Source organism: Oceanobacter kriegii DSM 6294 (assembly GCF_000422845.1).
GTDB classification, from domain to species: Bacteria; Pseudomonadota; Gammaproteobacteria; order Pseudomonadales; family Oceanobacteraceae; genus Oceanobacter; species Oceanobacter kriegii.
The window spans coordinates 57,547-115,217 of sequence record NZ_KE383934.1 but is presented as its reverse complement, the minus strand read 5'-3'; the positions used below and the strand labels follow the sequence as shown (position 1 = coordinate 115,217).

Sequence of the window (57,671 nt, the reverse complement as noted above, 5' to 3'; positions counted from 1 at the left end):
TATTCTGATTCAGGCCAAAGCCCGAGTCTGTTCCAGAGCCCACTCCTTGGCCAGTGCCAGCCTGACCGGATTCCACCACCACTCCGGCATTCAGATCACTGCCTTGAGTCGGCGGCAATTGATCCTGCGGACGCACATCGCCCAATACTCGATGCAAGGTGCGGAACAGGAAATCGTGCACCAGACGGCCATCACGGAAACGCACTTCGTGCTTGGTCGGGTGAACGTTAACGTCCACCAGCTTGGGATCAAGTTCCAGATACAACACAAAGGCCGGCTGACGGCCGTGATATAACACGTCGCGATAGGCTTGCTTGATGGCGTGCACTACCAGCTTGTCGCGCACCGCCCGGCCGTTCACAAAGAAGTACTGCATATCGGCCTGTGAGCGGCTGTAGGTTGGCAGCGCAACCCAGCCTTTCAGCGTCAGCCCGGTCACTTCGGTATCGATATGCACCGCATTGTCGATGAATTGCGGTGACAGCAAGGCCGCCACCCGGCGCTCTTTTTCAATGCCGCGTTCCGCCGCTCGCAACTGGTGAATCACCTTGCCGTTGTGGCGCAGGCTGAAAGCCACGTCGTAACGACTCAGCGCCAGCTTCTTCAGGTGCTCTTCCAGATGGTTAAATTCGGTTTTTTCCGTGCGAAGGAATTTGCGGCGGGCTGGCGTGTTGAAAAACAGGTCACGCACTTCCAGCGTTGTACCCGTCGGGTGCGCTGCTGGCGTCACATTGGTGGTCATATCACGGCCTTCGGCCTCCACCTGCCAGGCCAGGTCGGCGTCTTCCGCGCGAGACGTCAGGGTCAGTCGAGATACCGAGCTGATCGACGCCAGCGCTTCGCCGCGAAAGCCCATGGTCACGACCGCTTCCAGATCGTCGAGGGTAATGATCTTGCTGGTTGCGTGGCGGCTCAGTGCCAGCGGCAAGTCATCCTTGCTGATGCCACAGCCGTTGTCGCGCACGCGCAGCAGCTTTACACCGCCCTGCTCGGCATCAATGTCAATGCGGTTGGCACCGGCATCCAGGGCGTTTTCGACCAATTCCTTGACGATGTTGGCCGGACGCTCGACCACCTCGCCAGCAGCAATCTGGTTAGCGAGGCGAGGCGACAGTAAATGAATCTGGGGCATGAGGTATCAGGAGTTGGGTATCTTGATGGTTTGACCGATGCGAATGCGGTCGTTGCTGAGTCCGTTCAAACGGCGCAATTCAGCGATGGCGACACCGTTATCGAGGGCAATTTCCGACAGGGTATCACCACTGCGAATCACATACGACCGGGTACCGCCGGAACTGGCATTGGGTACCGTATTGCGACGGTTTTCCACAAAGGTGCCATTGGGTGGATGGTCCTTGAAGTACTTTTTCAGGCCGTTGAAAATCGCCCCGGCCATTTTCTGCTGATAGCTGCTGGTGTTCAGCTTACGCTCTTCGCCGGGGTTGGAAATAAACCCGGTTTCCACCAGCAAGGCCGGCATGTCGGGGGCTTTCAGTACCACAAAGGCGGCTTCTTCGACCTGACGCTTGTGCAGGTAAGAGATATTGCCCATGTATTTGAGAATATCGGCACCAATGCGCTTGCTGGAGTTGCGCTGATAGGTCATCGACAAATCCAGCAAGGTCATTTTCAGGTGATCATCCTTGTCGCCAAGGGAGATCCCGCCAATCAGGTCAGCATTATTTTCGTTATCGGCCAGCCAGCGGGCGGTTTCTGAGGTGGCACCACGATCGGACAGCACGTACACCGAACTTCCGTGGGCCTTCGGGTTCTTGAAGGCGTCGGCGTGAATCGATACGAAGAAGTCGGCATTGGCGGAGCGGGCCTTCTCGGTACGCTCACGCAGGCCAATGTAGTAGTCGCCGGTGCGCACCATAAACGGTGTGTAGCCCGGCTCGTCTTTCAACAGTTTTTCGAGTTTTTTGGCAATCGCCAGCACCACGTGTTTTTCCTTGGTGCGACGAGGGCCGGATGCACCCGGGTCTTCACCGCCGTGACCGGCATCAATCGCGACGATGATGTCACGGGCCTTGCCCTTTGGCGCTTTCACCTCTTTCACCGGCACCACGGACTGACCGGTATCGGCACGCTTGAGGTCCACCACCAGGCGGTGATTTTTGTAGACGTCGTTTGGTGCCAGCGGGAAGCTGCTGACCTTCAGGGTTTCATTAAGATCCAGCACAATGCGCAAGGTGTTCTTGCTGGGGCTGCCAGTGCGAATACCCGCCACGGCGGTTTCGGCAATATCCACTGCGGACGGGTCGATCAGCATTTTGGAATCGGATAAATCGATCACCACCCGATTAGGGTTACTGAGCGGGAATATCTTGTGTTCGGTGGATTCGGTCAGGTCCAGCACCAGACGGGTACTTTCCGGCGACTGCCAAACCCGAATGTCTTCAACATCAGCCCATGCTGTGGGAGCCAATCCCTGTGCAGCCAGAGCAGTCAGTGTCGTCAGCAGCGTTGTGGATACGGCTGAACGCTGGCTGCCAAGCAAGGACGAAACACCATTCACGGCCCAACGAACAGGCAGCAGAACCCGCGACCACATCAGTCGGCACCGCCGCTGCTGAACGCTTGTAAGTCGGCGTCGTTGGCCGCCAGCTGTTGCAACCAGAGTTCGGCACGAGAACTGGCCGCTGTCAGAATAATACGACGGGATTCGCCAAGGTCTTGCAGCTCAATGGTCAGGTCGGCAGCAGGCAGAACCCCCTGCCCCTTGTCTGGCCATTCGATCAGGCACAGGGAATCGCCATCGATGTAATCACGAATACCCATAAACTCCAGTTCTTCCGGGTCGCCAAGGCGATACAGGTCGAAGTGATACACGTGGGTGTTTGCCAATGGATAATCTTCCACTAGCGTGTAGGTAGGGCTTTTCACCGGGCCTTGATGGCCCATGGCCTGGATCAGGCCACGACTGAAAGCGGTTTTGCCAGCCCCCAGCGTGCCTTGCAGAAAAATCAGACCGCCCGACGTCAGCAGCGGGGCCATGGATGCAGCGAAAGCCAGGGTTGCACTTTCGCCATGGAGAACTTTGCTCAGGGAGTTGGTTGGTAAATCACTCACTCGGGATATCGCTCACGCCGTTACGTCTTACAGTAATATTCAGCGTCAGTTTACCAGTCCCGTCGGGCAAGACCAGCCGCTTACGCTGTGTTGTTCAGGTTTCGCAACCAGGGCATCAGGTCGGTCGCCAGCAGACCTCGTGGACCGCCTTCTTCGGCTGCCAGATCGGCTGCGGCACTGTGCAGGCAAACCCCCAGACGAGCGGCTTTCCAGCCGTCCAGTCCTTGTGCCAGCAGCGCTGCAATCACACCGGTTAACACATCGCCCATGCCACCGGATGCCATGCCGGCATTGCCGTCGGTGCACACCGCCACTCGACCACTCGGGTCAGCAACCAGAGTACCGCGACCTTTCAGCACCACCACGGCCTGATATTTTTTGGCCAGTTCACGGGCGGCCTTGAAACGGTCCCGCTGCACTTCCACGGTATCCAGCCCCAGTAGCCTCGCCGCTTCGCCCGGGTGCGGTGTCATCACCACGTTGCGCTCGGAAAACTCGCGGAACCAAGCTGGTGACGCCAGCAAGTTAAGCGCATCGGCATCCAGTACTAGAGGTTTGTCGGACTCCAGCACCTGCTGCATCATCAATTCCGACCAGCTGCTGGAGCCCAGTCCCGGGCCGATTGCCAGCACGGTTGGAGCATCCAGTTTGCCAATCAGTTCCTGACCGGAGTTCACGCCCAGCGTCATCACCTCCGGGCGACGCGCCAGCAGTGGCATAACGTGTTCTGGGCGGGTCGCGCAGCTGACCAGTCCAGCGCCCATTCGGGCTGCGGATTCACTGGCCATGCTCACGGCACCGGCCATGCCGTGGTCACCACCAATCACCAGCACATGACCAAACATGCCCTTATGGGAGTTGCCACTGCGAGCCGGTAACAGCTCCTGCGTTTTCTGCAGTCGCGACCAGCTGATGCGTTCAGCATCGGGAATGACCTGAAATGCCAGTTCGGCATGGGTCGACAGCGGCGCAAAGGCGATATCGCCACAGTAGTCCGGGCCTTCCACTACCAGCAAACCGCGCTTGATACCCACAAAGCTGACCGTTATATCGGCCTTCACCACGGCACCCATGATGCAGCCGGTATCGGCGTTGAGGCCAGATGGCAAATCCAGCGACATCACCGCAGCCGGGTGAACATTAATGGCATGAATGGCTTCGGCGTAACGACCGCTGACGATCTTGTTCAGACCGGTGCCCAGAAGGGCATCGACGATCACATCGCCGTCAAAATCAAATTCGCCTTCGAATGGCTTCGCCACCACACCGGCATCGTCTGCCAGTGTGCGGGCTTCCTGACTGGCTTCAGAAAGGTTGGAATGATCGCCAAGGGTATAGAGGCTGACGCCAATACCATGCAGGGCCGCCAGCGCGGCAAGGTAATAGCCATCACCACCGTTGTTGCCATTACCGGCCACCACACACAGGTGTTCGGCTTCTGGCCAACGCTCTATCAGGCAAGCAAACGCGGCTTCGCCAGCGCGTGCCATCAATTCGAACGTACGGGTGTTTTCCAGCGAGATTGCTGCAGCGTCCAGAGCACGAACCTGCTCTGCCGTGTATACCGCTCCCGGCAGGTGATCCATCACGCTGTGCGGTCGTTTCATCCCTGTCACCTTTCTGTTATGCAAGTTGTACTCGACACATTGACTCGTGCTCCGGCAAGCCTTAAAAAGCCCGCGCTTGAACACGCTTGTTTATTAAGAGGTCGTTGCTGGCCAATAAAGTTCAGCATATTTCCGGAAAGCCAGCTCCCGAACGCCTGGCCCGACGCCTCTGTGATAAAGTTAATGATTATAACCTCTGACGCCAATAGCTAGCCAATCATGTCCGATAATGCCCAGTATAATGCGACGACCGGTATCAAAGACGGCACCAGCGCCGACATCATGGCCATGCAACAGTTGCGGGCGCAACTCGACCAATGGGCAGCCGAGCTGGGATTCCAGCAAGTCGGCGTTACCGATATCGACCTGACAGAAGCCGGTGAAGAGTTGCAGGACTGGCTGGCCAAGGGCTACCACGGCGACATGGACTACATGGCTGCCCACGATGACATGCGTTGGCACCCGGAAAAACTGCACCCGGGTACCGTTCGGGTGATCAGCGCCCGCATAAACTACCTGCCCCCCGGGGTTGATCAGGTTGAGCAATTGCGCAACCCGGACAAGGCCTATATCTCACGCTATTCACTGGGTCGGGACTACCACAAACTGGTGCGTAAGCGCCTGACCCAGCTGGGCAACAAGCTGCGCGAAGCCGCTGGTGCCATGGATTTCCGGGCATTCGTCGACAGCGCTCCCATTATGGAACGGCCGTTAGCGCAAAAAGCCGGACTCGGCTGGACTGGCAAACACACCCTGATCATCAACCGCAAAGCTGGCTCGTACTTTTTTCTGGGCGAAATTCTCACCGACTTGCCGCTGCCGGTCGATCAACCCTACGAAAAAAACCACTGCGCCCGCTGCACCAGCTGCCTCGACCTGTGTCCGACAGACGCCTTTACCGGCCCCTACGAACTCGATGCCCGCAAGTGCATTTCCTACCTGACCATTGAACTGAAAGGCCCGATCCCGGAAGCCCTGCGGGAACCCATGGGCAACCGCATTTTTGGCTGTGACGACTGTCAGATGGTGTGCCCCTGGAACCGCATCAGCGACACCAGTGAAGAAGAAGACTTCAGCCCCCGCCACCAGCTGGATAAAGCCGGCCTGCTGGAGCTGTTCGCCTGGGACGAAGCCACCTTCCTGAAAAAGACCGAAGGCATGCCCATTCGCCGCACCGGTTACGAAAACTGGCTCCGCAATATTGCCGTAGGGCTGGGCAATGCACCCGCCAGCCTGGAAGTGATCGATGCCTTGCAAAAGAAACGACCGTTAGTCAGCGACATGGTGCAGGAACACATTGACTGGGCGCTGACCCGACAGCAGGGCTGACCAGGCCAAGAGACTTTGATGGGCGCAAGCGCGCCATCCTATGTTTTAACGCTACGCAGATTTCGGCTTAGCTTGGAGAAAGCGCACCATCCTATGATCTTTGATTGGCACGTAAATAGGATGGGCACTCGTGCCCATCAAGCGCAGATTCCTACACAAACCTGCCCTTCTGGAGCTCGTCCGACTGCAAACTCAACCCGGCACTATTCAATGAACAACCTCTCAACCTCCAAAACATCGTGGGGCTGGCCCCAATCAGGTGAATACCATCCCTTTGCAACGCATTGCTCGAACGAACTCCAACGCCAATCGCAAGGCCGTTTGCTGTAACCATGCTTGACCGGATTAAAGTGAATGTAGTCCATGTGTGTTCGCCAATCATGTTCATCAGTGATCACGTGTTCCCAAAAACGGCGTTGCCATATCCCCTTTTCACGTTTGTTTTTCAATGAGGGGCGATCTGAAAATGACGGTAACTCCCGGGAAAACAACGATTTGATCTGCGACCAGCGTATCGCGTTGTTACTGTCGTAAGGAGGTAATTGCCAGAGGCAGTGCAAGTGATCGGGCAATACCACAATGCCGTGAATATCAAACGGGTAGCGCACCTTAACCTGTCGAAAAGCTGCTCTTAACAAGCCAATATTCTCGACCAGAATCGGGCGTCGGTGATGAGTGACTACTGTGAAAAAGTAGCAGGCACCAGCTATGTGCGAACGACGATAATCCATAAGGCTTCCATGCTGTTTTGGATAGTTCGATCAGTTTTGATGGGCGCAAGCGCACCATCCTATGTTTTAACGCTACGCAGATTTTGGCTTCGTTTAGCAAATAGGATGGGCACTCGTGCCCATCAGCCGTCATTCCAATCGAATAATCTTCTATCCACTTCTACACCAACTGCGCTTTAACAACCTCATACGGCACTTGCTCGAGCTTGCCAAAGCCCGCCAGCGAACGGGCTTTAACCTTGGTAAACCAGGGCACATGAATGCCGCACAGAAAGCGGGTTTGCAGCTCAACAGACGGCAGCACACCAAACTGCTGCTGCACCGCCTGATTCAATGGTGCAACCATCGCAGCCAGGTCAATGCCAGCCAGCGAGGCGTCTGCCGAAGCTTCTGGCCAGCTTTGGAATTGGCCTCGGCACACCGAGCAGATGCCACAGTCGTGGCCCATGTTTTCGCCAAAATAGTGTGCTAACCGGCGCGACACACACTGCGGCTGTCGAAACAGGTCGAGCATCTTGTGGATGCGCTGGATTTCGTTCTGCTGTTTGTCCAGAAAGTGTTGATGCAGGTTGGTCGCCAACTGTGGGGTTGCAAGCTTGTTGGCATCGACCCGATACACGTCGGTCATCTGCTTGCTTTCAAGCTGCAACCAGCCGCGCTCCTGACAAAACTCCAGCGCTTTCAGAGCACGAACCCTTGGTGGCTCCGCTGTACTTTGGGAGCCTGCATCACCGCCGTTAGCTAACGCCTGTTCCAGTTTTTCGGTATCCAATGTGTACCAGCTGCGGCCCTGCTTGCTGGTGTTCAGCAAGGTCTTCAAAAACTGCTGCCGCTGCGGGTCAAAGTGGCCTAACAACTCGGCTTCAGAGCCCTGCAATTTGTACCGATATTCAGCAAAGTAGCTATACTGGGAGGTCAGCACAGCTTGCATTTCGAGGTTCACCAACAGGGTTTTCAGCGGCAACATGCGAATGTTGGTGGCACTGGACAGCGGCGTCATCAGCACTTCCCACTGCGCCGAGCCCTGATGGTCCGTTTGCAGCTGCTGCTGAATGGTCTGAATCACCTGTTCGATGCCACTCAGCTCTGGCGCATCGCCGTATACGAAGTTTTCCAGCACCGTCAGTCCCGACTGATCCGCCAGCATCACGCAGTCCGACGGCTTGCCATCTCGCCCGGCGCGACCAATTTCCTGGCTGTAGTTTTCAACCGACTTGGGCAGGTCGTAGTGAATAACCTGGCGAATATTGCTTTTATCCACCCCCATGCCAAAAGCAATGGTGGCGACAATCACCGGGATTTCACCACTCATAAACTGCCGCTGAATCTGATCCCGTTGTTCTGCAGGCAAACCGGCATGATAGGCACGTACCGGAAAGCTCAGCTGCCGGGCCAGGGCCTCCGCCACGTGCTCGGCAGTATTCTGTAACGTCACATAGACAATGGCGGCAAAATCCTGCTGTTTTTGCGCTGACTTTTCAGCCAGATGATTCAACCAGCGGGCGCATTTCTGGGTGCGCTCCGACTCAACCGTCGGCTGCACCAGCAAGCGCAAATTAGGCCGATGAAAGCCGGTGGTTACCACGTCGTCTGAGGCAATGGCGAAGTGCTTCTGCATGTCGTCGATCACCGCTTGTGTGGCAGTGGCGGTGAGCAACAGCACCTGCTCTACGTCAAACTCGCGGCAATAGTCTGGCAGCTTGAGGTAATCCGGCCGGAAGTTGTGGCCCCATTCGGAAATACAGTGGGCTTCGTCGACGACCAGCAGGGAAATGGGTACTTGCGAGATAAACTGGCGAAAGCGTTCGTTCTTCAACCGCTCGACCGACACCATCAGAATCTTGATGGTCCCAGACCGAACGCCATTCATCACCTCCTGGGTTTCATCACGGCTCTGACTGGAGTCGATGGTCGCCGCCGCAATGCCTTTCGACTTGAGGAATTGCACCTGATCCTGCATCAGCGCCAACAGCGGAGAAATCACCAACGTCAAATGCGGCAGCATCAAGGCGGGCAACTGATAGCACAGCGACTTACCCGATCCGGTTGGGAAAATAGCCGCCGCCGAACGACCGTCCAATATCGCCTCCACCACCGGCTGTTGACCGGGGCGTAAGCCATCAAAACCAAAGAATTGCTGAAGGGACTGCTGCCAGTTGGCTTCCATGACGATTCCTGCTCCCGAAGTAACGGCCGGAGTACACCAGCCCTGAAAAGACTTCCCTATTCAAACACGCTCGCTGAAAGCTCTGAAGTGTAAAGAGGACATCTATTTAATCCTGCACGGCTCTGCGCGAGTGTTGCCGTTGTTCAGTGCAAGGCGACGAATGCAGTGGAATGACGTGTCCTTTCCAAGTTCGTCAACACAGCACTGGGCGGCGGCAACCCGCGCCCTATGGGGGCTGCCGGATGATCTCGACTCTGTGTCGCCGACTTTTGACTTGACCCGTCAGGCCTGCAAGTCGGCTTCGTGATTCGAAACCATCCGGCAGCCCAGAGTGAGCACCGGATTAAAGAGATGTCCTCTAAGACCAACTTTCCCGATTTATGCGCATAACACCGTTCCCGCTCACTCCAGACAACCAACAAAACCTTTGGAAAATAGTTGAATCGTAAAATAACAGAGGGCCGTTAAGACCCGGACCACACAGAGGTAAACATCATGATCAACTATCAGCTCGAAGGTAAAGTCGCCATGGTCACTGGCGCAGCATCCGGTATTGGTTTCGCCGTGACAGAAACACTGGCCGCATCCGGGGCCGCCGTTTCACTCTGGGATGTATCAGAAGACCACCTCAGCACCGCCATGGAAAAACTGCAGAAATACAAGGTGCCACTGCAAGCTGTTGTCGCCGATGTCAGCGATTTTGAAGCGGTGGCGGAAGGGGTAGAACGGGTAGTAAGCGAACTCGGTCGGCTCGATATCGGGGTTAACAACGCCGGTATTGGCGGAGCCGCCGCCAAGTCCGGAGACTACCCGATCAACAGTTGGAATCAGGTCATCAATGTGAACCTGAACGGCGTGTTTTACTGCCAGCGGGCGCAACTGCAAGCCATGGTCAAACAAGGCTCTGGCAGCATCATCAACATGGCCTCGGTGCTGGGCCAGGTGGGCATCGCCCAATCCTCCGCCTACGTCGCGGCCAAACACGGCGTGGTCGGCATGACCAAAGCGGCAGCACTGGAACACGCCGAAGACGGCATCCGAATCAATTCCGTCGGCCCAGGCTTTATCAAAACCCCACTGTTGGACGCCAACCTCGACGAAGAAACCAAAACCTTCCTGGCCGGCAAACATGCTCTGAACCGCCTGGGTGAACCACAGGAAATCGGCGAGTTAGTGGCCTGGCTGGCCAGCGACGCCGCCTCCTTCGTTACAGGCACCTACTACGCCGCCGATGGTGGCTTTCTGGCGCAGTAGTAACTTATCGAGGAGACTGAAATCCCGCTGGAAGTCCGAATCAAACACCCGCAGTTGCGGGTGTTTGATTGAGCTGGGCCCGTGCTTTTACTGCCTTTCAACCGTCCCACCACCACAACCCATTGTTGCTCAAAAACTCCCCGTATTTGTGCAAAAACCGTTTTGAGCTTCTGATCATAAATGATACAAAGGCGGCTCTTACCGACTCCTGAGCATTCCGTGTTCAAAAGCTCGTTCCTGAGCCCAAGACATCACCATCCAATCCCGGCTGGCTTGCTTCAAGCATGCCCAAGCCTGCCCGATTGATGTGTCATTCAGCCGTCGACAAGTAACCACTGTCATTGTCATTTTGCTATTCAGGTAACCAAGGAGATCATGAACGCTCCCTGCTTGCGCGCGCGTCTGCTGGCTGTTTTGCCACAGTTGCCTGCGGTCACTCACTCGTCTGCTGATCATTCATTCAAACCGGAGGGCTTGCCATGCTTCCTCTGGTAATGCCCATTTCTTCCTTGCTGATTGGTGTCGCCCTGCTGCTGTTTGGCAGTGGTTTGCTGAACACCCTGCTGTCATTGCGAGGGGGCCTAGAGGGCTACAGCAACAGCCTGATTGGCTACATCACCTCCGGCTATTTCCTTGGCTACTTTATTGGTTCGTTTTTGGGGTTGGCGCTGTTACGACGCATCGGCCACATTCGCGCCTTTGCTTTTTGTTCGGCGGTGGCGGCCATTACCGTGTTGTTGCACGTGTTGTGGGTGAACCCGTACGTGTGGATTGTGCTGCGCATTCTGAATGGCGCGGCCATTGTGATCTTGTACACCACCATCGAAAGCTGGCTGAATGACCAAACCCCTGCGGCCAAGCGCGGCCAGGTGTTTGCCGTTTATATTGCCGTTACCCTGGTGGCACTGGCGGCAGCTCAGCAGTTGTTGGTGCTGGATAGCCCACAAAACTTCACCCTGTTTGCCATCGCCGCCATGCTGATCTGCCTGAGTCTGATGCCGGTTACCTGGACCCGTTTGCCACAGCCTAAATTGCAGCCCAGCCTGCGACGCTATTCATCTCGTAAGCTGATGCGTATTGCGCCGGTCGCGGCGATGGGGGGCATGTTGTCGGGTCTGGTGATGGGCAGTTTCTGGGGCCTGATGCCCGCCTATGGCCAGCAAAATGGCTTTGACAGCCATCAGGTCGCCAGTCTGATGTCGGCAGCCATTATTGGTGGTTTGCTGTTTCAGTATCCCATTGGGCGTTTGTCGGACAGTCGTGACCGCCGTTTGATTCTGGCCAGTATCTCTGCACTGGGCGCTGTCATTACCCTGCTGACCTGGCTGCTGCCGCTGCCATATTGGCTGGTGCTGGGCAATGTTGCCATCTGGGGTGGCGTGGCGTTTTCGTTGTATCCATTGGCGGTGGCGCATCTGGTGGACAACGTCGACAGCGATGACATTCTGCCCGCCGGTAGCGCCATTTTGCTGGTGTACGGCGTTGGAGCAGCCATTGGCCCCGCGCTGAGTGGCGAAATCATGCAGGCGTTTAATGCCTCGGCATTGATGCTGCTGTTCGCCGTTGCTCACGGTAGTTTTGCGGCTTATGCCTTCTACCGCTTGCGTAACCCGATTGCCGCGGTCGAGCCGGAATCTCCGGCGGCGTTTGTACCGATGCTGCGTACCTCACCTGCGGTGCTGGAAATGCACCCGGATGAGTCGTTGCCGGTCAGTGATGATATGAAGGCTGCAAGCGCGAGTGAAAAGTCAGCCCCGGCTTCTGAAGAGCTCGCCCGTGAAGAAGTAACCCGTAAAGAAGCAGCAGAATCAGACCCTGAGACTGAACCCGAGTCAGTCGCCATAAGCTCGCTAGCCCAAGGTGCTAAACCCAACGCTCAACCTAACGCTCAACCCAGCACTCACCCCAGCGCCAATGATGAAAAAGCGACAACGGTGACGGTTCAGGCGGGTTAAGCCCAATAGTTGCAGCAGCAGTTGCCGTCACAGGCACCTGCTTGCTGCATTTGGAACGGCCAGTCGTACCACCATGGTGCACTCTGGCTTCATCAGTGCTCTCAGCGTTCGCATTCCCCTCATCTTGGTCCACACACCTGCCCCATATTCGCCCAAGGTCGACAGGTGCCGATCATGTGTTTTGTGCACTATGCACAAAATAACGACTAACTGTCTGGCAGTTCTTACATCCGCCAGCAGCCTGATCGTCTAAACCATAATCTGGTACAGGCCTTGCTCTGTAGGGGTTTTCCCAGCCAAAACGATCATGGAACCTATGGAGCCCACTATGAACACATCCGATTACCCGCTCAGCGAAGTGCCCAAAACGGATCGCCGGGGGCTGCTTTCCAGCGCTGCTGTGCTGTTGGGCTTTACCTTCTTCACCGCCACCATGTGGGCCGGTGGCACTTTGGGCAGTGCCTTCTCCTTCGGCGAACTGCTGTTGGTGATTCTGGTGGGCAACCTGTTGCTTGGCAGCTACGCCTCGGCACTGGCTTACATTGCCTGCAAAAGCGGTCTGAACTCGGTGCTGATGGGACGTTTTTGCTTTGGCGAAAAAGGCAGCAAGCTGTCGGACTTTGTGCTCGGCTTTACCCAAATAGGCTGGTACGCCTGGGGCACAGCCACCATTGCCATTGTGCTGGTAAAGACCACCGGCCTGCCGGCAGCTCTGGAAATCCCGCTGATGGTAGTTTTCGGGTTTGGTTTCTGCCTCACCGCCATGATTGGTTACAAAGGCCTCGACTGGCTCTCGCGTTTTGCCGTACCGGCCATGATGGTGTTTATTCTGGTCAGCCTCTACGCAGGTCTGATCGATGTTGGCGGCTTCGCTGGTTTAACCTCGCAAACCCCGACCGACAGCATGAGTTTTGCAGCGGCCATTACCGTGGTTATCGGCACCTTCGTCAGCGGCGGCACCCAGGCAACCAACTGGAGCCGGTTTGCCAAAACCCCGCGGATTGCGGTGATTGCCACCATGGCGGCCTTTTTCATTGGTAACGGCCTGATGGTACTGACCGGTGCCATGGGCACGCTGATATATCAGCAGGCCGACATTGTCGATGTGATGATCGCCCAGGGCTTTGTGGTGCTGGCTGTGCTGATGCTGTTTCTGAACATCTGGACCACCCAGGACAACACCATTTACAACTTCGCCGTGGCCGGTTGTAACCTGCTGCGCACCGAAAAGCGCAAGCTGGTCACCGTCGCCGGTGCCGCCATTGGTACCGTGCTGGCGATTGGCGGCATGTACAACTTGCTGATTCCGTTTCTGGTGCTGCTGGGCACCTTTATTCCGCCCATTGGCGGCGTGATCATGGCCGATTTCTGGCTACGTCATAAGGGCAGCTACCCGACACTGGCCAACGTCCAACTACCCGACTTCAACTGGTTTGGCCTGGCTTCCTACGCCATTGGCTCTGCCGCTGCCTATTTCTCTCCGATACTGCCACCAGTCATTGGCGTAGTGGTGGCAGCGCTTTGCTACGGCGCGCTGCTGAAGCTGCCGCAGAACACCATTGAAGCGGACGTTGCGGAGGGTTAATGAGCATCAGCTGTGCCGATATTCCACACCTGCCCGGCCTTGGCACTATTCGCCTGAGAGCCGGGTTTCAGGGGGCCAACCGCATTGTGCGCTGGCCCTACATTGCTGAAAACGAAAGCATTACGCCGTGGGTCAGCGGTGGCGAACTGGTGTTTGTTACCGGGATCAATTTGCCCCGCAACGAAGCCGACTTGTGCCGACTGGTAGAAGAAGGCCACCAGCAGCACATTGCTGGCATCGTGGTCCTCACCGGCGAACAGTACATCCGCGAGATTCCCGCCAGCGTGCTGGAGCTGGCCAACCACTTGCAGTTTCCGCTGTTTGAACAACCCTACGAACTGAAAATGGTGCTGGTGACCGAAACCATCAGCAACGCCATTGTGCAAGACAACCTGATGGGCCAGTCGGTGAAGCTGTTTCTCAGCAAGTTGATCAACGGCTTTGCAGAAACCCCCGAGCTGATTCACTTGCGCGCCCGCCAGCTTGGCCTGAGTGACCAACGCCCCTACGCCGTGCTGGCGGTGCGCATGGTGATGCCAGCGAGCAGTCACCCGGATGAGCAAGCCTTGCTGCTGCAACAACGCCATCATCTGGAGCAGCAACTGACCGACCTGATAAAGCGCCGTCATATCGACTGGCCAGTGCTGGTGCATGAACAGGATCTGCTGACGCTCTGGCCCAGTGACGACCACCGCAGCGCTACCCTTTACGAAGAAATCAGCGACGCGTTTTTGCGCCTGCAACAACACTCAAACATCGCGCTGTATGCGGGCGTCAGTGATCTACAGGACGCACTGGGGCAGTTGTCGGTGGCGGTCGAACAAGCCCGTCAGTCGGTGCAATTCGCCCTCCAACACCAGCATCAACGGCTGTTTTTCTACGATCAGCTTGGCATCGCGCGATTGTTTGCCGCCATTCCCCAGCGCCAGATGCTGAGCGAGTTCTGTCAGCAACAGCTCGGTGCCCTGTGCTTTTGCCGCGACCCGCAATCACTGCAATTAAAAGAAACCCTGACCCAGTACCTCAACCTGTTTGGTAACCAGCAGCAGGCAGCCGAGGCATTGGGCATTCATCGCAACACCCTGGTGTACCGCCTGAAACGCATCGAAGCCGACACCGGGCTCAGCCTCAAGGACCCGTTCACACGGCTGAACCTGCAAAACGCCCTGCTGATCGAACAAATATTGTTTCAGCACCACAGCATCGATCACCAGACACCTCATTCGACCGGAACCCCAACACCATGAAAATCATCAATGCGCGCCTTCGCAAACAGCCGGACCTGTACACCCTGGAGGTTGAAGACGGGCTGTTCAGCGCCATCCGTGCCCAGCAGGGCTATATCGACAATGCGGCCGCAAACAACCCGGCCGACGACATGATCAACGCCGACGGCAAACTGCTGTGTGCGCCCTTTGTAGAACCGCATATCCATCTGGATGCGGCGCTAACCGCAGGGGAGCCGAACTGGAACCAGAGCGGTACGCTATTCGAAGGCATTGAACGCTGGAGCGAGCGCAAGCCGATGCTGAACGAACAGGATATTCGTCAGCGGGTGCTGAAAACCGTCGAGCTATTGGTTGCCAATGGCGTCCAGCACATTCGTACCCACGCCGACACTTCCGACCCGACTCTGGTCGGCCTGAAAACCCTGTGTGACCTGCGTGATGAACTAAAAGACCGCATTGATATTCAGGTGGTGGCATTTCCGCAGGACGGCCTGTTGTCGTTCCCCAATGGCTTGCAGCTAATGGAACAGGCACTGGAATACGGCGCTGACGTGGTCGGCGGTATCCCTCACTTTGAATACACCCGTGAGCTGGGTGAGCAGTCGATGAAAACCGTGATTGAGCTGGCGCTGCGCTACGACCGTCTGGTGGATGTCCATTGCGATGAAATTGATGACCCCAACTCACGTTTTCTGGAAGTGTTGGCCTGCGAAGCCCTGTTCAAGGAGCTGGGCCCACGGGTCACTGCCAGCCACACCACCGCCATGCACTCCTACGACAACGCCTACTGCTCCAAGCTGTTCCGTTTGCTGAAGCAGTCGGGCATCAACTTTGTCAGCTGCCCCACCGAAAGCATTCATTTGCAGGGCCGCTTCGACAGCTACCCCAAACGCCGTGGACTAACACGCGTTAAAGAACTCAACGAAGCCGGTATCAACGTCTGCTTTGCCGAGGATTCAATCTTCGATCCCTGGTATTCACTGGGCAACGGCAAGCTGCTGCGCAGCCTCGATTTTGGCCTGCACATCTGCCAAATGATGGGCTACAAGGATTTCCAGAGTGCCCTTGATTTAATCACCGACAACGGCGCCAGAACCCTCAACATTACCGATCGCTACGGCATCGAAACCGGCAAGCCAGCCAGCTTTATTTTGCTGGAAGGCGAGGATGACTACAGCGTGCTGCGTAATCAGGGCGAGGTATTGCTGTCGGTTCGACAAGGGGAAGTTCTGATGCAACGGCAACCGGCCCGCGTGGTGTTTAACCGGTTGGCGCACTGATTGGCTGGGAAACTGAAAGGGTGATTACTTAACCCAAAAAGCCGAAGCATATATATGCTTCGGCTTTTATCTTTTCTGGTGTTTGAAAGCCTGAAAACCGCTCAAAGCCCACGAGGATTCATCAGCTCATCCACCGGATAGCCTTTGAATTTCTTGCTTTCTTTCAGAATCACATGGGTGTTGATGTTGCTGATTTCCGGACACATCTGGATCAGCGAGTTACTCAACTCCATGTAACGCGTCATGTGCGAACAAATAAACCGCACAATAAAGTCACAGCCGCCGCTCACCGTCCAGGCTTCCATCACTTCCGGAATCGCTTCAATGCGCTGCTCCAGAAAGCGGAAGGTATCCGGCGCATGGCTGCCCAATGAAATGGTGGCAATGCACTGCACCGGCTGGCACAAACGGTCGATATTGATCATGCCAATAAAGCCGTCAATCCAGCCGTCCTGAATCAGCTTTTGCAGTCGCTGGTGACAGGCACTGGGCGACAGGTTGACCTTGGCAGCCAACTCCTTGTTGGTAATACGTCCGTCATCCTGCAAGGCTTGCAGCATGCGTAAATCCAGTCTGTCCAGTTCACTTGCCCGTCTCACCGGCAACCTCGCTTTGGTAAAATGTTATTCAAGAACTTGCTGAATGGCAGCAACCAGCGCATCCACCAGCTGGTCGATTTCGGCCTTGGTGATCACCAGCGGCGGCGAAATCGCCAACGCGCCCACGCTTGGCAGCGGACGCACGATAACGCCCTGCTTACGTACTGCCTGGCTCACTTTCAGAGGCCATTTATCAGCCGGGTTTGGCAGGGTTTTACTGACTTTATCGGCCACCAGCTGCACCCCGGCCAACAAGCCGCGACCACGAATTTCGCCAACGTTGGCCAGCGTCAGAACGCGCTCACGCAGCTGTTGGTGCAAGTAAGCACCGTGTTCTGCCGCTTGCTCTACCAGTCCTTCGCGCTCAATCAACTGCAAGTTGGCCAGCGCCACCGCAGCCCCCACCGGATGACCGGAATAGGTGTAACCGTGAGAAAACGCGCCATAAACGTCTGAACCCTGCTTCAGCACCTGCCACACAGCATTCGATACAAACGCGGCAGACATTGGGAAGTAGCCACTGGTCAGGCCCTTGGCGGAGCTCATCATGTCTGGCTCGAATCCCAACTGGGTAGAACCAAACCAGCTGCCCAAACGGCCATAACCGCACACCACTTCGTCAGCCACCAACAGGATGTCGTGCTGGCTTAGCAAGGCTTTCAGAGCCGGATAATATCCGGCTGGCGGCTCAATAATACCACCGGCAGCGTGAATCGGTTCGGCAAAGAACGCGGATATGTTATCGGCACCGTGCTCGTCAATCAGGCTTTCAACGGCCTTGATCAGGCGCTGGCAAAATTCTGCTTCCGATTCATCAGGCAGGGCACGAGTGTAATAGTGAGGGCACTCCGTACGCAAAACAAAATCCTGCGGCAGAGGGTAACCTTTATGAAAACCACCCAATCCGGTCAAACTGGCGGTGCTGATGGAGGTGCCGTGATAGGCCTGCTCGCGAGCAATCACCTTGATTTTGTTCGGCTTGCCGCGCAGTGCATGGTAGTGCCAGGCGATTTTAATCAGGGTGTCGTTAGCGTCACTGCCGCCAGAACCGAAGAACACCCGGCCGTCCTGCAAGGAAGGCGGCGCAATCGACAGCAGTTTGTCCGCCAGCGCCACCTGCCATGGGTTCGAGGCATTGCTGAAGGTGTGATAATAAGCCAGCTGATCGGCCGCTTGCTTCATCGCCTCGGTGAGCTCCTCGCGGCCATAACCGGCATTCACACACCACAAACCACCCACCGCATCCAGCAGCGCCGTGGTTTCGCCCTCGGCTCCGGCTTCCAACCGTGCTTCAAACACCGTAGAGCCCTTGCCACCCACCATCATACTGGGGCCATTGGCCTCCAGTGCCGTAATGGAAGACGCCGGGTGCAGCATCACATCGTGGTCCTGTGCCGCCAGTGCAGCGGTATCAAAAGCGCCAGCCTCAATGCTCGTCGCGGCTGGGGACGCAGTTGCAGCGGCCGTTTCGGTTTGGCCTGATGGGGAATGGTTGCTCATACGGATACTCTCCTCCTGCCCGGCGATTCCAGCGCCGGACATCTCGGTCTTTGTGTCCTTTCAGTGTATGAATAACCGAAAAAATTTAATCCGGTTGTTTTGCAAAACCCTGATATTTTGTTCGTTCATAAAATCTCAAAAACTGCCTAAAACCCCATAAATAAAGGCTTTAAAGGCATTTTAGAACCACTAAAAACCAATCAGAACTTTATTCGGCTTTTAAGCCACAACTACGCATCACATTCGTTCGGCACTGAACCAAACTGAGATCAACTGAATCGGGAACCCGTGTCATCGAAGCCATGAAGCAACCGTCAACACCCCCTACATCAACAGCAAGCTCAGACGCCAATACCAGCCTGATGAGCCAACTGGAAGCCCGCGCCGAGCAGATGGTTCAGCAGACCATTGAGCTGTGCGACATCAATTCCGGCAGCTACAACCTCGCCGGTATTCAGCAGGTACAGGCCCACTTCAAGGCGCTGTTCGCTCCGCTGGCGGACGACTACCGCGAGATAGAGCTGGGCCCGCTGGAGCGCGTCACCGATAACGCCGACGTCAGTCAGTTGCCATTGGCCCCAATGCAAGTATTCCAAAGCCGACCGCAAGCACCGTTGCAGCTGCTGTTCACCGGCCACAGCGACACCGTGTTTCCCAAGGACTGCGATTTCCAACAGTGCTGGACCGACGGCAACCTGTTGCGCGGCCCCGGCACCGCCGATATGAAAGGCGGGCTGGTACTGGTGTCCGAAGTGCTGAACTGGCTTAACCATTCTGAACTGAAAGACGAGGTTGGCTTTACCGTAGCGATTTCTCCGGATGAAGAAATCGGCTCGCCCTGCTCCGGCCCGGTGCTGGCGCAGCTGGCCAAACATACACTCGACAACAGCCAGTTCGCCATTGGCATGACCTACGAACCGGCGCTGGAGGACGGCACCCTGGCCGGAGCTCGCAAAGGCAGTGGCAACTTCTCGATCACCGCCAAAGGCAAAAGCACCCACGCCGGACGCGCGTTTTTTGAAGGCCGCAATGCCGTCGCCGCCATCGCCCGGGTTACCCACGAGCTGGCGCAACTGAGCGACGAAGCCGCGGGCCTGAGCGTCAACATTGGCCAGATTCTCGGTGGCGGTGCGGTGAATATCGTCCCCGATACCTGTGTATGCCGCTTTAATGTACGAGTGAAAGAGCCCGAACAGCAGCAGTACCTGCTCGATCAGGCCGAGCGAATTTTGCAGCAAGCAAGCGCAGATACCGGCGTGGAATTGCAGCTGCATGGCCATTTCAACCGACCGCCAAAGCCGATGACCGAACGCCAGCTGGCGCTGTTCAACCTGCTCAAGCAGTGCGGCACCCAGCTGGGACTGGACATTCAATGGCGCGCCACCGGTGGCTGCTGTGAGGGCAATAATCTGGCAGCGGCCGGACTGATCAACATCGATACCCTTGGCGTACGCGGTGCCAACATTCATACCGACCAGGAATTTGCCTGCCTCGACAGCTTTACTGAACGTACTGCGCTGTCGATTGTGCTGATTCAAACACTTCATCAACATCTGAAAGAGGGCCAACTGCCATGTTGATCATTCGCCCCATGCAACCCGGCGATCTCGATGACCTGATGGCATTGGCCAAAGCCGCCGGTCAGGGCATGACCTCCTTGCCAGAAGATCCGGAAGCCCTGCTGGCACGCATCAACCGCTCCTGCGAAAGCTTTGAGCGCAGTCAGCGTCATCACGACGACTTCTTCTTTCTGGCGATGGAAGACACCGCCAAACAGAAAGTCGTCGGCTGTGCCGGTGTCTATGCCATGACCGGCGCGCGGCAGGCGTTCTATGCCTACCGCATGATGACCACCACCCACTTTTCGCATTCGCTCAATCGTCAAGTGCGCAGCGACATGCTGCACCTCACCAATGACTACACCGATTGCTCCGAAGTCGGGTCGCTGTTCCTCGACCCGGCCTATCGCGGCAACGGCCACTGGCTGGCACGTTCGCGCTATTTATTGATGGGACTGTTTCCGGATCGCTTTGCCGAATCCGTGATTGCCGAGATGCGCGGCTGGACCGACGAAGACGGCAACAGCCCGTTCTGGAACGCCATTGGCATGCACTTTTTTGAAATGGAATTCGACGAGGCCGACACCCTCTGCGGCGTTGGTTCCAACCAGTTCATCACCGAGCTGATGCCGAAATACCCCATTTACACCAACCTGCTGCCGGAAGATGCCCGCGCCGTGATTGGCCGCCCGGCCGATGCCGGGCGCCGCGCTACCCGACTGTTGGAAGAAGAAGGCTTCCGCTACGAAAAAGTGGTCGACATCTTCGATGCCGGCCCGCTGTTGCGCGCCGACCTCAACCACATCGAAACCGTCAAAGCCATCCGTGAGCACAAGGCCCTGGCAGCAGAGTCGTTGAACGAACCGGCCCCGTCGACCCAGGTGATTGCAGCCAATCCGCACTGGAACAACTTCCGGGTAATCTGCACCGAAGCCAACGAAAGCGGCTCCGCCACCACCGCCCACGGTCTGGAACTGACGGGCCCGGCCTTGGAAGCCCTGCAAATGCGTTCTGGCGACCGAGTGGCCTGGGTGCCAGCCCGACTGACCAGCAACGTCATCAAGCCACGAGTGTGAGGAAACCACTGCCATGAAAGCCATCATGATCAACAACCAGTGGCAACAGGGTGAAGGCCCCAGCCTGACCTCCCTGAACCCACAAACCGAAGCTCCGGTTTGGCAAAAACATCAAGCCAGCCAGGCACAGGTTGCTTTGGCCGTTGGTGCCGCCCGTACCGCCTTCAAAAGTTGGTCGCGCAGCAGTGCCGACCAGCGCCGTGCCGTGGTGCGCAAATTCGCCGAACTGCTGGCCGAACACAAAACCGAACTGGCCACCGTTATTCATCAGGAAACCGGCAAGCCTCAGTGGGAAGCCCTGACCGAAGTGCAGGCGATGATCAACAAGGTCGAAATCTCCATCGACGCCGCCCTGCAACGCACCGGCTCCAGCGCCAGCCTGGAACACCATGCTCACGGCGTGATGGCCGTGTTCGGCCCTTACAACTTCCCGGGTCACCTGCCCAACGGCCACATTGTTCCAGCCTTGCTGGCGGGCAATACCATGGTATTCAAACCCAGCGAACTGACCCCATGGGTGGCCGAACGCACCGTGCAGCTTTGGCAAAGCGCAGGCCTTCCCGATGGTGTACTGAATCTGGTGCAGGGCGAAGTCGAAGTCGGCAAGGCACTGTGCGCCCAGGACATCGACGGCCTGCTGTTCACCGGCTCCTCCACCACCGGCAAATTACTGCACCAGCAATTTGGTGGTCGCCCGGAAGTGATTCTGGCGCTGGAAATGGGCGGTAATAATCCGCTCATCGTCGACGACAGCCTCAACAGCAACGACATCGGCAAAGCCGCCGACCTGATAATCCGCAGCGCCTTTATCAGCGCCGGACAGCGTTGCACCTGTGCCCGTCGCTTGATTCTGGTAGAGAACAAGTCAACCGCAGCCCTGCTGAATGAACTGAGCCAACGCTGCCAGCAGCTTGACCTCAACCAATCAGAAAGCAGCTTTTATGGCCCGGTGATCAGTGCCAAAGCCCGCGACGATTTGCTGAAAGGCCAGCAAATGCTGGTTGAACTGGGCGGCAAACCACTGCTGCAATCCAGACCTCATGGTGAGCAAGGCTATGTGCTGACGCCGGGACTGGTGGATGTAACAGACGTGGTGAACGGAAAGAACAACATCCCCGACGACGAATGGTTCGGACCACTGCTGCAAGTGATTCGGGTAGCGAACTTTGAACAAGCGTTAGAAATCGCCAACCGCACCAGGTTCGGCCTCGCCGCCGGACTGGTCAGCAACAGCAGCGATCACCAACGCGACTTCAAACAAGGCATTCGAGCCGGTGTGATCAGCATCAACCAGCCAACGGCCGGAGCCTCCAGCAAAGTACCGTTCGGCGGTATTGGTGCCAGCGGCAACCACCGCCCCAGCGCCTGGTACGCCGCCGACTACTGCGCTTGGCCACAGGCCATCAGCGCGGCTGGCAGCACCAACGAATACCAACCAGCACCGCTGCCGGGGCTAAAAAGCGAATAAACAACAACGCAGCTTCGAGGATACCGAGGCTACAAGACCTAAACCCCGTAATTGCGGCTCCAAACATGCGCGTCGAGGTGCGCCAGCCATGGCCAAAATGAACAGGTAATGTGGCCATGGATGGCCACTTAGCCCACTTGAGGCAGGGATGCCGAATGTGGGCGTTACCGTTGTGAATTTGCAGCCATTGCTGAACAGCGAACCGGAAGCGCGAAGCAGAGGGGCTGGCGCCTTTGGCTTAACCGCGCAGCACCGAAGGAGAGAGAAGTTCTCCCCAAGAGGCAAACCAACCCTCCTGATAAAAATGGATAAACACATGACCACTACCAACGCCCGCGAAGTCAACTTCGACGGCCTCATCGGCCCAACCCACCACTACGGCGGCCTGGCCTCCGGCAACCTAGCCTCCAGCCGCAATGCCCTGCGCACCTCCAACCCGCGCGAAGCCGCGCTGCAAGGGCTGGAGAAAATGCGCACGCTGATCAAGCTGGGCTACACCCAGGGCTTCCTGCCACCACAGCAGCGGCCAGACCTAAGCGTACTAAGCCAACTCGGTTTCCGCGGCCCAGACGAACACATCATCAGCAGCACCGCCCAACAAGCGCCGGAACTGCTGTCGATGGTGTACTCCGCCTCCAGCATGTGGGCCGCCAACGCAGCAACGGTGACGCCGTCTGCCGATAGCAGCGATGGCCGTGTTCACTTCACTCCGGCCAACCTGCTGACCACCGCTCACCGTGCGATCGAACACCCACAGACCGAGCGCATTCTGAACACCGTGTTTGGCAACAGCGATCACTTTGCAGTGCACAGCGCCGTCCCTTCGATCGGTCGTTTTGGTGACGAAGGAGCTGCCAACCATACCCGCTTGTGCACCAGCTATGGCGACGCTGGTGTGGGCCTGTTCGTGTATGGCCGCGACGACCAGACCGATCTCAGCAGCCTGACCTTCCCGGGCCGCCAAACCCTCGCCGCCAGCGAAGCCGTCGCCCGCCAGCATGGCACCCAAACTGCTGTTTACCTGCAACAAGCCGCCCAGGCCATCAACGCAGGCGCTTTCCATAACGACGTTGTTGCCGTGGGTAATGGCCCGCTGCTGATGTACCACCAGCACGCCTACCAAGCCCAGGCTGCCGAACAGGCGTTCGAAACCCTGCGAGCCTATCTGCCGCTGCAAACCCTCTGCGTTAACGCAGACGACGTCAGCCTGCAAGACGCCATCAAGTCCTACCTGTTCAACAGCCAGCTGCTGGCCTCAGCCGATGGCGACATGAGCAAGATGCGCCTGATTGCACCGTCGGAATGTGAAGAAAACAGCGCCGTACGCAAATGGATCGAACGCGCGTTACAGGACCACAACCAACCGATTCGTAACGTCGAATTTGTCGACGTACGCCAGAGCATGAGCAACGGCGGCGGCCCTGCTTGCCTGCGATTGCGCGTGGTACTGACAGACGAACAACTGGCGGCCGTGAACCCGGCATTCCTGCTGGACGAAGCCAAAATCGATGTACTGCAAGACTGGGTAAAACGCCACTACCGCGACCAGCTCAGCGTTGCTGACTTGGCCGATGTGCAGTTCTACCGCGAAGTGATGACCGCGCTGGAAGACCTGATCACGGTATTGGGACTGAAAGGCCAGGCGCTGTATCCGTTTCAGCTAAGCTGACCCAGCACGCCCTCCAGCACACGCTGGAGGGCGTATTGATCTGCCCCACCGTGGGCCGATCTACGCAATCCGACATCCTGACACTGCCAAAAACCTCACCCCGTGTAGGTCGGATAAGCCTGCGCCATCCGACAAGACCCTGGTGCAAAACAACGTCAGAAAAACCGGCTGTACACCAGATTCACGCCCAAGGCGGTTTTGCGGTCGGTGAGCGGGCTATCGGTGATGGCTTTGCCGTAGCGGGTATGGGTCATTTGCAGGCGCAGGCCGCCTCCGGCAATTTTCTGATGTGCCAGCGCCAGGCTGATTTGTTGGTTCACTACACTGTCGGCCTGATATTCCGGCCGCCATGAACGGGCTTCCGAGCCTTTCACGCCGTAGTAGTAATCAACATAGTCGCTGCTTTGGAAAATGGCTTTGGCACCCGGCTCCAACAACAGGCTGCCCAGCTTGATTTTGTATTCGGCACCAACGGCGGCTTCGTAACCGTCGTAGACTCCCAGCAAATCGTGGGTGGCATTGATGTTCCAGTGCCAGTTGCCGAGGCTTTGATCCAACGACAAACCACCGGCCATGGAATAACCACGCTTGTCCATGTCTTGCAGAATCGGACTGTCGGACTCGTCGTAACCGGCAAACACCGGATTCACCTGCAAAGCGAGGTTGGCGCTGCCGATTCGGGTCAGGTCGTAACGGGCAAAGGGGCCGAACAAATGAAAGCGTTCACCGTGGTAGGTGATCATCGGGAAAGGCACCACCCGGGTGTCGAAGTCGGCGTACACGTCCCGTGACGATACCACCCCAATGCCCCAGTTCCATGGCGATGGCTGTGCGCTTGCCTGTGAACTTGTCTGGGAATCCTCTATCGACTCGCCTGCTGCCGCTGACGCCGATTCTTCTGCGCTGGCCGGCAGTACACACAATGCGCTGATTCCTACCCCTAGACCAAGCCCCAAGCCAAGCCCTAGCCCGCTAACAAAACGGGTGACACGTGAATACACGGGAAAGTCGGGTTTCAGGGCAGGCATAGAGGCTCCGGATATCGTTGACAAAGCGTTAAGGACCCTCTGAATAACTCGGTGCCCGCTCTGGATGACAGGGCGACGCTGAGTCACGAAGCTGATTTGCAGGCCTGACGGGTCAAGTCAAAAATCAGCGACACAGAATCAGCAATGCCCTGTCATCCCCGTAGGGCGCGGCCTGCAGACCGCCAGAACAGTGTTGGCGAATTTGGAAAGGACTGGTCATTCCACTGCATTCGCCGCCTTGTTCTGACAACCTGCATGACTCGCGCAGAGCTGTGCAGAATTATTCAGAGGGTCCTTCATATTGTGACCGATCCGGCCGGATTGATTTCCCGCTGTTGGTGGAACAATCCATTGTTGAGTGAGTTTTCAGGAACGTGATGAATTGCAAGACAGTGGTGATAAGCGGGCGCCGACGTATCCAGAAGAATTCGTTCGCGAATAGATTCGCTCCTGCAATGCATGGCCATAGCAGCCCGATACAGCAGCCACAGCGCTGTTCACGCCCAAACAAAAACAGCGGCTCTTGTTTCACTCTCGTTTAACAAGGCCGCCGTTTTCAAAGGCACAATACATCAAATCAGATCAATTCAGATTGGACGCTTGGCGAACTGATATTTGTTCAAGCGGCGCTCCAGCAAGCGGAAGCACAGAATCAGCACCGCAGCCATTGCCAGGTAGACCATACCGGCGGCGAAGAACATCTCCAGCGGCGTGTAGGTACGGGCGATGATGGTTCGGGCCATGCCGGTCAGGTCCAGCAGCGTGATGGTGGATGCCAGCGCCGAGCTTTTCAGCATCAGCAGCACTTCGTTGCTGTAGCCCGGCAGCACAATGCCTGCCGCACGACGCAAGATAATACGCTTGATGGTTTGGAACTTGCTCATGCCCAACGCCATGGCCGCTTCAATTTCGCCTTTTGGCACCGCTTGAATGGCACCACGGATCATTTCCGCGCCGTAGGCGGCGGTGTTCAGTGAGAAGGCGATGATGGCGCACCAGTATGGCTCGCGCAGGATCGGCCACAGCGCCGACGCTTTCACGGCGTCAAATTGCGAGGCACCGTAGTAAATCAGGAAGATTTGCACCAACAGCGGCGTGCCACGGAAGAAGAAAATATAGGCGTACGGCAGGGCCTTGATGGCCATGTTATCGGACGCACGCATCAGTGCCATCGGTACCGCAATCACCAGACCCAGAATGCCGGAAATCGCCACCAGCTCCAGTGTCAGCCAGGCACCGTCCAGCAGTTTCGGGAAGTATTCCCAGATTACACTCCACTCCCAGCTCATGCGCGACCTCCACGAAGTTCAGGTTTGCTCATACGTTCCAGCAAGCCGGTAACCAGCGTGGTGCCGACCGTCAGTAGCAGGTACAGGATGGCGGCTGCAAGGTAGAAATCGAACGGCGATTTGGTAGTGGCTGCCCCCACCGACGCCTGACGCATCAGTTCGTTAAGGCCCACCACAGACACCAGCGCGGTGTCTTTCAACAGCACCTGAAACAGGTTACCCAAGCCTGGAATGGCCAAGCGCCATACCTGCGGCAGAATAATGCGGAAGAAGGTTTGTACCGGGGTCATGCCCATGGCCTGAGCGGATTCCCACTGGCCCTTGGGCACATCTTGCATGGCCATGCGGAAGACTTCGGTGCTGTAGGCACCAAAGGCAATGGCCAACGCTGCTACGGCAGCAGAGAACTGCCCTACGTCGATGTATTCGTCGTAACCGAACATGCTGGCAAAGTACATCAGCAGCTGCGAGCCACCGAAATACAGGGTCAGTACCAGCAGCAGTTCCGGAATACCGCGGACGATGGTGGTGTAGGCAGTGGCAATGCCACGTGCTACCCGAGAGGAGGACAGTTTGGCAGTTGCACCAGCCAAGCCGATGATGAGGCCAAAAAACAGGCTAACCAACGCCAGTTTGATGGTCACCCACAGGCCGCTCAGCAGCAGGTCGCCGTAGCCGTGTAGATCCATGAGAATTACCTTGCAGAATGGTCAAACGAACCGGGGCAAATCGTTCGATTTGCCCCGGTGGTGTTCGATCAGTAGATGTCGAACGGGAAGTATTTGGCGTTGATTTCAGCGTACTTGCCGTTGGCACGGATGGCCTTGATGGCTTCGCTGAACTTGCCTGCCAGTTTGTCGCCCTTACGAACGGCAATGGCGATTTCGTCGTTGATGTCGAAGTCTTCGCCCTTGAACTCGAAGCCTTCACCGTCAGCGGTACGCAACCAGTCGTAGGCCGGGAATTTGTCGGACATGATGCCGTCCAGACGACCGCTGGCCAGATCCAGGTAAGCGTTGTCCTGGGTGTCGTACAGTTTTACGTTAACGATGTCACCGAAGTTGTCTTCCAGGTACTGACCGGAAATGGTGGCACGCTGGGCACCAATGGTTTTGCCTTTCAGGGCTGCTTTGGTGGTTTCAAAGGCAGTGCCTTTTGGCGCTACGAAAGCCAGTACGTTGGCGTAGTATTTTTCAGAGAAGTCGACAACACGCAGACGCTCGTCAGTGATCGACATGGAAGCGATGATGGCGTCGTACTTGCGAGCGCGCAGACCCGGAATGATGCCGTCCCAGTCCTGGGCAACGATTTCACAGTCGGCTTTCATTTCGGCACACAGGGCTTCAGCAATTTCAACGTCGAAGCCAATCAGGTTGCCCTGGTTGTCCATCATGTTGAACGGCGCGTAGGCACCTTCGGTGGCGATACGGACTTTGTCGCCGGCCATGGCAAACGGTGCAGTGGCACAAGCTGCCAGCATAACGGCAGTAGCAATCAGTTTCTTCATGATGTTCCTCGTCTCTTCAGTCGTTGGTTTTGTCGTCACTGGGTGACGTTTGACGATTTGATGTTGGTGTTATCTGTTGTTATCTGATCAGCCCTTGTGGCTGGCCATAAACTCTTTTACGCGCTCGGAGCTCGGGTTGTCGAACACCTGCTCTGGTGGACCCATTTCCTCAATCTGGCCCTGATGCAGGAACACCACCTGGCTCGACACGTCACGGGCAAAGCGCATTTCGTGGGTCACAATCAGCATGGTGCGGCCTTCTTCGGCCAGCTCTTTCATCACCGCCAGCACTTCGTTCACAAGCTCAGGGTCGAGGGCAGAGGTTGGCTCATCGAACAGCAGCACATCCGGTTCCATTGCCAGCGTGCGGGCAATCGCCACACGCTGCTGCTGACCACCGGACAAATGGGCTGGATACGCGTTTTCCTTACCGGTCAGGCCAACTTTGGCCAACAGCTTGAGGGCGCGTTCCTTGGCGTCTTTTTTGGATACTTTCAGCACCTGAACCGGTGCTTCCATGATGTTCTCGAGGATGGTCATGTGTGGCCACAGATTGAACTGCTGGAACACAAAACCAAGGCGGGAGCGCAGTTGCTCAAGCTGACGTGGGTTTTCGGCCTCCAGCTCGTTGCCTTTACCGGCTTTCAGCTTGAGTTGCTCGCCACCAATAACAATTTCGCCCTTGCTGGGTTTTTCCAGCAGGTTGATGCAGCGCAACAGGGTACTTTTACCTGAACCACTGGACCCCAGGATGGAGATCACGTCGCCCTTGTTGGCTTTCAGAGTGACCCCTTTGAGCACTTCCAGCTCGCCGTAGGATTTATGGATATCGATCAATTCCAGTGCCAGTGGGGTGTTACTCATTGGGTACCGTCTTTGGTGTAGTTTCTTATAAAGGCGTTCGCGGATGGTTAACGGACAAACGTTGGTTCGTCTGCACAAACACATTCCGAACACTCGTACTGCCCGGTCAACCGTGCAAAAAATGCCCGTTTACCGATGTATCAATATGGCCGCGTTGCCGGGCGCTATTTTCTTTGCATTACAGAGGCATGACAACCGTTAACCTGACCGTATGCACCACTTTTTCGGCTGAAATTCGCCCCAACTTCGCTGTTGGCTCACATTTCAGACTATTCTGGCTGGAATTTCAGCGCCATTTGCGATGGTCGAAGCAGTCTATGGAGCCTAACCAGAATTAAATCCGGTTGTTTATTTTGTCGCTGGAATAATCTGCCGCAAATAAGGGAGTACAACCCCACCGCCGACCACACACAGCATGACCATCCGGTCAGATTCTTCAGCATGCAACAGACAAAACAGGGTCGCCAGCGATTAAAGCCGATTGGCCAACTGCTCAAATTGTCACCGGACAGGATTTCGCTAATCGCATCGTCAATAGCACACCATTCGGGCCATCTCGGCTTTCAGAAACTCCAAAGTTGCCAATGTCGGCCAATTGAACCGTTCCATTCAAACATCGCCGACAACCAGCCAGCGTCTGGTTCATGCTGTGTTTCATGCTCTATCAAAACCACCGCATAGAGGAGAACCGAAGATGTTGCCCATGATTGTACCGGTGGGGTCGCTGCTGTTGGGCGTCTCGCTGTTGCTGTTCGGAAACGGACTGCTGAACACCCTGCTGGCCTTGCGGGGCGGTATGGAAGGCTACAGTGACAGCCTGATTGGCTACATCATGTCGGGCTACTTTGTGGGTTTCTTCGTCGGCTTTTATGCCGGCATTCCCATGCTCAGACGCATTGGCCATATCCGTGCCTTTGCACTCTGCGCGGCGATTTCAGCAGCGGTGGTTTTAACCCACGTATTGCTGGTAAACCCTTACAGCTGGATGCTGCTGCGTGTGGTCACCGGAGCCGTGCTGGTGATTCTGTACACCATCATTGAAAGCTGGCTGAACGACGTCACTCCCGCCGAAAAACGCGGTCAGGTGTTTGCCGTGTACATGGCGGTTAACCTGGGTTCGCTAGCGCTGACCCAGCAGCTGTTGCAACTCGACAGCCCGATGAATTTCACCCTCTTTGCACTGGCTGCCATGCTGGTGTGCATCAGCCTGGTGCCCATTACCTGGACCCGGCTGGCGCAGCCGTCGGTGGCCGAGGTCAAACGGTTTTCGCTGCGCAAGCTGCTGAAAATTGCGCCCATTGCTGTTGCTGGCGGGGTTTTATCGGGCCTTGCCATGGGGGCCTTCTGGGGCCTGATGCCAGTGTATGGCCAGCGTATTGGGCTGGAAAGCGGTCAGGTGGCGACGCTGATGTCTGCCTCTATTGTGGGTGGTGCCTTGTTCCAGTACCCATTGGGCCGCTATTCCGACAAGCACGACCGCCGCTGGGTGCTGGGTATTACCGCCGCAGTCGGCTTTGGCATTGCACTGGTGTCATGGATGCTGCCAACGCCCTACTGGCTGGTACTGTTAAGCATGGCCCTGTGGGGCGGCGCGGCATTTGCCATTTATCCGGTGTCGGTTGCCCATCTGGTCGATCACATTGACCACCGCGACATTTTGCCCGCGGGCAGCGCCCTGTTGCTGTTGCATGGCATGGGGGCAGCCGTTGGACCGGCACTGGCAGGTACTCTGATGGAATGGACCTCCGCTACCACCTTGTTGCTGTACTTTGCCTTGGCCCACGGCCTGATTGCTCTCTATGTTGGCTTCAAACTCACCCGCCCGGCCGCCATTGCCGAGCCGGAGCCAGAATCCACCAGCCACTTTGTGCCCATGGTGCGTACCACACCTGCGGTGCTGGAAATGATTCCTGAAGAAGATACGGAGATGACCAACGAACCAGAAACAGATTCAGGCTCTTCAGGCTCCGCCGCGAACCCAAACACCTCTGGCTCCGCTGAGCACTCAAACACCTCTGGCTCTTCCGAGCACAGGGCAGCGAATGACGACAGCCACAAAGCAGACATTGATAGCCAATCGCTATCGAATTCTGAAAATAACTCAGGTAAGGTAAATAAACGATCAGAAAACACTCAGCACGAGGAACATCTTCCTCCATTGGGATTCTGACTTTCACAACGTCCGCTTGTCCTACATGGACCCTGACAGCGGCATCCACCAGCCCGCAGCCTTGCCTCCAGGGTTGCGAGTGCAGGCCCCTCAATGACGAGAGGCCCTAACCGTCAATCGGAACCGCCCGTGGTCAACACGGAACCAGTTCCGGAAGGAGATACAATCCAATGTTACTTGCAACAGACCTTGATGGAACCTTGCTCGCAGGCTCTCAAGAGGCCCGTTACCAGCTTTACCAACTGATCAGTCACCATCCGCACATCCAGCTGGCCTATGTGACCGGCCGTGGTCTGGAAATGGTTATCCCGCTGCTGTCCGACCCATCGCTGCCCAAGCCCGACTACATCATCTGCGACGTAGGCGCGACCATCGTGGATGGCGACACCTTGCAACCCATTGGCGATATTCAGGCCGAAATCGAACACAACTGGCCCGGTGAAGTGGCCGTTGCCAGCGCACTGGATGCCTTCCCCAACCTTATTCGTCAGGACGTACCGCAAGAGCGCCGCTGCTCGTACGATTGCCAACCTGAAGAAGTCACCGATGAGGTTCGTGAAGTCATCAGCAAGCTCGGTTGCGACCTGCTGTATTCCTATCATCAATACCTCGACATATTGCCGCGTGGCGTGAACAAGGGCACCACCCTGCAATCGCTGATTGACCATTTGGGGCTGGCCCAGAACGAAGTGCTGATTGCGGGCGACAGCCTCAACGACCTGGCCATGCTATCGCTGGATTACCCGGCCGTGTGCGTGGGTGGTTCTGAAGACCGTTTGTTGGAGCACACCGAGCGCGAATCGCTGGTTTACCACGCCAATGAAGTTGGTGCTGGCGGCATTATTGAAGCCTTTAATCAGTACGGATTCCTCGGCGAGCAAGGCGTCGCCCATGAAACCCGTGACGACGTTCAACCCGGTAAATCCGATCTGGTGGTGGTCTATCACCGCCTGCCATTTGAAGAGTCGGTGGAAAACGGTGCTGTGGTCGAGCGCCAGCCATCGTCACCGAACGGCATTATCCCGACTCTGCTGAGCTTCTTCGGTGACGGTAAAACCGGTTCCTGGGTGGCCTGGTCGAGCGTCAGTCCATCAACGCCGGGCTACAAGACCCGTTCTTCGGTCGACAAGGTCAAATACCCGAATCTGGCGGTTGCCCGGGTCAACCTGACCAAGCAGGAAGTGGATATCTTCTACAAGAAATTCTCCAAGGAGGCTTTCTGGCCAACCCTGCATACCTTTTGGGAGCGCGCGACCTTCCTTGAGGAAGACTGGCAGGTGTTCCTGAAGGTGAACAAGAAATTCGCCGAACAAACCGCTTTGGAAGCGGCAGAAAACGCCACCGTGTGGATTCACGATTACAACCTCTGGATGGTACCCGCCTACCTGCGCGAAATGCGTCCGGACCTGACCATTGCTTTCTTCCACCACACCTATTTCCCATCCGCCGACGTGTTCAATGTGGTGCCATGGAGAAAAGAGATCATCGGCAGCCTGCTGCAGTGCGATTTTGTCGGCTTCCACATTCCGCGTCAGTCAGAGAACTTTATCGACGTCGCCCGTGGTGTGACGCCACTGAAAGTGATCGAACGCACCAACTGTGCGCCGCGTTTCCTGACTTACGGCTGTGCGGTGGGACTTGAGGAAATGACTTCGGTGATTGAAGTGAATGGTCGTCGTATTCATCTGGGCGCTCACCCGGTAGGGCTGGATTTGGGCCGCATCACCCACTCCCTCGACGACCCGGCGATTCAGAAGCAAATTGAAAATCTCAAGTCCGAACTGGAAGGCACCAAGGTGCTGCTGTCGGTTGAGCGCCTCGACTACACCAAGGGTATTCTGGAAAAACTGCAAGCCTTTGAGCGTTTGCTGGACGAACATCCGGAGCTGATTGGCGAGGTTACGCTGATCACCGTGTGCGTGCCTGCGGCCAAGGAAATGACGATTTACGCTGAGCTGCAAACCGAGATTGAGCAGGCGGTTGGTCGTATCAATGGCCGTTTTGCCCAGGTCGGCTGGATGCCGCTGCAGTTCTTCTTCCGCAAGGTGCCGTTTGAACAGTTGGTGGCCTACTACGCCGTCGCCGATGTGATGTGGATTACGCCACTGCGCGATGGTCTTAATCTGGTGGCTAAGGAATACGTGGCGACCCAGGGCATGATTGACGGCGACGGTGTACTGGTGCTGTCGGAATTTGCCGGTGCCGCCGCCGAGCTGAAAGGCGCGGTGCTGACCAACCCACATTCTCCTCATGAGCTGGCGGACTCGGCATGGCAGGGCCTAACCATGGACAAGGGCGAAGCCAAGGCCCGCCTGCGCGATGCCTATGACGCGGTGCAATATTACGATATTGACCACTGGGGCAAGGATTTCCTCGATGCCGTCGAACGGGCTCGCCAGTCCAATCTGGCCGTGCAGCATGCGCAAATGCACACCGCAGACAAACCGTCAGAAGCCCTGTCCTGATTTCCGACCTAGCCCTGAACAAGCGGGGCCCTCTGACCAAAAACAAACAGGCCAGCGTGATGCTGGCTTGTTTGCCTGGGTTTTAGGTATGGGTTTTCGGTATGGGTTATCTGTGTGGGGCGGCCTGTTTCGGCCAGACTGGCATCAACCCCATCACTGACTGATCAGGAAATGCTGGCGGTAATGCTTGAGCTCGTTGATCGACTCACGAATATCGTCCAGCGCCTGATGCGTACCGGTTTTGGTGAACGATGACACCACCGCCGGGTTCCAGCGCTTGGCCAGCTCTTTGAGAGTGCTAACGTCGATGTTGCGGTAATGGAAGAAGGCTTCCAGCTCCGGCATGTATTTCACCAGAAAACGACGGTCCTGATGGATGCTGTTGCCACACAGTGGCGAGGTGCCTGCTTTCACGTGTTGCTTGAGGAACGCCAGGGTTTCCAGCTCGGCGGCACGGCAGTTGAATTCACTGTCCTTCACCCGCTGGGTCAGACCCGAGTTGCCGTGGGTACGGGTGTTCCACTCGTCCATGGCGTCCAGCAAAATGTCTGGCTGCTTGATGGCCATTACCGGTCCTTCGGCAATCACGTTCATATTGCTGTCGGTGACGATGGTGGCGATTTCAATAATCACATCACGCTCTGGCTCCAGACCGGTCATTTCCAGATCCATCCACACCAGATTGTCTTGCTGACTCATGTTTCTTTCCCGTTGAGGTTTGCTGAAATTCTAGCGGCTAACGGCCCAAGGTGGGAGTGTCGGGCTTTGGTTATAAATCCACATAAATACTAATGAGATTTTTAACACCCCTGATTTTGTGAACCAGTTCCGATTATATTGTCCGACAATCACTATATTTCTGACCCCTCAGTCAGCTGTTGAAAGAGTTTCGTTTTGACCCGGAAGTCCCTCGCCTTGCCCGACCAGCAGTGCAGCAGCAATCAGGCAGTCTATGAAGAACTCGACAAAATCCACCGCAAAAGTGTGCTGATCGCCGTACTGGATGCTCCCGGCATGATGCTGGTGGCGTTTGGATTTTTTGGCCGTTTCAGTCCTTACAGCCGCGATGTCCACCCACTGCTATCCAACCCTGAAGTAAACATCAGCATGATTGCCGCAGGCTCGGTCTGGATGCTGTTGTGCGCAAGCGGCTTGCTGATGCTGGGCTCCCAACGTCGTCGTCTGCAACGCCAGTTGACCGACGTGAACGGTTCTACCGCGGCGCTGTAATATCCTCCTCCCCACTTGCGCCCTTGCTGACCAAACCGGAGAATAGCGGCCTTCGTTGAATTCAGAGAGTCGCATGGCCAAACGCAAGCTCACCAAAAAACAAACCTGGCGCATCGCCAAGATCCAGGAAGAAAAAGCCAAACGGGCCGAGCAAAAGGAAGCCGAAATTTCCGATCAGCTCAGCGCCGGTGAGCTGGGTGATGAAATTCATGGCCAGGTGATCGCGCACTTTGGTTCGCAGGTTGAAATTGAAGACCGCGAGCGCAATTCCTACCGTTGTTTTATGCGCGCCAACCTTGGGCCGCTGGTGACTGGCGACATGGTGGTGTTTCGCCCCGGCGCTGAAAACGACAAGGGTATTCGTCAGGGAGTGGTTGAAACCCGCCTCGACCGCGAGTCCGAACTGTCGCGCCCGAATCCCTACAACGAAATCAAACCCGTTGCTGCCAACATCGATTTTATTGTGCTGGTGGTCGCGCCTGAGCCTCACGCTCACGCCAACCTGATTGACCGCTATCTGGTCGCCTGTGAAAACTGCCACATTGAGCCCATCATCCTGCTCAACAAGGTCGACCTGCTGGACGACCTCAGCCGTTTCCACTTGTACCCTCTGCTGGAGCGCTACCACAATCTGGGCTATCAGATTTTACAGGTCAGCGCCAAAGACCCGGACAGCCTTGGCGATCTGAAGGACTTTCTCAACGACCGGGTCAGTGTCTTTGTTGGCCAATCTGGTGTGGGTAAATCGTCCCTGATCGACACCTTGCTGCCAGACGTCGAACTGAAAGTCGGTGCCTTGTCTGAAAACACCCGCAAGGGCAAGCACACCACCACCACCGCCCGCTTGTACCACTTCCCGGCCGGTGGCGACTTGATCGACTCCCCCGGAATCCGCGAATTTGGCCTCTGGCACATGAGCGAAGACGAAGTGCTGTACGGCTTCCGTGAATTGCGTGATCTGGCGGGCCACTGCCGCTTCCGCGACTGCCGCCACGAAAGCGAACCGGGCTGTGCGTTGATAGAGGCGGTTGATAACGACGAAGTAACGCCAGAACGTTTTGTCAGCTACAAACGGATTCTGGAAACCCTGTCCGAGCTCTGATCGCGCCGCTACTCGTAAAGGGGACATCTATTTAATCCTGCACGGCTCTGCGCGAGTGTTGCCGTTGTTCAGTGCAAGGCGACGAATGCAGCGAAATGACGAACCTGTCCGGTCGAGTCTTTTCAAGTTCGTCAACACAGCACTGGGCGGCGGCAACCCGCGCCCTGCGGGGGCTGCCGGATGATCTCGACTCTGTGTCGCCGACTTTTGACTTGACCCGTCAGGCCTACAAGTCGGCTTCGTGATTCGAAACCATCCGGCAGCCCAGAGTGAGCACCGGATTAAATAGATGTCCCCTAAAGATTCGGCGGATTATCGTACTGATTGTCCGGCCGATCGCGGTTTTGCTGCACTCGGCCAACGTCTGAGTCCGCTCGCCCGGCAGCGTTTTCAGTTTGTTGGGCGCGGCGATCTTCATCCTGCTGCTGTTCAAAGTAGTCCAGCTCCTGCTCACGTTTTTCCGCTTTCGGCCGCAACAACAGCAAGCCAATACGGCGATTTACCGCTGCGGTCGGATCATCCGGATTGTATGGCGCGGTATCGCCCATACCCACGACCCGGGCAATCTGCTGGTTTTCCACCCCGGCTTCAACCAACGCAAAACGGGCGGCGTCTGCCCGCGCTGCCGACAACAGCCAGTTGCCATTGTCTTCCGCCAGACCGCTGGGGTTATTCGGCATGGCATCGGTGTGACCAGTGACCGAAATCGACAAGCTCGACTGCGCCAGTGTTGGGGCCAGTTCCCACAGAATATCCTCGGTGTAATAGGTCAGCCGGGCGCTGCCGGTTTCGAACATGGGCCGTTCGCGGCGGTCGACGATTTGCAGCCGCAAGCCTTCGGTGGTCATGTCCAGCATGATTTGGTTCTTGAAGGGGCTGAGTGTCGGGCTGGCAATGATCAGTTCTTCCAGCATCTGTTCCAGATGCTCCAACTGATCCTGATCCTCACCGTCGCTGCTGCGCGGATTGGCTTGCAGATCGACCATTGGGTCCGATGCGCCGTCCTGACCGACATTGGCCTGAATCGATGGTGATCCGCCCAGATCAATAGGCGTCGCCGATGGCGCCAGGCGGCCATCTTCAAATGCACGGGGGTCCTGAAAGTAGCCGGAAATGGCCTTGCGTTCGTCTTCGGTGGAGTTATTGATGATCCACAGCACCAGAAACAGCGCCATCAGTGCCAGCGCGAAATCCGCCATCGCCACTTTCCAGGCGCCGCCATGATCTTCGTGACGAACACGGCCGCCCCGTCGAATAACGATGGGCGGCTGTGGACCGAGATTCTCCATCAGCGGCCTCTCAAACGGCCGTCCAGCTCACTGAAGCTGGGGCGGCTATGAGCAAACAGCGCCTTACGACCAAACTCCACCGCCAGCTGTGGCTGCAAGCCATGCAAGGAAGCAATGATGGCGGCTTTGGCAGCGTCGTACAGACGAATTTCATCTTCGGCCAGATGCTTCATTTTGGCAGCCAGCGGTCCCACCAAACCGTAAGACAGCAGCACGCCAGAAAACGTACCGACCAGGGCCGCCGCCACATGAGCACCAATTTCGGTAATATCGCCACCAATGGCGCCCATGGTGATCACAATGCCGAGCACCGCGGCCACGATACCAAAGCCCGGCAGCGCATCGGCGACCTTGCCGAGCGCACCGGCGGGTTGTTCCAGCTCGTGCAGGCGCGTATCAATCTCATGATCCATCAGGCCTTCCAGCTCGTAGGCGCTGAGGTTGCCGACCACAATGATGCGAAAATAGTCGGCAATAAAATTCGCCAGTTCGGCGTTCTTCTGAACACTGGGGTAACGGGCGAACAAGGCGCTGGACTGCGGGTTATCGATGTCGTCCTCAATCGACATCATGCCTTCCCGGCGCGATTTGCCGAGGATGTCGTAAATCAGCGCCAGCACTTCCATTTCGCGCACCTTGTGATGTCGCGCTCCCATGATGGCCTGCGGGATTTGCGCCATGCTGCGGGAAACCACAGCCCATGGGTTGGAAATCAGAAACGCCCCCACTGCCGCACCGACAATGATGAGAATTTCGAACGGCTGCCATAAGGCCAATAGCTGGCCATGGGACATCACAAACCCATACAGCACGCTTCCAAATACGATGATGACTCCTAGCAAAAACAACATGCTGGCGGGCGCCCCCTGCTCTCGATGAGAAATTCCTGTCTATAGTTAAGGACACGACTCACGTTTACTCAAATACGGACATGAAACCAGACCTACGAACATTCACTTCATTGCCGTTTGGCAAGCAGGATTGGGACGCCGTTCTCAAAACCAACAGCCTGCCGATACTGGAAGAAACCCGGTCGCGGCTGCACACCCTGCTGCGTGACAAACAGGTGAATTTCAACGATCTGGCCCCCGAGGTAGAGAAAGACCCGGCGCTGTGTCTGCAAATTCAGCGTCTGGCGGTACAACTGAACCCGGAAGCCATTCAGCAGATCAGCGGCGCGGCCAATTGTTTGTCCTTGCTGGGCATGCAGGAGCTGGTGCGACTGGTGAAGCAACTGCCGGTAGTGTCTGCCAGCAGCGAAGACCCGGCAGAACAGGCGTACCGCGCCGCACTGATTACCTCCAGCATGGCCGGCACCATTGCCGCCGTGATGACACACCACAAAGGCAACAACAGCGAACACTACGCCCGCTGGGGCGCCATGATGGTATTTGCCCCCCTGTGGCCCTGGCTGCTGCAACAGCCGCAAGCCCGCAATCTGCTGTATTACGTTTCCCGTGGGCTCGAAATCCAGACCGCACTGCAACAGGTTTGGGGAACCGATATGAAACCCTGGCACCCGCTGGTTAGCCGCTTTGCGCTGCCGCCACTGGCCCGCGATGCCTGGAATCCAACCAAGCAGCCGACGACAGCACAGTGGTCCATGTTGCGCCGCTACGACCCATGGGATCTGGAAAAAGAAAAAGGCAGGCCGTTGCTGCACTTGTGTCAGCGCCCGGAAATCACCCCGGTGATGGCCAACAGCCTGGCCTGGCACCTGCACATTAATCCGTACAGTAAACGCAGCCAGCGCTGGATTCAGATCATCAGCCACTGGCTCAGTAAATCCGCCGACGTGCTGATTCCACGGGTGCGAGAAACCCAGTTCAATACTGCACGCCACCAGCATTCGGCCTATTCCACCGGTATTCATGCCTTGTTATCGCCAGTGGCTCCAGTGTTCAGCGACTTGCTGTACCCATGGCTGGAAGAGGATGGCAGCGAAGCTCCAGAGCAGAACAACCTAGAACAGATAAACCACGAACAGAAAGTCACCGAACCGAATACGGCAGCCGGTGCAGCGGGTCTTAGTGCGCGGTCCGAGGCTCAAGACCTGCCAACTGAAGACCTGCCAACAGAAAGCCTGCCTGCCGACATAGATGAGAACGCCGCAGAACAGGAAGCCGAACGGCACCAGCAAGCCTTTAACGCCCTGCAAAGCCGACTGGAACAGGACGCCGCCAGTTTCGGAGACTGGAACACCCTGATGACCAGTCTGCTGGAAGGCATCCACGACGACATCGGCTTGCCGTTCGCCGCCGTGCTGTTACCTAACCGCGAGAAGTCGGCCATTCGTATGCTGTATCAACGCGGCCTCGGTGACGATCACCCGTTAATCGGCATCCAGACCCGCCTGCAACCCAACAACCTGTTCACCAAGCTGATGCAGCGCAGTGCCGCCATCGCCGTGCATGCCGCTAATCGTGATAACGTCCTCGGAGGCTTGCCCATGAACGTCGCTGAACGGTTGCCGTCGTTCTTTATGGCCATGTCAGTCAGTGCCGGCAGCAAGCCTATTGGAGTGGTCATTGCCGGCATCACTGACATTTCCCAGCCGTTGCCGGACAAACATCAATATCAGCAATTCAAACAGCTGTGTCACAGCGCCTCCCATGGACTGGCGGCCCTGAAACAGGCCTCCCTGAAGAAACAGCAAGCCACCAGCCACTGACAGAACAGTCCGGCTTGGATACACTGCTGGTTTGTTACACGTTTCCGGAGTTCTCTGTTCATGTCCCAGACGCCAAGCCTGCCGCTGCTGTTGGAAGTGGAAGACCTTGCCTCGCAATTGCCGCTTTCCAATGTGTTGATCATTGACCAGAGCAAGCTCGACGGCTACCTGCAACACCATGTGCCCGGAGCCGTACATCTGGACTTCAAACGCCTGCAACTGGGCGTTAAGCCAACCCCGGGCGCATTGCCATCGCTGCAACAGCTGTCCGAGGTATTCAGCGAGCTGGGGCTGACCCCGGATACCCATGTGATTGCCTATGACGACGAAGGTGGCGGCTGGGCTGGTCGCCTGATCTGGGCACTGGATATGATTGGCCACCGCCACTACAGCTACCTGAATGGCGGCATTCACGCTTGGCTAGCAGCGGGTTTGACCACCGACAGCGGCCAGCAGCTGCCAACCGCCAGTGACTATCAGGTTACCGAACTGCAAACCGGTTTCTCACTCAGCAAGCAAGACATCCTCGAGCGACTGGGCAATGACGATTTCATCGTCTGGGACGCCCGCTCAGAACAGGAATACACCGGCGAAAAAGTTGTCTCTGCTCGCGGTGGCCACATTCCAGGCGCGGTGAACTACGAATGGACTCGCGGCATGGACAAGCAACGCCACCTGCGTATCCAGAACCTTGATGAGTTCCGTCAGCTGCTGAGCGACATGGGCGTCACCGCCGACAAGGAAATTGCCACCCACTGCCAGAGCCATCACCGTTCCGGCTATACCTATCTGGTGGGCAAGATTCTGGGCCTCAACATCAAGGCCTACGCAGGCAGCTGGGCGGAATGGGGCAACGATCCAGACGTTCCAGTGGTTGAAGGCCCAAGCCCTCGCGGCTGATGTTTATTGCCATGGTGGCCAGCTTCACAGGGCCGTCCCAAAGAACACGTTATTCGGAGAACCTTTCTTTTGTTGAAAGATGACTTTTTTATCGCCAGCCAATACATCCTGCCACACCACCTGCTGTCTCGCGTGGTGGGCAAACTGGCTTCCTGCGAAAACCGCTGGGTCAAGAACCAGCTGATCCAACGCTTTATGCGTCAGTACGGTGTGCAACTGGACGAAGCCGTTCACCAGCACCCGCAGGACTACAAAAGCTTCAACGACTTCTTCACCCGCGCACTGCTGCCGGATGCCCGTCCACTGGACGAGCGTGCCGACAGTCTGCTGAGTCCGTGTGACGGTGCGGTATCACAAATTGGCCACATCCAGCGCGGCAAGATTTTCCAGGCCAAAGGCCAGGAGTTCTCACTGACCGAACTGCTGGGCGGCGACCGTGACCGTGCCGAGCCGTTTGTTGGTGGCAAATTTGCCACCCTGTACCTGTCGCCAAAAGATTACCACCGCGTTCATATGCCAATGGCAGGCACCCTGAAAGAAATGGTGTACGTGCCGGGCTCGCTGTTCTCGGTTAACCAAACCACCGCCGAGCGTGTACCGGGCTTGTTTGCCCGTAACGAGCGACTGGTGTGCATTTTTGAAACCGAACACGGCCCAATGGCCATGGTGCTGGTAGGCGCTATGATTGTTGCCGCCATCGAAACCGTTTGGGCTGGCCGGATTACCCCGCCAGAGCGCAAACTGAAAGTGTTCGACTTTGCCGACCCGCAACCTGTGGATCTGGCCCGCGGTGCCGAAATGGGTCGTTTCTGCCTCGGCTCTACCGTAGTGCTGTGCTTCCCCGATCAAATGATCGACTGGAGCAACGAACTGCAAGCCGGTACTGCCATTACCATGGGTAGCCGTATTGGTAGCGTCAGTGCTGTGGCTGCCACATTACCAGACACCCAGCCAGCAGAAGCGAAAGCAGCAGAAGACGCCGATGAAGACGCCAAGCGCTACGGCAAGGATGATGATGGCCAGGCTGATTCGGATAAGAGCGACTCGGATAAGAGTGATTCAGATAAGAGCGACTCGGATAAAAACGACCAGGACGACAGCCCGGAAAACGGTCAGGACTAACGGACCCTTCCGGCAGCATCCAAAAGCCATAAACCCAAAAGCCAGCAGACGCTGGCTTTTTTGTGCACTACCGCTTTGGGGAAGTCCTGTCAGGCCCCCTCTCCTGCCTGCCTCAGCTGATCAATATGACGCTTGGGTGATAGACCAAACATCCGGCCATATTCCCGACTGAACTGGGATGGGCTTTCATATCCAACCCGAAAGGCAGCAGTGGCTGCATCCAGATTCTCGTTCAGCATCAGCCGCTTGGCATCATTCAGGCGCAGCCATTTCTGATACTGCAAAGGGCTCATCGAGGTTAACAAACGGAAATGATGATTCATGGTCGTGGGGCTCATTTGTACATGATTCGCCAAATCCTCAATTCTGAGAGGCTTGGAGAAATTGCTCCTGAGCCAATTCACTGCCCTCACTATCCGGTTGCTTTGGCTTCCAACGGAAGCGATATGCCAAAACCGCTCAGCCAAATCGCTCGTCAATAGCCGATAGTGGATCTCTCGTTTAATCAGCGGAGCCAAGGCCGGAATCGCTTCAGGCTCATCCAGCAAAGTAATCAACCGATAGAATGGCTCAACCAAAGTGGGGGTAACCCTACCGATTGCACTACTACCTTCCAGTGAGCGCGTTTTTGGTGAAGGCATTTGGCTCTCGATCATGATCTCTGCCATAAGCCGAAAATCCAGGATGAGCATAAAACCAAGGGATGGCTTTTCAGGACTGGCAAGCAGTACCTGTGAGCTAGCGGGGAGATCCAATGAATTCATCAGAAAGTGTTCAGTGTCGTATACAAACGACTCCTCACCCACCAACAATTGTTTGGCGCCCTGAACAACAAACAGGATGCTCGGTACTGTCGTACAGAGGCAAGGTTCAGTGATGGAGTCACGCCTGAAGAAATAAAGCCCATCAACCTGGGTTTTCACATTTTCATCGTCAGCCGTATGACGCTCAATATGTTCGATCAGATCTGCGTACATGCCATCCAGCTCTCGTACTGAACGGTCTTTTACAGAGGGTGGTGCCATTAGCGCACTCCAGTAACGGGCAGACTCAAATCATACGGTACATCAGCAATAAAAATCCCCAACACCAACTACACCCGTTGGATCAGGCAATCATGTTAGCGAATCTGACTATCCCTCAATCGGTACAACCAACAAAAATACATAAGAGAGAAGTCTTTGAATTCATTTATCCATGCCGTTCATCGATATAAGCCGTTCATCGATATAAGCGATGGCTGATCGCCTAGAAGAAGAAACCGCTTTTTATCAATCGAAAAGGCAGTGGTGTTACTTCGCTTCCGTAGCGGAGGCAACCAAACAACGGCCCCAAATAAATCTCCTGATTTCGAAGCATTCATTATTCAGATACTGCAAAAAACACAGAGATATATTTAATGAAAGACACCCACGACACTCAAAAAGCGCAAGAAAAACACAGCGAAAGCCGCCGCAACGCACTTAAAAAAACCGGTGCAACCATAGCTGCACTGGGCGTTGCAGCAATGGGCTCGTCGGCTGCTGTGGCCAAGTCAACCACATCGGCACAACAATTAACGTTTACTGATAACGGCAAGTTGTGGGACAAGACATTTCCTAAAAGTGACAACGTTGATCACTCAAAAATCACCTTCAGAAACCGCTACGGCCTGACGCTGGCAGCGGATCTGTATCAACCGAAAAACAACAGTGGCAAATTGGCGGCCATTGCCGTCAGCGGTCCATTTGGTGCTGTGAAAGAGCAGTCTTCAGGCCTGTACGCTCAAACCATGGCTGAACGCGGTTTTATCACGTTGGCGTTTGACCCTTCCTATACCGGCGAAAGCAGCGGAGAACCACGAAACGTTGCCTCGCCAGATATTAATACTGAAGATTTCAGTGCTGCCGTTGATGCACTGGGTTCGCTGCCGAATGTGGACCGTGAGCGCATTGGCGCCATCGGTATTTGCGGCTGGGGCGGGTTCGTTCTGAATGCCACTGCCGCTGACAAACGCATCAAGGCAGTAGTGGCAAGCACCATGTACGACATCTCGCGCGTTAGTGCCCATGGTTACAATGACAGTGCAACTCCGGAACAACGCAGCCAAATGCTGGAGCAGTTAGGTCAACAACGCTGGCAAGATGTAGACAAGGGACAAACTGCGTACGGCCCTGTAATGAACACTCTTAAAGGTGGGGAGCCACAATTTATGGTGGATTATCACGACTACTATCGAACACCTCGCGGCTTCCATTCGCGGTCAGTGAATTCCAACGGCTCCTGGACGATGACCAATCCGCTGTCGTTCATGAATGCGCCTATCCTGAGCTATATCGGAGAAATCTCGCCACGTCCTATCCTGTTTATCCACGGCGAAAAAGCGCACTCACGCTACATGAGCGAAACAGCCTATGCGGCAGCCGCTGAACCGAAAGAGTTGATGATTATACCTGGCGCTGTACATACTGATTTATACGATCAGGTTGATGTAATTCCATTCGATAAGCTGAATACATTTTTCAAAACCCATCTTGTTTGATGGGTGTTACATCCTGATATATCAATACGCGTTAGCCGCAAGGCGACTAGCGCGTATTCTTTATGAGATGGATATAACGCTAGTTCGCACCCACAAGCTGGTCATCCAGGCAAGCCTGCGGCCACTGCAATTGGCTGGCTTGCGGGCGTAGCCGCAGCGACACCCACTCGCTGGAACCGTCCAGGTGAATATCACTGAAGCTCCATTGCGCGCGGTCCTGTTGTTGGTCTTGCCACAATACCGTGGCGAGGTCGGTCATCATGCCACTGAGGTCCGATGCCGCTGCAGTTTCCAGATGAGCCACGGTAAATTGTCCTCTGGCTGTCAGCGATTGCAGCGGTACCCGCACCTGCAAACCACCGCTTAGCCCGACCCGGGCAATCAGGGTTTCACAAGCGACTTCGGAAGCCTGCACTTGCGTCGACAGCAAACCAAGCCCCAGCACTGAAAACAGCAAGCCTGTCGTGCGGCGCAAAGCACCACGACGAAGCGGAGAAGGTACACGGGGCAAGGACGTCATGGTCAGATTCCGAAGCGAGGGATTGTTCGCAAATAGAACCATAACCGCTTGTGAAGTAGGCGAAGCCTGCGGCTTGGAAACGCAAGGCTTTGCCAACTACTGTCAGGGCTGTTTAGCCTTCAGAGAATCGGTATTGATCACCAGCTGCGGCGGCTGACGCAACGACAGCGCCCAAATAACCAGCAACAACAGTAACCAGCCACACGCCAATGCCACCGGCAAACCATCGGATAATCGATCGAGAGCATCGCTGACGGTCATCGGTAACCATTCCAGTCGCTGAACAATCCAGCCGCTTGCGATGGCCGCCAAAGCCACTGCCAACACCGTTTGCAGGCGTAAAAACACCCGAGTATGCCGACTCGCCAGCCACAACAATGGCGGCAGCAGTGCCACTACCAGCAGCAACTGCATCAGCTCAACGCCTAGGTTAAAGGCCAACAACGACCACAACAGATCCCACCCCTGACGATTCAGCTGATGCAGGATTTCAGCAAAGGCCGAGCCATGAATCAGGCCGAACAGCAGTGTCAGCGCAAACGTCAGTGCGCCGGGTTTTGAGTTCGGCTTCAGCACACTCAAGGCCGTCAGCAGAATGGTCAACGCCACCCCGATTTCGACCCACACCACCGGCATCAGCATCCAGCCAGCGGCTGCCAACAACAAACTGGTCATGTGGCCGAGGGTAAAACAGCTGACCTGAATGGCCAGCGGCTTCAGCACCGGTGTTCCCCAGCGTCGCCATGACGGAACTCGCCCGGCACTCCAGGCTGTGCTAAGCCCCAACCCCATCCCCCATAACGGCGCTGGTAGGAGCAAACACAGCATAAACATCAGGTGATCCGGGCCAAAGGCAATGTGCTCAAAGCCATACCCCAAATAACCGAGGTTGGAACGCCGACTGGTTGCTCTGTCGGCAAGCCAATCTTGCTGGGCCTGATACACCTGAGCCATGGGGATTTCGGTGTATTTACGACGTAGCCAGAATTCCCAGCCGGATTCCATTTCGGCGGCGTGAGCACTGTCGTTCTGCCCACTTGCAGCACCGTCGTGCGCCAATGCAGCCTGATAGCGCTGCTGGAAGTCATGCCTGCTGATTTGTCCCTCATTCCCACCACCTGTGCTTGTGGCATAGGCCAGGGTTACCAGCGTGCGGTGATTCACCACCCGGTGCACCAGAGTATCCACATCCAGCAACGCGGTAGAAGGCAAAGGCTCGACCGCCCGAATCGTCACAGCAATCAGTTCCGTGCCGAAGGTCTCGCGCAACGTGGTATCCAGCTGCCAACCGCTGATCGACCAGTCGATCACTTGCTGACGCTCGGCGCTGCGGTATATCTTCACATGCTGGCGCAGATAATCGCGGTAGTGCGCGCGGGCATCGTCTGTCAGTTCTGGCAACGTGACAGGCAAGCTCAGTTCGGCCAGATGCAGCTGATCTACGGGCATCGTCAGGCTGAACGACTGAATGGCTTTCTTTTCACCAGCGTCCAAAGCACCGGCATCCGAGGCACCAGCGTCCAAAGCCCTCTGCTCTGCCGATGGACTGAAAAACACCAACTGCGATGGCAGCGCCGGATGGGCTGCCACCGCGGAGATACCGAACGCCGCCAGCCAGCTGCACAGCAGCACCAGCTGACGGCCAACCGACTGAATAGCATACATCTTAAAGACTGTTGCCATAGTCCATGGTCTTGTCGCGGTACATGGTGTGGTAGTGAGTTTCGCTGCGAATCACAATGCCACCTTGCACAGCCACTTCGATCCACAAACGCGGGCCGTCAATGCGCATGTAGGTGCTGGTGTTATCGATATCCACACCGGCAGATTCACTGCCCGCCCAGGCCACATAGGTATCTGCAAAGGCCGCGTCCGAGGTGTAGGTTTCCATCAGGGAATCCACCACGTCGGCCGGGAAATCCCGCACCCACTGTTCGATGGCCGCGACCACCAATGCCTGCTGTGCGTCGCTCATGTAAGACACCAATAAGCCAGTGCGGTCACTGCCGCTCGGGTAGTCGGTTGGCAAGGTACCCGAACCGTTGTCTGGCCCCACCAGCACGTCGGAGAACGACTGGCCGCTCAGGTAAGCGGTGCTGAGTTCGGTGCTGGAAAGGGAGTCAAACACCGCCACCATGGCGTTGCCTTCGTCTTCAATCGGAGCCCAGGTTTCAGAGTTCAGCACAAAGCTTTCTTTTGGCTCCGAGGCAAAGTGGTTCGGTACCGGGTAGCCTTCGCCATACAAATAGGTGAGGTTGTACGCCAGATGGTGGCCACCGATTTGCAGCTGCCACTGGTCCGATGCCGATGGTGTGCCGAACACGGCAAAGTAGTAGTTATCCGAGCTGTAATCACTGCCACCGCCCTGCTCTTGCAGGTAATCATCGGCGGCCAGAATGCCCTGAAAATCCAGATAGCCAGCATCACTCAATGCCACCGAGGCCAGGTTCATGGCCAGCGCTTTCTGGGCAGTGGTCATATCACCCAGCTTGACCCCGTTGCGCTGGACATTGCCGGTAGGCAAGTTGGACCAGACCGTGCGGGCTTCCGAGTCAGAGAAATCGTATTGCATGGTTGCCAGCTGGCTGGAGTCAAGAGAATCCAGCAAGGCGTTGGCGGCACACGCCAGTTCCGTGGCGTAATCGTCACTGCTGCAATCGACAGTGGTGGTGCTGTCCGAGCTGTCAGTTGAGCTATCTGACGAAGAGTCGCTCGAACTGTCGGACGATGTATCTGTGGAGGTATCGCTGGAGGTATCGCTGGAGGTATCGCTGGAGGTATCCGTAGAGCTGTCGGTTGAACTGTCAGAGGTCGTTTCAGACGTACTGTCTGATGAACTTGAGCTGTCCGAACCACAACCGCTCAGGAACAAGGGTGATGTCGTTAAGGCCAGCGCCAACAGCGCCGGTTTGATATCGAGATTTGCGAGTGCCATAAGCCGATTCCACTCTGATGCCGTATGAACAAGAATTTTTCTCATTCAGATAATGCATCAGCCGCCGATAAAAAAATCGGCAGCGGTCGAGGCCAAAGGCAAAGCTATGCGGGAATTGGTAAAGTTTTTCAGCGCCGTCAACCAAACCGAAAGCGGCCCGTTATAGCAAGGTTGGACTCCGTAAAAACAAGACCAGCCTGGTGATTTCAACGCTGAACCGGCTTTTTTGTTTTACAACCTGGCGGTGAGCTATGGTCTGGGGGCTTTGGGCTATGCCCGCGACCAGTCAAACGCCAGCACATCGGCAATGGCACGGGTGCTCAAACGGTGCATCAGAATTCGATCCAGCCCCATCGCCACACCTGCACATGCAGGCATCCCCGCCGCCAGCGCAGCCAGCAAATGTTCATCCAGCGGCCGACCATTGGCTTCCAGTTCAAAACGTCGGCGTTGCTCTTCGGCGTCCGTCAGTTCGTGATAACCATTGGCCAGCTCACTGCCGTTCCAGAACAGTTCAAAACGCTCAGCCACCTCGATGCCCTGATGATTGCGGCGGGTTTTCGCCAATGCCGCCTGCGAGGCCGGGAAATCGTGAATAAACACCAGGGTGTTTTGCGGCAATGCTGGCTCCAGCAAATGACTGACAATCACATCCAGCCAGCCGTCGCGGGATAACTGCAAATCGTGGCCCGCACACTCAATGCCCAAGGCTTCGAGTTGCTGGTCGGTGCTGGCAAACGGATCAAGTCCACAGTACTGAATCACCGCTTGCTGATACTCCAGCGTCAGCACGTCGGTGCTCTCATCCAGCTGCAATAATTCACGGGCAAGGTCGGCCACTTCGGCCATCAGTCGATGGTGATCCCAGCCCACTCGATACCACTCCAGCATCGAGAACTCCGGATTATGACGCTGGCCCGCTTCGCCACGGCGGAACACCCGCGCAATCTGATAGATATCACCGCTGCCCGCACACAGCAGTCGCTTCATCGGATATTCCGGCGAGGTGTGCAAAAAGCGCTGATCGGAGGTTTGCATTGGTTCGATGTTGGGGTCCATTACCGCTGCCACCGACAAGACCGGGGTTTCCACTTCCATCACCTGACGACGATGGAAAAACTCCCGAATCTGTCGATTGCAGTCGGCCCGTGCCTTAAGCGCGGTCTGGGAAGCGGTTGGTTGCCAGCTGGTTGTCATGAAAATCTGCCTGAAACGAAAAGCGAAGCCCTGTCGGGCGGGCACAAAAAAGGGAGCCGTGGCTCCCTTTCAGAACAGCGTCTGAAGATCAGGCGCGGCTTACGTATTCACCGGAACGGGTGTCGATACGCAGTTTTTCACCAATATTGATGAACAGTGGCACTTTAACCACAGCGCCGGTGGTCAGAGTGGCTGGCTTGCTGCCGCCGTTAGCGGTGTCGCCTTTCAGACCCGGGTCGGTTTCAGTCACTTCCAGCTCAACAAAGTTTGGCGGAGTCACCGTCAGAACAGCACCGTTGAACAGAGTCACCAGGTACACGTCTTGCTCTTTCAGCCACTTGATGGTGTCGCCCAGAGCTTCCTGAGATGCGCCGTGCTGCTCGAAAGAACCGTCAGTTGCCATGAAGTGCCAGAACTCACCGTCGGTGTACAGGTACTCCATATCCACTTCAATCACATCCGCGCCTTCCAGGGAGTCGCCAGATTTGAAGGTTTTCTCAACCACACGGCCGGTACGCAGGTTACGCAGCTTAACGCGGTTGAACGCCTGGCCTTTACCAGGTTTAACGTATTCGTTATCCATGATGGAGCAAGGCTCGCCATCCATCATTACCTTAAGACCAGATTTGAATTCGTTGGTAGAATAGTTAGCCATTTCGCTATCCAAAGATGTAGGACATTTTTTAAAGTGCGTATCATAGCGCGAACTGCCCCAATTGAGCAGCCGCACTGGCAAGAGATTCTTGCCTCGGCCATCCGCTCCGGTGATGAACTCTTGCGACAGCTCAATTTGCAAGACGCCAGCCTTAACATCAGCCATCAGGCCGCGAAGGATTTTCCGGTGCTGGTGCCGCGTACCTATCTTGCGCGAATGGAGGTCGGCAACCCGCTCGACCCGCTGTTGTTGCAGGTATTGCCCCGCCAACAGGAAACCGAACAGGTCAGCGGTTACATCACCGACCCGCTGGGTGAAGCCGACGCCAACGTGCAGCCAGGCATTATTCACAAATACGACGGTCGCCTGCTGCTGATTACTGCCACCGGCTGCGCCGTCAACTGCCGCTACTGCTTCCGTCGACACTTTGACTACGCCGACAACCGCATCAGCCGACGCCAATGGAACGCATCGCTCGATTATGTCCGCAACGACAGCTCCATCAGTGAAGTGATTCTCAGCGGCGGCGATCCCCTGATGCTGAAAGACAGCCAGTTTATTGATCTGGTCGATGCCATCGAAGCCATTCCCCATGTGCGCCGCTTGCGCATTCACAGCCGCCTGCCGGTGGTGATCCCCCAACGGATTACGCCTGAACTGGCCGCGCGCCTGGCAGCTTCCCGCTTGAGCACCAGCATGGTGTTGCACATCAATCACAGCCATGAAATCAGCCCGGCGCTTGAAATGGCCGTGGCGCAACTGAAGCAAGCAGGTGTTACCCTGCTTAACCAAAGTGTGCTGCTGAACGGCGTGAACAACGATGTCGACACCTTGCAGCAACTGAGCGAAAACCTGTTTGATGCCGGCATCCTGCCTTATTACCTGCACCTGATGGACGAGGTGCAAGGCGCCCATCACTTCGATACCGGTAAACAACAGGCGTTACAGATATACCAACAATTGCACGCTCGCCTGCCCGGGTATTTATTACCCAGACTGGTAAAAGAACAGGCCGGTAAAGCCGGAAAGACCCTGATATTGTCCAACAATTCTGAAATTAGTTGATCAGTAAACGGTTTTTGACACTTGAGGCACAAACTTCTGTGTCAAAAACCTTATGATGGAGCCTGACGCAACTGACTCTTTCCGCCGTTAACGCCCGGTTTTTATTACCAATCATCTCAATAAGACGTTAACCTCTATGATGTTCAGCGACCATACTGGGCAGCTACAGACAGTATTGGATACAATGCGACACAGGAAGTCAGAATAAAATTACCCTGTAACGAGCTAGAGAATGTCGACCACTCCAGAGACTCTGCACCTGCTGATCCTGATGGAAAGCCAGAATGACGCCGAACGGATCGTCAGTTTGCTGCGCAATTCCGGCAGCGCCACCCGCGCCCAATACGTTACCTCGCTGGAAGAGTTTGCCGACCTGCTGGAAGAGAAAACCTGGGACCTGCTACTGGCAGAACCGGAAGCCCATGGCATTGAATACACCAGCCTGAAAGAGCAGATTGCTCGTTACAATCAGGATCTGCCGTTTATTCTGATCAACCGCGAAATCGACCTGATTGCCCTCGAAACTGCGGTAAAACGCGGCGCCAGCACCATGATTCCGATGGGCGAAAATAACCTGCTGATTCTGGCCATCCAGCGTGAACTGGAACACCTGCGCAATCGCCGCGCCAAGCGTGCTCTGGAAGCCCGCCTGCGCGAAGCCGAAAAGCGCGCCCAGGCGCTGCTGGAAAGCTCCCGCGATGCCGTCGCCTATGTTCAGGACGGCATGCATATTTTTGGCAACCCGGCCTACCTGCAAATGTTTGGTTATGAAACCAACGATGACCTCGAAGGCATGCCACTGATCGACATGGTCGATGGCTCCGGTCAGGCCGACTTCAAAAAATTCCTCAAGCAGTATTCCCAAAGCAGCTTCCAAACCGAAGAAATCAACACCATTGGTGTGTCCGGTTCCGGTGACCTGTTCCCGATGCGAATGACCTTTTCACCCGCCAGTTTTGCCGACGAACGCTGCACTCAGGTGAGCATTCAATCGAACGAAAAGAACACCCAACTGGAAGCCAAGCTTCGGGAAATCAGCAATCTGGATGTGCTCACCGGCCTCTACAACAAGCCGTATTTCATGAGCCAGCTGGAAGTCGCCGTCGACCAATCCGTGCTAAGCGGCGGTCGCGGCGCAGTGCTGTACATCAACGTCGATAGCTTTGGCCGACTGCGCGCCAACAATGGCATTGCCCGCTCTGAAAGCGTACTGACCGAGCTGGCCAATACGCTCAGGAAACTGGTTGGCAACAAATGCAATCTGTCGCGCGTTAGTGAAGACATCTTTGCCCTGATCCTGACCAGCACCAGCGCCGCTGATGCCCAGGAAAAAGCCGAGCAACTGCGTACTCACGTCGAAGGCATGCTGTTTGACCTTGGCGATCGCACCATCACCATTACCGTGAGTGTTGGTATTGCCCTGATCAATGAGACCAGCGCCAGCCCGACCGCCGTATTGCAAAACGCTCACACCGCCTGCTTCCGCGCTCACGATATTGAAGGTCAGGAACATGGCAACAGCGTTGGCATGTACATAGAAGAGCAGCGCAACAACGACAGCGACAGTGCCGTCAGCATCGAAGAGATGGTGACCGAAGCCCTGAAAGACAACAGCTTTATGTTGTCCTTCCAGCCGCTGATCAGCCTCCGGGGCTCAGAAACCGAACATTACGAGTCGCGTTTCAAATTGAGCAAAAACGGCCACCTGATGAGTGCCGGTGACGTTTTGAACGCCGACGACCTCAGTGACGTTCTGAAGCGCAAGATCGACCGTTGGGTGATCCTGAACACCGCCAAGCGTTTGGGTGAACATCACCAGAAAGGCCACAGCACCAAGGTATTCCTGAACCTGTCTGGCCCATCCATTCTCGACGAAGGCCTGCCAAACTGGATCAGCGTTGCCACCCGAGCTGCTCGACTGCCCAAAGGTGTGTTGGTCGTACAGCTGACCGAAGACGATGCTTCCCGCATGCTGATGCAGGCGCAAAAATTCATCGCCAGCCTTAAGGCGCTGGGCATTCCATGCAGTATCAGCCGCTTTGGCTGCGCCATTGATCCGGTGAAAAACCTGCAACACCTGTCCGCTGATTTCATCAAGGTCGATGTTTCCTACACCAGTAACATGGTCGAAAACCAACAGCAGTTGCAGCAAATGCTAGGCAAGTTGCAGGAAATGGAAAAGCAGATCATCGTGCCGATGGTCGACAGCGCCAACACCCTCGCAACCTTGTGGCAAATGGGTGCCGACTTTGTTCAGGGCGACTACGTTCAGGCCGCCCAGGATGGCATGAGCTATAACTTCGAGGAAGAAGGCAGCTTCTGATCGGATACCTCCTGGGGCTGATAGCCCGTCAGAGAACGCAGCCCTTAACGCAAAAAGCCGACATTGTTGTCGGCTTTTTGGTTTCTGCAAGCGGCTGATCAATCCTGCGCAGGCGGCTCCAGAATATCGCGGTCGCGGTAACCCAGCAGGTACAGCACACCATCCAGACCCAGGGTCGAAATGGAGTTGCGGGCGTTCTCACGCACCAGCGGCTTGGCACGGAAAGCAATCCCCAAACCGGCAATGCCCAGCATTGGCAGGTCGTTGGCGCCATCGCCAACGGCAATGGTTTGCTCCAGCTTGATACCTTCCTGTTCAGCCAGTTCACGCAGCAGGAACGCCTTGCGCTGACCATCCACCACCGGCTCAATCACATTACCGGTGACTCGGCCATCTTCCATTTCCAGCTCGTTGGCGAACACATAATCAATGCCCAAACGCTTCTGCAGGTAATGGCCAAAGTAGGTGAAACCGCCGGACAGAATCGCCGTCTTGTAACCCAACGCGCGCAGGTTATAGATCAGGCGTTCGGCACCTTCGGTGATCGGCAACTGCTCGGCAATTTGCTCCAGTACACTGGCGTCCATACCTTTCAGCAGCGCCATGCGCTCGGCAAAGCTCTGTTTGAAATCCAGCTCGCCCTGCATCGCCCGTTCGGTAATTTCTGCCACCTTGTCACCGACACCGGCCGCCTCGGCCAACTTGTCGATCACTTCAGCTTCAATAAGAGTGGAGTCCATATCGAACGCCACCAGACGGCGGGTGCGGCGGTAAACGTCGTCTGCCTGCACGGCAACGTCGACGCCCAGCTCGTTGGTCACTTCCAGGAAGCGAGCACGCAATTCGCTCTGGTTGGCATCGCCACGCACGGAAAACTCAACACAGGCGCGGGTATGGGTGTCTTCGTCAGTTTGATCCAACGGCACCCGACCAGACAAACGGCTGATCTGGTCAATATTGAGGCCTGCTTCTGCCACGATAGCAGTCACCCGGGCAATGGCTTCGGCCTCAATGGTACGCGCCAGCAAGGTAATGATGTGGCGGTTTTTGCCCTGACCGGAAACCCACTGCTCGTAGCTTTCGGCGGTTACCGGTGTAAATCGGATAGAGAGCCCCAGTTCGTGTGCCTTGAATAGCACATCTTTTAATACCGGAGCAGATTCTGCGCTGTCAGGAACGGCGGCAAGAATGCCCAGAGACAAGGTGTCGTGAATCTCAGCCTGGCCAATATCCAGAATGGTTACGCCATACTGAGCCAGAATAGCGGTCATGCTGGCCGTCAGGCCGGGTTTGTCGGCACCGGATACCCGGATAAGAACCAGTTCGGTCACAATACGTTCCTGTTACCCTTTAATGTGTTTACAGCGTTTGCTTGTTACAGTTTTTCAACGTCGGTTTTGGCCGCGGCTACAACGGTGCGCAACTCTTCGATCAAATCGACGGTTTCGTGGACGGACAAAGCACGAACACGGTCTACGCTCATCAGAAACAGGCCTTTTTCAAGCTGTTCCAGTTTTTCCTGCAAAGACTGCTTGGCGTCGCTCATTATTGGATCCTCTCATTTCTTTTGGGGGTATCGTCCAATGCCGCGCGGTAGGCAACCTGTGATAGCGTCGGTGGCCATCCCTTGGGCGGCGCCTATAATAGCACCTCAAACACCCCTGACTATCATCACTTATGGCAGTCAGTGGAGGATTGCCTCTGTATCACCCGGTTTAGCAGCTACAATAAATCTGAGGCAAACCACTGCGGCCCCTTTCACCAGCAACCTATAACAACCAACGGCGTACACATGTCAGCAGCTTCCAAGCGAACCTTCGGATTCAGTCAACTTTGCGGATTTATCGGCGCTGCCCAGGTTCTGGTACTGGGGTTGTTGATCTCGTTATTAACCTACAGCCACCTGCACACCCAATTGCAGTCCGAACAACGTTCTGACGCTTATCAGCAAATTGAACGGCTGTCCCAGACCCTCTCCGCCAGCCTGATCCAGCAAGACCGCATCAGCCTTAATCTGGCGGTAAAAGAATGGCAGCGAGGCGAAGACATTCGCGCCCTGCGGGTACTGACCCCGGAAGGCAAACCGCTGGCCGAAACCGGCCCGCTGGTGAACGACGCCCATATCATCAGCCGCGCCATCACCCTCGACGATGCCACCCTAGGTGTGGTGCAAGCGGAAATCAGCCCTGCTCCGGTGAGCCGCCAGAGCGGCCGCTACCTGTCACTGGCGCTGATCGCCACCGGCCTGTTTGCCATGCTGGCCGGACTGATCAGCTATTTTCTGGCCGAGCGCATGGCCGGTTACATTCGTAAATTGACTGCGGCCTTGCAACGCTGGCAGGACGACAAGCCACTCGACCTGCCAGAGCAGACCCTGCCGATTGCAGAGTTACAGCAGCTGAATCAACAGTGTGCCGGTATCCAGCAGCAGCAACGCCAACGTCAGGCGGTTGAAAAGGCGCTGGGCAAATACCTGTACTCAGGCAGCAAACCACCCGTCACGGCTGCGACCTACCACCGCTGCGCTCTGGTTTACATCGAGATTTCCGATCTGGATGTGCTGCAATCGCGCCTCAGCGCTGAAGAATTGGGCAATGTCCTGAGCGAGTACTATCGCCTGATGAACCAGGCAGTGAAGCTCTATAACGGCAAGCTCGACCGTTATCAGGGCGATGGCCTGGTGATGATTTTTGGTCTGAACGAATCCAGCGAACGCGACACCATTCACTGTATTTACGCCGCCCAACTGTGTCTGGGACTGTTACAGAATGCCCAAAGCCGCAACCCGCTGATGGCATCAGTGAGCTTCCGCATTGCCGCCCACTGGGGCCCGGTACTGCTGGCACCGATGCAGCAGCACGACGAAGACAACGCCACCGATTCGGTTCATTACAGCCTGATTGGTGACACCCTCTACTGGGCGTCTCACCTCGCCCGCCGCAGCGAAGACAATCGTTTGCTGGCCAGTCAGGTACTGATTTCCGAACTGCCACCGGAATACGGTGTGGAATGGGACGAAGGCCCGCTGGTAAAAAACCTGCAAGGCAGCCAGCAATCCAACTTCTGGCTCAAGGACCTGCCGGAAACCAGCCGCACCCTGATCGAGCGACAGATTCGTCATATCACGTCGATGACAGAGAACGCCTGAGTAACCTCAATCGGTAAGTAATAGAACTTACTGCTGCGCCTGCTGACGCTGCTGGATTTGTAACTCGACCATGCGATCCAGCACGCCGGTAACGGCTGAAAAATCCCGTGTTGGGTGCAACATATTGAGCGCTGCAACGCAGGCTTCCAACGTAGACACCCCGTCTTCCCGGGGAGATTTACGCACGGGCGCATAACGGCTTTGCTGCGCCGGGTTCAGTTGAATGTGCTGCAACTCGGTCAGCCACGGATTCAGCAGCAATAAGCGTTTGACCTTGCGCCAGGTGCCATCCAATACCAGTAAATTGCTGAAGCCCACCGAACCGTCCGGATTCACCAGCTGAGCGGGTTCCAGCGCGGGTTTGTTCTCCAGCGGAAACAACAGCAGCGTATCGGTTCGCCAGTGTTCTCCCAAAAAGGCTTGCGGTTCAAACTGATCTCCCACCAGCAAACGGCTGCCCTTGATGCTTTTCTGCAACAAGGGCGCGGTCGACAAGCGATGCTTTGATTCGTCTGGGTCTTGCCAGATGGTCAGCTGAATATCCGCTTCAAGGGTCACCAGAGCGCTGCACAAACACACGGTTTGTGGGCGCTCACATCGGTCACAGATCTTGCGTTTACTCATCGTGTTACGACCGAGTCAGCCCTTGCGAGCCTGACCCACTTCCAGCAATGGCTTGAGGAAACGACCGGTATGGGAAACCTCGGCAGCGGCGATGTCTTCCGGCGTACCTTCGGCAATGATGTAACCACCTTTGGAACCGCCCTCCGGGCCGAGGTCGACAATCCAGTCGGCAGTTTTGATCACATCCAGATTGTGTTCAATCACCACCACGGTGTTGCCGTGGTCACGCAGCCGATGCAGTACTTCCAACAGCTGTTCGATGTCATGGAAGTGCAGACCGGTGGTCGGCTCATCCAGAATGTACAGGGTATTGCCGGTATCACGTTTCGACAGCTCTTTGGCCAGTTTCACCCGTTGGGCTTCACCGCCCGACAAGGTGGTTGCCGCCTGTCCCAGTCGGATGTAGCTCAGGCCTACGTCCATCAGGGTTTGCAGCTTGCGAGCCACCGCTGGAATGGCGTCGAAGAACTCACGAGCGTCTTCTACCGTCATTTCCAGCACTTCGTGGATGTTCTTGCCCTTGTAGCGCACATCCAGGGTTTCGCGATTGTAACGCTTGCCCTGACACACATCGCACGGCACATAGATGTCGGCGAGGAAGTGCATTTCAACCTTGATCACGCCATCGCCCTGACAGGCTTCACAACGACCGCCTTTGACGTTGAACGAGAAACGACCAGCCTTGTAGCCACGGGAACGGGCTTCCTGGGTGCCAGCAAAAATTTCCCGCACTGGGGTGAAAATGCCGGTGTAAGTGGCCGGGTTGGAACGCGGCGTGCGGCCAATCGGGCTCTGGTCGATATCGACCACTTTATCCAGCTGACCCAACCCGCTGATGCTCTTGTGCTCGGACGCTTTCAGCGTGGTAGCGCCGTTCAACGCCGTCGCGGCTAACGGGTATAAGGTACGGTTGATCAGGGTCGATTTACCGGAACCAGAAACCCCGGTGATACAGGTCATCAGGCC

The 57,671-nt window shown here is 56.1% G+C and carries 47 protein-coding genes (2 of these 47 only partly in view); 21 read left to right on the top strand and 26 right to left on the bottom strand.

Features of this window, described 5'->3' with window-relative positions; genetic code table 11:
• The 4 genes from mutL to G516_RS0119305 form a co-directional block, all read right to left on the bottom strand.
• Positions 1–1,132 carry the 5' portion of a DNA mismatch repair endonuclease MutL gene (gene mutL, locus G516_RS0119320; protein WP_028295040.1) on the bottom strand. It extends 848 nt beyond the left edge of the window, so 1,132 of the gene's 1,980 nt are visible here — the first part of the coding sequence; its start codon is at positions 1,130–1,132; its stop codon lies off the left edge, out of view.
• Between the two features lie 6 nt (positions 1,133–1,138).
• Positions 1,139–2,554 carry an N-acetylmuramoyl-L-alanine amidase gene (locus G516_RS0119315; protein WP_084645259.1) on the bottom strand — a complete coding sequence of 472 codons (1,416 nt, stop codon included), beginning with the start codon at positions 2,552–2,554 and terminating at the stop codon, positions 1,139–1,141.
• Positions 2,554–3,072, bottom strand: a complete 519-nt coding sequence (gene tsaE, locus G516_RS23405; protein WP_051219631.1) for a tRNA (adenosine(37)-N6)-threonylcarbamoyltransferase complex ATPase subunit type 1 TsaE — start codon at positions 3,070–3,072, stop codon at positions 2,554–2,556. Before tsaE ends, G516_RS0119315 begins: the two co-directional genes overlap by 1 nt.
• Positions 3,073–3,152: 80 nt before the next feature.
• Positions 3,153–4,679: a bifunctional ADP-dependent NAD(P)H-hydrate dehydratase/NAD(P)H-hydrate epimerase gene (locus tag G516_RS0119305; RefSeq protein ID WP_028295038.1), complete on the bottom strand. Its 1,527-nt coding sequence runs from the start codon at positions 4,677–4,679 to the stop codon at positions 3,153–3,155.
• 219 nt (positions 4,680–4,898) lie between these two features.
• Here G516_RS0119305 and queG point away from each other — a divergent pair, with 219 nt between their 5' ends.
• Complete coding sequence (gene queG / locus G516_RS0119300; protein ID WP_084645257.1) at positions 4,899–6,008, top strand: tRNA epoxyqueuosine(34) reductase QueG; 1,110 nt, start codon at positions 4,899–4,901, stop codon at positions 6,006–6,008.
• A gap of 203 nt (positions 6,009–6,211) precedes the next feature.
• Here queG and G516_RS0119295 read toward each other — a convergent pair whose 3' ends face one another.
• Together G516_RS0119295 and G516_RS0119290 are read right to left on the bottom strand one after the other, a co-directional pair.
• Positions 6,212–6,739 carry an REP-associated tyrosine transposase gene (locus tag G516_RS0119295; RefSeq protein ID WP_028295036.1) on the bottom strand — a complete coding sequence of 176 codons (528 nt, stop codon included), beginning with the start codon at positions 6,737–6,739 and terminating at the stop codon, positions 6,212–6,214.
• Between the two features lie 160 nt (positions 6,740–6,899).
• Positions 6,900–8,906: a RecQ family ATP-dependent DNA helicase gene (locus tag G516_RS0119290; RefSeq protein WP_036537555.1), complete on the bottom strand. Its 2,007-nt coding sequence runs from the start codon at positions 8,904–8,906 to the stop codon at positions 6,900–6,902.
• Positions 8,907–9,401: 495 nt separating this feature from the next.
• On the opposite strand from G516_RS0119290, the gene G516_RS0119285 reads away from it, so the two are divergent.
• The 5 genes from G516_RS0119285 (at position 9,402) to codA (ending at position 16,209) form a co-directional block, all read left to right on the top strand.
• A complete protein-coding gene (locus G516_RS0119285) occupies positions 9,402–10,160 on the top strand; it encodes an SDR family NAD(P)-dependent oxidoreductase (protein WP_028295034.1) in 759 nt (252 codons plus the stop codon).
• A 479-nt stretch (positions 10,161–10,639) separates the two neighbouring features.
• Complete coding sequence (locus G516_RS23400) at positions 10,640–12,115, top strand: MFS transporter (protein ID WP_084645255.1); 1,476 nt, start codon at positions 10,640–10,642, stop codon at positions 12,113–12,115.
• Positions 12,116–12,443: 328 nt separating this feature from the next.
• The gene (codB, locus tag G516_RS0119275) at positions 12,444–13,700 is read left to right on the top strand and encodes a cytosine permease (RefSeq protein ID WP_028295033.1); all 1,257 of its coding nucleotides are present in this window, start codon (positions 12,444–12,446) and stop codon (positions 13,698–13,700) included.
• Entirely contained in the window at positions 13,700–14,947 is a 1,248-nt protein-coding gene (locus G516_RS0119270; protein ID WP_028295032.1) for a PucR family transcriptional regulator, read from the top strand. Before codB ends, G516_RS0119270 begins: the two co-directional genes overlap by 1 nt.
• A complete protein-coding gene (codA, locus tag G516_RS0119265) occupies positions 14,944–16,209 on the top strand; it encodes a cytosine deaminase (RefSeq protein ID WP_028295031.1) in 1,266 nt (421 codons plus the stop codon). Before G516_RS0119270 ends, codA begins: the two co-directional genes overlap by 4 nt.
• A gap of 101 nt (positions 16,210–16,310) precedes the next feature.
• Here codA and G516_RS23395 read toward each other — a convergent pair whose 3' ends face one another.
• Positions 16,311–16,808 carry an Lrp/AsnC family transcriptional regulator gene (locus G516_RS23395; RefSeq protein ID WP_281168052.1) on the bottom strand — a complete coding sequence of 166 codons (498 nt, stop codon included), beginning with the start codon at positions 16,806–16,808 and terminating at the stop codon, positions 16,311–16,313.
• A 24-nt stretch (positions 16,809–16,832) separates the two neighbouring features.
• Positions 16,833–18,308, bottom strand: a complete 1,476-nt coding sequence (locus tag G516_RS0119255) for an aminotransferase family protein (RefSeq protein WP_211225151.1) — start codon at positions 18,306–18,308, stop codon at positions 16,833–16,835.
• A gap of 302 nt (positions 18,309–18,610) precedes the next feature.
• Here G516_RS0119255 and G516_RS23390 point away from each other — a divergent pair, with 302 nt between their 5' ends.
• From G516_RS23390 to astB, 4 genes are all read left to right on the top strand, one after another.
• Positions 18,611–19,888, top strand: coding sequence for a hydrolase (locus tag G516_RS23390; RefSeq protein ID WP_084645253.1), 1,278 nt, complete (start codon positions 18,611–18,613; stop codon positions 19,886–19,888).
• On the top strand, positions 19,882–20,943 hold the full coding sequence (locus tag G516_RS0119245) for an arginine N-succinyltransferase (RefSeq protein ID WP_028295029.1): 1,062 nt from the start codon (positions 19,882–19,884) through the stop codon (positions 20,941–20,943). The genes G516_RS23390 and G516_RS0119245 overlap by 7 nt, the downstream gene beginning before the upstream one ends.
• 13 nt (positions 20,944–20,956) lie before the next feature.
• Positions 20,957–22,411, top strand: coding sequence for a succinylglutamate-semialdehyde dehydrogenase (gene astD, locus G516_RS0119240; RefSeq protein ID WP_028295028.1), 1,455 nt, complete (start codon positions 20,957–20,959; stop codon positions 22,409–22,411).
• A 316-nt stretch (positions 22,412–22,727) separates the two neighbouring features.
• Positions 22,728–24,080, top strand: coding sequence for an N-succinylarginine dihydrolase (gene astB / locus G516_RS0119235; protein ID WP_028295027.1), 1,353 nt, complete (start codon positions 22,728–22,730; stop codon positions 24,078–24,080).
• 155 nt (positions 24,081–24,235) lie between these two features.
• On the opposite strand, the gene G516_RS0119230 is transcribed toward astB, so the two are convergent.
• The 5 genes from G516_RS0119230 to G516_RS0119210 all read right to left on the bottom strand — a co-directional run bounded on the left by G516_RS0119230 (position 24,236) and on the right by G516_RS0119210 (position 28,768).
• A complete protein-coding gene (locus G516_RS0119230) occupies positions 24,236–25,108 on the bottom strand; it encodes a MipA/OmpV family protein (RefSeq protein WP_084645251.1) in 873 nt (290 codons plus the stop codon).
• A 587-nt stretch (positions 25,109–25,695) separates the two neighbouring features.
• Complete coding sequence (locus G516_RS0119225) at positions 25,696–26,397, bottom strand: ABC transporter permease (RefSeq protein WP_028295025.1); 702 nt, start codon at positions 26,395–26,397, stop codon at positions 25,696–25,698.
• Positions 26,394–27,086 (bottom strand): ABC transporter permease, encoded by a 693-nt coding sequence (locus tag G516_RS0119220; RefSeq protein ID WP_028295024.1) that lies wholly within the window; start codon positions 27,084–27,086, stop codon positions 26,394–26,396. The genes G516_RS0119225 and G516_RS0119220 overlap by 4 nt, the downstream gene beginning before the upstream one ends.
• Before the next feature lie 68 nt (positions 27,087–27,154).
• Positions 27,155–27,904, bottom strand: coding sequence for an ABC transporter substrate-binding protein (locus G516_RS0119215; protein WP_028295023.1), 750 nt, complete (start codon positions 27,902–27,904; stop codon positions 27,155–27,157).
• An 87-nt stretch (positions 27,905–27,991) separates the two neighbouring features.
• On the bottom strand, positions 27,992–28,768 hold the full coding sequence (locus G516_RS0119210; protein ID WP_028295022.1) for an ABC transporter ATP-binding protein: 777 nt from the start codon (positions 28,766–28,768) through the stop codon (positions 27,992–27,994).
• Positions 28,769–29,462: 694 nt separating this feature from the next.
• Between G516_RS0119210 and G516_RS23385 the strand changes: the two genes are divergently transcribed.
• Positions 29,463–30,938: an MFS transporter gene (locus G516_RS23385; protein WP_084645249.1), complete on the top strand. Its 1,476-nt coding sequence runs from the start codon at positions 29,463–29,465 to the stop codon at positions 30,936–30,938.
• 170 nt (positions 30,939–31,108) lie between these two features.
• Positions 31,109–33,403 carry a glucosylglycerol-phosphate synthase gene (gene ggpS, locus G516_RS23380; RefSeq protein ID WP_051219628.1) on the top strand — a complete coding sequence of 765 codons (2,295 nt, stop codon included), beginning with the start codon at positions 31,109–31,111 and terminating at the stop codon, positions 33,401–33,403.
• A gap of 153 nt (positions 33,404–33,556) precedes the next feature.
• Here ggpS and orn read toward each other — a convergent pair whose 3' ends face one another.
• Positions 33,557–34,102 (bottom strand): oligoribonuclease, encoded by a 546-nt coding sequence (gene orn, locus G516_RS0119195; RefSeq protein WP_028295021.1) that lies wholly within the window; start codon positions 34,100–34,102, stop codon positions 33,557–33,559.
• A gap of 195 nt (positions 34,103–34,297) precedes the next feature.
• Here orn and G516_RS0119190 point away from each other — a divergent pair, with 195 nt between their 5' ends.
• Together G516_RS0119190 and rsgA are read left to right on the top strand one after the other, a co-directional pair.
• The gene (locus G516_RS0119190; RefSeq protein ID WP_156879113.1) at positions 34,298–34,633 is read left to right on the top strand and encodes a hypothetical protein; all 336 of its coding nucleotides are present in this window, start codon (positions 34,298–34,300) and stop codon (positions 34,631–34,633) included.
• A gap of 73 nt (positions 34,634–34,706) precedes the next feature.
• Positions 34,707–35,735: a small ribosomal subunit biogenesis GTPase RsgA gene (gene rsgA / locus G516_RS0119185; RefSeq protein WP_028295019.1), complete on the top strand. Its 1,029-nt coding sequence runs from the start codon at positions 34,707–34,709 to the stop codon at positions 35,733–35,735.
• Positions 35,736–36,031: 296 nt separating this feature from the next.
• Here the strand turns inward: rsgA and G516_RS23375 are convergent, their stop codons facing one another.
• Together G516_RS23375 and motA are read right to left on the bottom strand one after the other, a co-directional pair.
• On the bottom strand, positions 36,032–37,024 hold the full coding sequence (locus G516_RS23375) for an OmpA family protein (RefSeq protein ID WP_036537551.1): 993 nt from the start codon (positions 37,022–37,024) through the stop codon (positions 36,032–36,034).
• Entirely contained in the window at positions 37,024–37,875 is an 852-nt protein-coding gene (motA, locus tag G516_RS0119175) for a flagellar motor stator protein MotA (RefSeq protein WP_028295018.1), read from the bottom strand. Before motA ends, G516_RS23375 begins: the two co-directional genes overlap by 1 nt.
• Positions 37,876–37,955: 80 nt before the next feature.
• Between motA and G516_RS0119170 the strand changes: the two genes are divergently transcribed.
• From G516_RS0119170 to asd, 3 genes are all read left to right on the top strand, one after another.
• Complete coding sequence (locus G516_RS0119170; protein ID WP_084645247.1) at positions 37,956–39,695, top strand: HDOD domain-containing protein; 1,740 nt, start codon at positions 37,956–37,958, stop codon at positions 39,693–39,695.
• 60 nt (positions 39,696–39,755) lie between these two features.
• Positions 39,756–40,595 (top strand): sulfurtransferase, encoded by an 840-nt coding sequence (locus G516_RS0119165; protein WP_036537548.1) that lies wholly within the window; start codon positions 39,756–39,758, stop codon positions 40,593–40,595.
• Positions 40,596–40,664: 69 nt separating this feature from the next.
• Positions 40,665–41,717: an archaetidylserine decarboxylase gene (gene asd, locus G516_RS23370; RefSeq protein ID WP_211225150.1), complete on the top strand. Its 1,053-nt coding sequence runs from the start codon at positions 40,665–40,667 to the stop codon at positions 41,715–41,717.
• An 89-nt stretch (positions 41,718–41,806) separates the two neighbouring features.
• Here asd and G516_RS0119155 read toward each other — a convergent pair whose 3' ends face one another.
• The gene (locus G516_RS0119155) at positions 41,807–42,742 is read right to left on the bottom strand and encodes an AraC family transcriptional regulator (protein WP_028295015.1); all 936 of its coding nucleotides are present in this window, start codon (positions 42,740–42,742) and stop codon (positions 41,807–41,809) included.
• 374 nt (positions 42,743–43,116) lie between these two features.
• Here G516_RS0119155 and G516_RS0119150 point away from each other — a divergent pair, with 374 nt between their 5' ends.
• The gene (locus G516_RS0119150) at positions 43,117–44,238 is read left to right on the top strand and encodes a CocE/NonD family hydrolase (RefSeq protein ID WP_028295014.1); all 1,122 of its coding nucleotides are present in this window, start codon (positions 43,117–43,119) and stop codon (positions 44,236–44,238) included.
• Between the two features lie 79 nt (positions 44,239–44,317).
• On the opposite strand, the gene G516_RS0119145 is transcribed toward G516_RS0119150, so the two are convergent.
• The 5 genes from G516_RS0119145 to efp form a co-directional block, all read right to left on the bottom strand.
• A complete protein-coding gene (locus tag G516_RS0119145; protein ID WP_036537544.1) occupies positions 44,318–44,758 on the bottom strand; it encodes a hypothetical protein in 441 nt (146 codons plus the stop codon).
• A 102-nt stretch (positions 44,759–44,860) separates the two neighbouring features.
• Positions 44,861–46,441, bottom strand: coding sequence for a HupE/UreJ family protein (locus G516_RS0119140; RefSeq protein ID WP_084645245.1), 1,581 nt, complete (start codon positions 46,439–46,441; stop codon positions 44,861–44,863).
• A complete protein-coding gene (locus G516_RS23365) occupies positions 46,425–47,693 on the bottom strand; it encodes a DUF3500 domain-containing protein (RefSeq protein WP_051219627.1) in 1,269 nt (422 codons plus the stop codon). Before G516_RS23365 ends, G516_RS0119140 begins: the two co-directional genes overlap by 17 nt.
• Before the next feature lie 270 nt (positions 47,694–47,963).
• Positions 47,964–48,890: an EF-P lysine aminoacylase EpmA gene (gene epmA, locus G516_RS0119125; protein ID WP_028295011.1), complete on the bottom strand. Its 927-nt coding sequence runs from the start codon at positions 48,888–48,890 to the stop codon at positions 47,964–47,966.
• 88 nt (positions 48,891–48,978) lie between these two features.
• Positions 48,979–49,545 (bottom strand): elongation factor P, encoded by a 567-nt coding sequence (efp, locus tag G516_RS0119120; protein ID WP_028295010.1) that lies wholly within the window; start codon positions 49,543–49,545, stop codon positions 48,979–48,981.
• A 33-nt stretch (positions 49,546–49,578) separates the two neighbouring features.
• On the opposite strand from efp, the gene epmB reads away from it, so the two are divergent.
• Together epmB and G516_RS0119110 are read left to right on the top strand one after the other, a co-directional pair.
• Positions 49,579–50,610: an EF-P beta-lysylation protein EpmB gene (gene epmB / locus G516_RS0119115; protein WP_051219626.1), complete on the top strand. Its 1,032-nt coding sequence runs from the start codon at positions 49,579–49,581 to the stop codon at positions 50,608–50,610.
• A 232-nt stretch (positions 50,611–50,842) separates the two neighbouring features.
• Positions 50,843–52,933, top strand: a complete 2,091-nt coding sequence (locus G516_RS0119110) for an EAL domain-containing protein (RefSeq protein WP_028295008.1) — start codon at positions 50,843–50,845, stop codon at positions 52,931–52,933.
• Positions 52,934–53,031: 98 nt separating this feature from the next.
• On the opposite strand, the gene serB is transcribed toward G516_RS0119110, so the two are convergent.
• On the bottom strand, positions 53,032–54,264 hold the full coding sequence (gene serB, locus G516_RS0119105) for a phosphoserine phosphatase SerB (RefSeq protein ID WP_028295007.1): 1,233 nt from the start codon (positions 54,262–54,264) through the stop codon (positions 53,032–53,034).
• Positions 54,265–54,308: 44 nt separating this feature from the next.
• Positions 54,309–54,479 carry a hypothetical protein gene (locus G516_RS24910; protein ID WP_169449560.1) on the bottom strand — a complete coding sequence of 57 codons (171 nt, stop codon included), beginning with the start codon at positions 54,477–54,479 and terminating at the stop codon, positions 54,309–54,311.
• A 246-nt stretch (positions 54,480–54,725) separates the two neighbouring features.
• Here G516_RS24910 and G516_RS0119095 point away from each other — a divergent pair, with 246 nt between their 5' ends.
• The gene (locus G516_RS0119095; protein WP_028295006.1) at positions 54,726–56,081 is read left to right on the top strand and encodes an adenylate/guanylate cyclase domain-containing protein; all 1,356 of its coding nucleotides are present in this window, start codon (positions 54,726–54,728) and stop codon (positions 56,079–56,081) included.
• Between the two features lie 27 nt (positions 56,082–56,108).
• Here G516_RS0119095 and G516_RS0119090 read toward each other — a convergent pair whose 3' ends face one another.
• Together G516_RS0119090 and uvrA are read right to left on the bottom strand one after the other, a co-directional pair.
• The gene (locus G516_RS0119090) at positions 56,109–56,705 is read right to left on the bottom strand and encodes a tRNA-uridine aminocarboxypropyltransferase (protein WP_028295005.1); all 597 of its coding nucleotides are present in this window, start codon (positions 56,703–56,705) and stop codon (positions 56,109–56,111) included.
• Between the two features lie 15 nt (positions 56,706–56,720).
• On the bottom strand, positions 56,721–57,671 hold the 3' portion of the coding sequence (gene uvrA / locus G516_RS0119085) for an excinuclease ABC subunit UvrA (protein WP_028295004.1). It continues 1,896 nt past the right edge of the window; the window shows 951 of its 2,847 coding nt (coding positions 1,897–2,847); the start codon falls outside the window, past its right edge — the gene reads right to left on this strand; the stop codon is at positions 56,721–56,723.

What these genes read in the sequence shown, in the direction of transcription:
- G516_RS0119315 (WP_084645259.1), bottom strand. Translation starts at nt 2,554, where the DNA reads ATGTGGTCGCGGGTTCTGCTGCCTGTTCGTTGGGCCGTGAATGGTGTT.
- G516_RS0119305 (WP_028295038.1), bottom strand. Translation starts at nt 4,679, where the DNA reads ATGAAACGACCGCACAGCGTGATGGATCACCTGCCGGGAGCGGTATAC.
- queG (WP_084645257.1), top strand. Translation starts at nt 4,899, where the DNA reads ATGTCCGATAATGCCCAGTATAATGCGACGACCGGTATCAAAGACGGC.
- G516_RS0119295 (WP_028295036.1), bottom strand. Translation starts at nt 6,739, where the DNA reads ATGGATTATCGTCGTTCGCACATAGCTGGTGCCTGCTACTTTTTCACA.
- G516_RS0119290 (WP_036537555.1), bottom strand. Translation starts at nt 8,906, where the DNA reads ATGGAAGCCAACTGGCAGCAGTCCCTTCAGCAATTCTTTGGTTTTGAT.
- G516_RS0119285 (WP_028295034.1), top strand. Translation starts at nt 9,402, where the DNA reads ATGATCAACTATCAGCTCGAAGGTAAAGTCGCCATGGTCACTGGCGCA.
- G516_RS23400 (WP_084645255.1), top strand. Translation starts at nt 10,640, where the DNA reads ATGCTTCCTCTGGTAATGCCCATTTCTTCCTTGCTGATTGGTGTCGCC.
- codB (WP_028295033.1), top strand. Translation starts at nt 12,444, where the DNA reads ATGAACACATCCGATTACCCGCTCAGCGAAGTGCCCAAAACGGATCGC.
- G516_RS0119270 (WP_028295032.1), top strand. Translation starts at nt 13,700, where the DNA reads ATGAGCATCAGCTGTGCCGATATTCCACACCTGCCCGGCCTTGGCACT.
- codA (WP_028295031.1), top strand. Translation starts at nt 14,944, where the DNA reads ATGAAAATCATCAATGCGCGCCTTCGCAAACAGCCGGACCTGTACACC.
- G516_RS0119255 (WP_211225151.1), bottom strand. Translation starts at nt 18,308, where the DNA reads ATGAGCAACCATTCCCCATCAGGCCAAACCGAAACGGCCGCTGCAACT.
- G516_RS23390 (WP_084645253.1), top strand. Translation starts at nt 18,611, where the DNA reads ATGAAGCAACCGTCAACACCCCCTACATCAACAGCAAGCTCAGACGCC.
- G516_RS0119245 (WP_028295029.1), top strand. Translation starts at nt 19,882, where the DNA reads ATGTTGATCATTCGCCCCATGCAACCCGGCGATCTCGATGACCTGATG.
- astD (WP_028295028.1), top strand. Translation starts at nt 20,957, where the DNA reads ATGAAAGCCATCATGATCAACAACCAGTGGCAACAGGGTGAAGGCCCC.
- astB (WP_028295027.1), top strand. Translation starts at nt 22,728, where the DNA reads ATGACCACTACCAACGCCCGCGAAGTCAACTTCGACGGCCTCATCGGC.
- G516_RS0119230 (WP_084645251.1), bottom strand. Translation starts at nt 25,108, where the DNA reads ATGCCTGCCCTGAAACCCGACTTTCCCGTGTATTCACGTGTCACCCGT.
- G516_RS0119225 (WP_028295025.1), bottom strand. Translation starts at nt 26,397, where the DNA reads ATGAGCTGGGAGTGGAGTGTAATCTGGGAATACTTCCCGAAACTGCTG.
- G516_RS0119220 (WP_028295024.1), bottom strand. Translation starts at nt 27,086, where the DNA reads ATGGATCTACACGGCTACGGCGACCTGCTGCTGAGCGGCCTGTGGGTG.
- G516_RS0119215 (WP_028295023.1), bottom strand. Translation starts at nt 27,904, where the DNA reads ATGAAGAAACTGATTGCTACTGCCGTTATGCTGGCAGCTTGTGCCACT.
- G516_RS0119210 (WP_028295022.1), bottom strand. Translation starts at nt 28,768, where the DNA reads ATGAGTAACACCCCACTGGCACTGGAATTGATCGATATCCATAAATCC.
- G516_RS23385 (WP_084645249.1), top strand. Translation starts at nt 29,463, where the DNA reads ATGTTGCCCATGATTGTACCGGTGGGGTCGCTGCTGTTGGGCGTCTCG.
- ggpS (WP_051219628.1), top strand. Translation starts at nt 31,109, where the DNA reads ATGTTACTTGCAACAGACCTTGATGGAACCTTGCTCGCAGGCTCTCAA.
- orn (WP_028295021.1), bottom strand. Translation starts at nt 34,102, where the DNA reads ATGAGTCAGCAAGACAATCTGGTGTGGATGGATCTGGAAATGACCGGT.
- rsgA (WP_028295019.1), top strand. Translation starts at nt 34,707, where the DNA reads ATGGCCAAACGCAAGCTCACCAAAAAACAAACCTGGCGCATCGCCAAG.
- G516_RS23375 (WP_036537551.1), bottom strand. Translation starts at nt 37,024, where the DNA reads ATGGAGAATCTCGGTCCACAGCCGCCCATCGTTATTCGACGGGGCGGC.
- motA (WP_028295018.1), bottom strand. Translation starts at nt 37,875, where the DNA reads ATGTTGTTTTTGCTAGGAGTCATCATCGTATTTGGAAGCGTGCTGTAT.
- G516_RS0119170 (WP_084645247.1), top strand. Translation starts at nt 37,956, where the DNA reads ATGAAACCAGACCTACGAACATTCACTTCATTGCCGTTTGGCAAGCAG.
- G516_RS0119165 (WP_036537548.1), top strand. Translation starts at nt 39,756, where the DNA reads ATGTCCCAGACGCCAAGCCTGCCGCTGCTGTTGGAAGTGGAAGACCTT.
- G516_RS0119155 (WP_028295015.1), bottom strand. Translation starts at nt 42,742, where the DNA reads ATGGCACCACCCTCTGTAAAAGACCGTTCAGTACGAGAGCTGGATGGC.
- G516_RS0119150 (WP_028295014.1), top strand. Translation starts at nt 43,117, where the DNA reads ATGAAAGACACCCACGACACTCAAAAAGCGCAAGAAAAACACAGCGAA.
- G516_RS0119145 (WP_036537544.1), bottom strand. Translation starts at nt 44,758, where the DNA reads ATGACGTCCTTGCCCCGTGTACCTTCTCCGCTTCGTCGTGGTGCTTTG.
- G516_RS0119140 (WP_084645245.1), bottom strand. Translation starts at nt 46,441, where the DNA reads ATGGCAACAGTCTTTAAGATGTATGCTATTCAGTCGGTTGGCCGTCAG.
- G516_RS23365 (WP_051219627.1), bottom strand. Translation starts at nt 47,693, where the DNA reads ATGGCACTCGCAAATCTCGATATCAAACCGGCGCTGTTGGCGCTGGCC.
- epmA (WP_028295011.1), bottom strand. Translation starts at nt 48,890, where the DNA reads ATGACAACCAGCTGGCAACCAACCGCTTCCCAGACCGCGCTTAAGGCA.
- efp (WP_028295010.1), bottom strand. Translation starts at nt 49,545, where the DNA reads ATGGCTAACTATTCTACCAACGAATTCAAATCTGGTCTTAAGGTAATG.
- G516_RS0119110 (WP_028295008.1), top strand. Translation starts at nt 50,843, where the DNA reads ATGTCGACCACTCCAGAGACTCTGCACCTGCTGATCCTGATGGAAAGC.
- G516_RS24910 (WP_169449560.1), bottom strand. Translation starts at nt 54,479, where the DNA reads ATGAGCGACGCCAAGCAGTCTTTGCAGGAAAAACTGGAACAGCTTGAA.
- G516_RS0119095 (WP_028295006.1), top strand. Translation starts at nt 54,726, where the DNA reads ATGTCAGCAGCTTCCAAGCGAACCTTCGGATTCAGTCAACTTTGCGGA.
- G516_RS0119090 (WP_028295005.1), bottom strand. Translation starts at nt 56,705, where the DNA reads ATGAGTAAACGCAAGATCTGTGACCGATGTGAGCGCCCACAAACCGTG.